The organism is Brachybacterium sp. SYSU DS0246 (assembly GCF_059391765.1).
In genome coordinates this window covers 1-46,439 of sequence record NZ_JBZXYT010000030.1, presented here as the reverse complement: position 1 = coordinate 46,439, position 46,439 = coordinate 1, and the positions used below count along the sequence as shown (strand labels likewise).

Below are 46,439 nucleotides of genomic sequence, written 5' to 3'. Positions count from 1 at the left end.
CCGGCCGCCCCGGGGTCCCGGGGTCCCGGGGTCGCGGGGCCTCGCGCAACTTCGTGGTCCGGTGCGCGACCTGACGGCGCTCAGGCGGGGTGACTCGGCGCTGGCCGCCATATAGTTGCATTCCTTCCGGCGGCGCAGCGGTGCGGCGGCGTGCCAGTCGGCGGCGCGGCGGCGCGGCAGTCGGCGGCCGGCACGGGCTCAGCCGGTGCTGTCCCCGTGGCTCGCGTCGGCCTCCCGGCTCGTGCCCCCTCCCGCAGCCGGCGCGCCGGCGGGACGCGTGCCCAGCAGGAGGTTCAGCCCCCAACCCAGCGCGGTGACCAGTACGACGGCCCCGGCCATCGACGCCCACGCGGCCGCTCCCGAGAGCACGCCCAGGCTGACGATCAGGGTCGTCGCCCCGGCCGGCGGGTGCGAGGTGCGCAGGGCGGTGAGGACGAACGTGGTCACGGCCAGCGAGCCGGCGCCGGCGACGAGGTAGGCCGGGGTCAGTCCGCCCTCGGCGGCCGACGGCGCGCCCAGCAGACCGAGCCCGAGGACCGCGGCGATCCCCGCCAACAGCGCCACTGCGTGCCCGATCAGGGCGTTCAGCGGCCGTGACGCTTTCTGCTGGGGCGATTCGAAGAACAGCATGACCGTCGGCCCCAGGCTGGGGAAGAGCCATGGCTGGTGCAGCATCAGACCTACGGCACCGGCCGCCGCCAGGACCACCAGCGCCAGCACGGCCGCGTACACCGCTGCCCCGAGCGAACCTGCTCTCTCCTGCATCCGCTGCAGCATCGGCACCTCCATGCACGTCACCGTCGGTATGGGTCGCCTCGCGCGGCGAGCGTAACGCCGGGCGCGCCGGCCCGGCACGACGTGGAACGAGTGGTCGAGGGCGGCCGGCGAGACGACGAGGCCCGGGCGCATGCAGATGCCTGACCATGGTGGGGTGAGCGCTTCACCACGAGAGGACACCGCATGACTGCCACGCCCCTCCAGGACACCCTCGACCAGGTCCTTCGCCGTAATCCGGGGGAACCGGAGTTCCACCAGGCCGTGCGCGAGGTCTTCGAATCCCTCGAGGTGCTGCAGGGCAAGCATCCCGAGTACGCGGACGCCAACGTGCTGATGCGCCTGTGCGAACCCGAGCGGCAGATCATCTTCCGCGTCCCGTGGGTCGATGACCAGGGCACCGTCCAGGTCAACCGCGGCTTCCGCGTCGAATTCAACTCCGCGCTGGGCCCCTACAAGGGCGGCCTGCGGTTCCGTTCCAGCGTGAACCTCGGCATCGTGAAGTTCCTCGGCTTCGAGCAGATCTTCAAGAACTCGCTGACCGGGCTGCCGATCGGCGGCGGCAAGGGCGGCTCCGACTTCGATCCGCGCGGCCGCTCCGACGGGGAGGTGATGCGCTTCTGCCAGTCGTTCATGACGGAGCTGTACCGCCATCTGGGCGAGCACACGGATGTCCCGGCCGGGGACATCGGCGTCGGGGCCCGCGAGATCGGCTACCTCTTCGGCCAGTACAAGCGCCTGACGAACCGCTACGAGGCGGGGGTGCTGACCGGCAAGGGCCTGGACTGGGGCGGCTCGCTGGTGCGCAAGGAGGCCACCGGGTACGGCGTGGCGATCTTCGCCGACGAGATGCTGCGTGCTCGCGATCGTTCGCTTGAAGGGCGGCGGGTGGCCGTCTCGGGCGCCGGCAATGTCGCCCTGTACGCGATCGAGAAGGTCCGGCAGCTCGGCGGGATCCCGGTGACCGCCTCGGACTCCTCCGGTTGCGTCATCGACGAGGACGGGATCGACCTCCCGCTGCTGCAGCAGATCAAGGAGGTCGAGCGGGGGCGGATCTCCGAGTACGCCGAGCGCCGCGGCGGGCGCGCCCGCTACGTCGAGGGCGGCCAGGTCTGGGACGTGCCTGTGGAGATTGCGCTGCCGTGCGCGACCCAGAACGAGCTCGATGCCGACGCGGCGCGCGGGCTCATCGAGGGCGGGGTGCTGGCGGTCGCCGAGGGCGCCAACATGCCCTGCACGCCGGAGGCCGTGGACCTCTTCGCCGAGGCCGCCGTCGCCTACGGCCCGGGCAAGGCCGCCAACGCCGGGGGAGTGGCCACCAGCGCGCTGGAGATGCAGCAGAACGCCAGCCGTGACGCGTGGAGCTTCGAGTACACCGAGCAGCGGCTCACCCGGATCATGAAGGACATCCACGCCACCTGCCTCGAGACGGCGGAGGAGGTCGGCCGCCCCGGGGACTACGCGGTGGGCGCCAATATCGCCGGTTTCCGCAAGGTCGCCGACGCCATGATCGCCTTCGGCGTGATCTGATCCGGCGGGGCCGACGGCCCCTGCTCCACGTCAGCCCGTTCGAGAACGCCGGTCGCACTGATCCAGTGCGGCCGGCATCTATCGCGCGCCCTGGCGACGCAGTGACTCAGGGCACAGGCCCTCAGCTGGGAACGATTCTCAGCTACTGCTAACCTTTCATCCATGAATACTATGAGAAGCATTATCATGAAGCGGCGGGTGGTGGCGCTCGCCGGAGCGGGCGTGCTGGCGCTGGCCGCCTGCAGCGGCGGGGACTCGGGCGGAGCGTCGGACGGCGGCTCCTCCGGGGCGTCCGACGGGGCTGCCGAGTCCGCCCCGGAGCAGGTCGAGGTCGGTGCGCTCAGCCCGCGCATCGTCCTCGCCCACGACGGCGGCGTCACCACGCTGGACTCCACCGACGGCACCGAGCTGGGCAGTGCCGAGCTCGAGGGGTACGTCCGCCTGAACCCCGCGGGCGATGGCCGCCATGTCGCTGTCAGCGCCGCCGACGCGATCACGATGTACGACACCGGTCTGATCGCCCAGGCACACGGCGACCATTTCCACTACTACGAGCAGGAGCCGCTGCTGACGGACCTCGGGGTCGACGCCCCGCATCCGGGCCACGTGGTTCCCCACGGGGACCGCACGGCCCTGTTCGCCGACGGCACCGGCGACGTCACCGTGATCGACCCGTCCCAGCTGGCCGAGGGCGACCTCGGCGTGCTCGAGGAGACCAGCACCGAGGATCCGCACCACGGTGTCGCCGTGCCGCTCTCCGACGGCGGCATGCTCGTCACCCAGGGCACCGAGGACGCCCGCAGCACCGTCCAGGTGCTCGACGCGGACGGCAACGTCACCGCCGAGACCGACGACTGCCCGGGCGTGCACGGCGAGGCCGCCGCCCAGCCCACGGAGTCCGGCGACGTCATCTCCCTGGGCTGCGAGAACGGGCCCGTGATCTATCGCGACGGGGAGTTCCACAAGGTCCCGGTCGAGACGGACTACCAGCGCTCGGGGAACCAGAAGGGCGTCGAGTCCTCCCCGATCGTGCTGGCCGATCACAAGGTCGAGGCAGAGCCCGAAGGCGGCATCGAGCGCCCCACCGAGATCGCCCTGATCGACACCCGTGACGATTCGATGCAGACCGTCGACCTGGGCTCGGAGTACTGGTTCCGCTCGCTGGACCGCGGCCCGGAGGGTGAGGCACTGGTTCTGACCGCCGACGGCGAGCTGAACATCCTCGACCCCGAGACCGGCGAGATGCTCCACGAGGTTCCCGTCACCGGCGAGTGGACCGAGCCCGACGAGTGGCAGCAGCCCGGCCCCATGATGGCCGTCGCCGACGGCACGGCCTTCGTCGTCGACCCCGAGGCGCAGAAGCTCTCCATGGTCGACATCGCCAGCGGCGAGGTCTACCGCGAGCTCGACCTGCCCGTCGTCCCGCACGAGATCCAGGTGGCCACCGGCACCGCCTCCGGCGAGTACGACGTCTCCGGCGGGGAGGGCGAAGAGGGCCACGATCACGAGGGTCATGACCACGAGGGCGAGGCCAGCGACGCCGGCGGCGACCACGAGGGCCATGACCACGAGGGCCATGACCATGAGGACGAGGAGGGCCACGACCACTGAGTCCGTGGCTCACCGCCCGCCGGCCGTCTGCGCGTCACTGCGTGGAAGGCTCCGGGCGCCCCGCGGGCGGCATGTCCGCCCGCGGGGGTTCTCGACGGGGCTCACCCCGGGGCAGTTCGCACGGCGGTGGCGACAGGATCACCACTGACGCGGCGGGGCTCGCCGTCAACGCGGGCTGACAGCGGCGAGGGCTGAGAGGGGAGAGTCCCCGAACGCCTCCGGGGGACGAGTCCCGGACGCAACGCCCCGGACCCTGCATTTTCAGAATATAGACGGACCCGGGGCTTGCCGCAAGACCCCTATCGGGCGGCAGGATATGCGGCCGCGGTCGATTCCGGAAGCCGCGGTCGATTCTGAGGGGGAGGCATTCATGGACGACGTGATCATCAGCGGGGGCGGCCCGACCGGCATGATGCTGGCGAGCGAACTGCGGCTCCAGGGCGTGGACGTCCTGGTGGTGGAGAAGGACGCCGAGCCGGGCCGGCTGGCGCGATCATTGGGCCTGCACGTGCGCAGCATCGAGATCATGGATCAACGGGGCCTGCTGGACCGGTTCCTCGAGCACGGCCGCAAATATCCGCGCGCCGCGGATTTCGCGGGTGTTTCCCGGCCCTGGCCGGACGATATGGATACGGCGCACGGGTACGTCCTCGGCATTCCGCAGACGATCACCGACCGGCTGCTGGCCGAGCGGGCCCGCGAGCTCGGGGCGCAGGTCCGTCGCGGTGAGGCAGTCAGCGGCGTCGAGCAGGACGAGGAAGGGGTCACCGTCGAGCTGGCCGGGGGCGAGCGGCTGCGCTCGCGCTGGCTGGTCGGCTGCGACGGCGGCCGGAGCCTGGTGCGCAAGACGCTCGGCGTCGGCTTCCCCGGGCAGGCCGCCACGACCGAATGGCTGCTCGGGGAGATGGAGGCCACGACGTCGGCCGACGAGATCGCCGCGATCACGGAGGAAGTCCGCACGCGCCATCGCGGCTTCGGGATCGGCCCGGCGGGGGAGGACGGTGTGTACCGCGCCGTCGTGCCCGCCGCGACGGTGGCCGAGGACCGCGCCGTCCCGCCGGCGCTCGACGAGTTCCGCGAACAGTTTCGCGCCTACGCCGGGACCGACTTCGGCATCCATTCGCCGCGATCCCTGTCGCGGTTCACCGATGCGACCCGCCTGGCCGAGCACTACCGCGCCGGCCGCGTGCTCCTCGCCGGCGACGCCGCGCACGTCCACCCGCCCATGGGAGGCCAGGGACTGAACCTCGGCATCCAGGACGCGTTCAATCTGGGCTGGAAGCTCGCCGCGACCGTCCAGGGCTGGGCACCGCAGACGCTGCTGGATACGTACGAGAGCGAACGCCGGCCGGTGGCCGATGACGTGCTGACCACGACGCGTGCCCAGTCGCAGCTGATCTCGCCGGAGCCCGGCCCCCAGGCGGTGCGCCGGCTGCTGGAAGAGCTGGCGGAGTTCGACGAGGTCAACCGGTTCCTGCTCGAGAAGGTCATCGGCACCGGAATCCGTTACGACATGGGATCCGGCCACGAGCTGGTGGGCCGTCGGCTGCGCGACCTCGCGCTGCCCACCGGGCGTCTGTACGAGTTGATGCGGGAGGGACGCGGCCTGCTGCTCGACGGAACCGGTCGCCTCTCCGCGGCCGGGTGGGCCGACCGCATCGACCACGTGGTCGACGTCAGCGATGAGCTCGAGGCGCCGGCTGTGCTGCTACGCCCCGACGGCTACGTGGCGTGGGCCGGCGAGGATCCGGTCGAGCTGCACGCGTCCCTGCGCGCGTGGTTCGGGCCGGATCAGGAGGTCAGTAGCCCAGCTGGTCCGCCCGGGCGATGATCGCCTCGGCGGTGGCCACGGCCTGGTCGGCGTAGGCCTCGCCGAACAGGTGGACGTGGGCCAGCAGGCCGAAGAACAGGTGGGCGGGCAGGTCCTGCTGCCAGTCGCCCGGCATCGGGTGCTCGGCCTCGTACCCCTCGAAGATCTCGTCCAGGTGGGGTGCGCCGAACAGGGACAGCATCGCGAGGTCCTCGAGGCGGTGGCCGCCGTGGGCGGCCGGGTCGATCAGCGTCACCCCGTCCTCGGTCCACATGAGGTTGCCGGACCACAGGTCGCCGTGGACACGGGCGGGCTCCTCGGAGCCCTGTCCGCTGATGCCGTCGTACGCCCCGTCGGCGATCATGTCGATCGCCTCGTCCACGGTGTCGTGGCCGTCGGCCCCGAGCGTGCGGGTGACCTTGTCGGCCAGCGGCCGCAGGCGGTCGTCGGCGTAGTAGTCGGGGAAGTCGGCGTGCGTGGAGGTGGAGACGGTGAAGGGGTTCTCCAGGGGGCCGAACCAGGCCGCCTCGGCCGGGGTCCAGCCGAAGTCCGGTGCGCCGGCGTCGTGCAGACGAGCCAGGCCGCGGCCGAACTCGCGGGCCGCCCCGGCGCTCGGAGCGGTCGTCGTCAGCTGCTGCAGGCGCAGGAAGTCCTTGCCCTCCTCGAGGACGGGCACGACGGGGACGGCCTGCGGCTCTGCCAGCCAGCGCAGCCCGGCGGCTTCGGCGGCGAAGTATCCCGCGGGGGCACCGGAACTGTTCTTCACGAAGTCACTCATGCCCCCACCGTATGCCGATGCGCTCGGCGCGCCACCACTTGCGCCCAGGCGTGGGCACTCTCACCCGTGGGAGTTCAGCGGTGGGTGTCGTCGAGCCCGAGCTCCTCGGCCAGGGTGCCGCGGAGTACCGGCAGCACCTGGCGGTGGGCGGCCCGGGTCGCGGCGCGGGAGGCGACGTGGACCAGCATCGCGGTGCGTTCGTACGCCGTCCAGGCTCGCATCCGCCGGCGCAGCGCGCCGACGTCGGCCACCGAGGCAGGCACGGGCCCGTGCTCGGCGCGCGCTCGCACATAGGCGTCGACGAAGGCGCTGACCTGGTCCTCGTCCAGCGGGACGTACCAGGGTCCGCCGTGCACGGCGCCGCCGATGATGGCCAGGTCGCGGGCGGGATCATCGCCCTGTGCCCACTCGAAGTCGATGTAGCCGACGGCCGGTGGCTCCGCGGTCTCCACGGGCCGGTCCCACATGATGTTGGTGGCGCAGAGGTCGCCGTGGGCGAGGACGAAGCCGTCCAGCTGGGCAATGTCGCTCTCGACCGTCGCCACGCGGGACAGGGCCGCGTCCAGGATCGGTTCGAGCGCGAGCTCCCGGATCAGGGCACCGTGCCGGGAGCGCCAGCTCTCCACCTCGGCCTCGACCTCGCTCAGCAGCGACGGCGTGCCGCGCGGGATCGCCGCCCAGGGGTTCCGTCCCAGGGTCACCGGGCCCCGCCCGGGAGCGGGCACCGAGTGCAGGTGCGCGAGGTGGGCGGCGTGCGCGGCGAGGTGCTGCGCGGTCCAGGCCTCCGGCACGGCGGCGGTGCCGGGCATCTCGGAGGTGACGACGAAGGGATGGCCGATGGGGCTGGGTGCCGGGTCCCCGGGGTCGCCGCCGGGCGCTGGGCCACCTGCCCCGGCGGGCGGGGACCCCGCGTCGGCCGGCTCGTCGTGGAACGCGATCGGCTGCGGGCCGACGTCGGGCGGGACCAGAGTCAGCGCGGCGATCTCGTGAGCGAGCTCCTGCGGCATCTCGGCGAGGGGCACGTGGGGGATCCGCACGATCAGCGGTGCGTTCTCCTGCGGGACCAGCCGCCAGGCGGCGAAGTGCTCACCGACGCCGGCGAGCGAGACCCGTGCCTGCCCGGACAGCGAGGGTGGGAGCACCGACTTGTGCAGCCCCGGCAGCCGCACCGGAGAGGACTCGTCCCGCAGGGGCAGGACCAGCACACCGGTGCGCCAGGCCTCGACGAGCCGCTCGCCCATCGCGGGGGACGCAGGATCCAGCAGGGCCGTGGGGTCCGCGGGGTTGGACGACGCCATCTCGACTCCTGTGCTGGGGATGCCCGATCTTACTCGGCGCAGCGCGATAATCCCTGGTTGCTCCGTGAACGGCGTGCCAGGATCGCTCTCCATGAGCACTCCCGACCCCCGCCGATTCGGCCCGATGACCGCGACCGAGCGCGAGACTCTCGACCATTGGGTGGACTTCCACCGCCAGACCCTGCTGCTGAAGATCGACGGCCTCGACGCCGAGCAGCTGTGCCGGCGCTCCGCGCCCCCGTCGGCCCTGAGCCCGATCGGTATCGTGCGCCATCTGACCGAGGTCGAGGCGCACTGGTTGCGCGAGGTCACCCTCGGCGAGGCCGTCCCGGACTACTACAGCACGCCGCAGAATCCCGATGGCGACTTCGAGGACGTGGACCCGGCCACTGCCGAAGCCGACGTCCAGCGCTACCGCCAGGAGATCGAGGCCGCCCGGGCGGCCCAGGCGAGCTGGAGCGATCTCGACGGCCCGGTGCGCGGGCTGCGGAAGGGTGAGCCGGTGAACCTGCGCTGGATCCTCACCCACCTCATCGAGGAGTACGCCCGCCACCTCGGCCACCTGGATCTGCTGCGCGAGCGGATCGACGGGCGCACCGGGTACTGACCCGATCCCTCTGGCACGATGTGCCGCATGAGGGAGCAGACCGCGCGCCCAGTCGGCGCCAAGCAGGTGACCCTGCGTCTGCTGGCTCCCTCCGACGCCCCGGCGCTGGCCGAGCTCGAGTCCCGCAACCGCGAGCGTCTGCTGATCGGCGCTCCGGAGCGGACGGCGAACTGGTTCACCGAGGCCGGGCAGCGCGCCGCCATCGCTCAGGCTGTCGAGGATCGCGAAGCCGGCCGCGGCCTGCCGCTGACGATCTGGCTCGAGGAGAACGGCAGCAGCCGTCTGGTGGGGCGCCTGAGCTTCACCGGCATCGTCCGCGGCGCTGCCGAGTTCGCCTCGCTCGGATACTGGGTGGATCACGCAGACACCGGCCGCGGCATCGCCACCCACGCCGTGCGCGCCGCCATCGCCGTCGCCTTCGGTGGGCTCGGCCTGCACCGGCTGCAGGCCGAGGTGCAGGTCGGCAACGACGCCTCGGTGCGGGTCCTCCAGCGCTGCGGCTTCGCCGAGTTCGGCCTGGCCCGCTCCTTCCTGCGATTGGGAGGCCAGTGGGCGGACTGCCGTCTGTTCCAGCTGGTCAACGAACGCTGGCGGCCGCCCGGTGACGGCTCTACCGGCCACTGACGCCCGGCGGAGACCGCTCGGGGCGGTGTTGTTCGTCGCATTGCCCCAGCAGCCCTCCGCCAACGCTCGCGCGCCGGAGGGGATGCAGCTATATGGCGGTCAGCGCCGAGTCACCCTGCCTGAGCGCGATCAGGTTGCGTACCAGACCAAGAAGTTGCGCTGACCCCATGGGCGACGCGACCGGTGATCCGGGGCTTCCCGGCGCTTTCCTCCGCGCCTACTGTGAGGCCATGGATATCGCCGTGCTCGGAGCGACCGGCACCATCGGCCGCCACCTCGTCACCCGCCTCGAAGCCGCCGGCCACAGCGTGCGCCCCCTCAGCCGGGCGAGCGGCGTCGACGCATTCCGCGGCACCGGTCTGGAGGAGGCGCTGACCGGGGCCGACGTCGCCGTCGATGCCCTGAACATCGCCACCATCCGCGGTGACCGCGCGGTCTCGTACTTCACCCGCACGGCGCAGAAGGTCGCCCGGGCCGCCGAGCGCGGCGGGGTCCGACGCCTCGTCTGCGTCTCGATCGCCGGAGCCGCCGATCCCACCGTGAACCGCCTGATGGGCTACTACCGCGGGAAGGCCGCCCAGGAGCGCCTCTATCGGGAGGCTCGCATCCCGGCGACCATCATCCACTCCACCCAGTGGTACGAGCTGGCCGGATCGATCCTGTCCCAGGCGAGCCTGGGCCCGGTCGCGGTGCTGCCGACCATGCGGATGGCCCCGGTCGCCGCGGCCCGTGTCGCGAGCTTCATCGAGCGCGAGATCGAGGACGACCCGCTCGTCACCAGCGGTGTCCCGGTCGAGCGTGGCGACGGCGACGCGTCGGGCAACGATGCCGCCACCAGGACCGCCGCCATCCGCGGCCCCGAGGAGCTCACCAGCGCCGAGCTCGTCCGGCGCATCCTCGCCACCCGCGGCAGCCTCGCCGGCAGGTCACCGCGCCTGGTCACGGAGCTGCCCTACCTCGGGCGCGGCCTCGCCACCGGCGGACTGATCCCTGCCGACGCCGAGGTCGACGACATGACGCTCGAGGACTGGCTGCGCGAGAGCGACCAGCCGCTCTGAGGAGCCGGCTCGGCAAGAGTCGGACCGTCAGCCCCCGCCGTCAGCCGTCAGCCCTCGGCTGCCCGCCGTCAGCCGCCCGCTGCCCGCCGTCCGCTGCCCGCCGTCAGCCGTCGGCTGCCCGCCGTCGGCCGCCCGCCGTCAGCGGCGTCGGGCGAGGGAGCGTTGGCCAGGTCCGACCCGACTCACTACCGGGCGCCGACGACTCACTACCGGGCGCTGACGGCGTGCCGCACGGCGTCATCGATGAGTCGAGCCGCGGTGCGCGCGGTGCGGGAATCCACGTCCAGGGCGGGATTCAGCTCCACCACGTCCAGCAGGGCCAGCTTCCCGCTGCCGGCCGCAGCTCGGACGGCCGCCGCGATCACCGGCACGGGCACGCCGTAGGCAGCCGGAGCGGAGACGCCGGGCGCGACGGCCGCCGGCAGCACGTCCAGATCGATCGTCAGATACAGCAGGTCCAGATCCGCAGTGAAATCCTGGACGAACGCGGTGACCTGCTCGGCTCCGCCGTCGGCACACTGCTCGTCGGTCAGCCAGCGCACGCCGAGCCGTCGGGCCTCCTCGAACAGCACGCCGGTGTTCGAGGGCTCGGCGATGCCGAGCACGGCGTAGTTCAGCTCCCGCCCGGCGGCCGCCTCGGCATCGGCCATCTGCGCGAACGGCGTGCCCGACGTCGGCCGCCCCTCCCGGCGCAGATCGAAGTGGGCATCGAGGTTCAGCACACCCCAGCGGGCGCCATCGTCAAGTCCGCCGGAGGCCGCGAGACCGCGATAGGAGGCCCACGCCGTCTCGTGCCCGCCGCCGAGCACGAGGGAGAGACCGCCGCGGTCGCCCGTGGTCCGCAGCGCCTGCCCGAGTCGGGCCGCCAGCTGCTCCTGCCCGCTCTCGAGGTCCTGCCCGTCCACAGCCACATCACCGAGGTCGACGATGCGGCGGCGCCCGGCTCCGATCTCCCCGTGCAGCGCCATCGGCCCCAGTGCGCGGCGCAGGGCCCCGGGCCCGTCGGCCGCGCCGGGGCGGCCCCGGTTCCGGCGCACGCCTTCGTCGGAGCGGAATCCCAGCAGCGCGACATCGGCGATGCTCGGCTCCTCGGTGTCCACGATCATGTGCCAGCGGGCGTGCTCGGTGCCGTGGCCGTCCAGCCGGCCCGTCCATGCGCGTGCGGATGCAGCAGCGGCATCCATGGCGACCTCCCTGTGATGCGGTGGCATGCTGGCTCCATCATGGCACCGAAGGTTCCCGCCGCCGATGCGGCACTGCAGCTGACGACGTACCTCGCCGCGCAGCGCACCCCCGTGCCCGCGATCCAGATCGCCCGCGACCTCGACCTGCCCCGCTCGACCACGTACGACCTGCTCAGCGTGCTCGTCGAACGCGGCTTCGCCTTCCACCTCGCCTCCGAGCGGCTGTACGGTATCGGCCCCGCTGCCTTCGAGCTGGCCGGCGGGTACGCCCGGCAGGAGCCCCTCGCACGCATCGGCCGACGGGTCGTCGAGAACCTGGTCGACGAGGTGGGGGAGTCGGGCCATCTCGCCGTGCTGCACGGCCGTGACGTGCTGTACATCGTCGAGGAGCGTGCCCGGAACCGGCCCAGCCTGGTCACGGATGTGGGCGTACGGATCCCCTCCCACCTGACCGCGAGCGGGAGGGCGCTGCTGGCCGAGCTCCCGCCGGCGCAGCTGCGCAGCCTCTACGGCCGCGAGGCCGACTTCACCGCCCGCACCTCCGCCCCCGGGCCCACGACGCCGCAGCAGCTGCGGGCGCTGCTGGCCGACGTGCGCCGCGAGGGCGTCGCCGAAGAGACCGGGGAGGTCACCGACACGCTCTCCTCCCTTGCCGCCGTGGTGCGCGATCACACCGGGTGGCCGGCCGCCGCGGTCGCGCTGACCTTCGTCGAGGACCACACGAGCGACGAGGACCGGGCCCGGCTGGCGGTGGCGGTGCGCGAGGCGGCCGGTGAGCTGACCCGCCGCCTGCACGGTCCGGTCGGCTCGGGCTCGCCCAGCCGGACCTGACCGCCGACGGGACGTCGGTCGACGGTGCTGCGCATATGACCGGGCAGCTGCGACTGGCGTCCCGTCCGTGGACACGGGGCTGTTGGTATCCTTCGTCGACCCGACGTGCGAGCGTGAGGACGGACCCATGGCTCCTGAGCAGCAGCCCTCCGAAGCCGACGAGCGTGCCCGGCTCGGTGAGTCCGACGAGCCCGTCGAGGACAAGCTCGTCGAGGAGTTCCAGAACACCGTCGCCGAAGGCGCGAACAAGCTCAATCGCACCTGGCGCGCCCAGATCATCACCGGTCTGTTCGGCGGCATCGACGTAGGCCTGGGCCTGATGGCGATGCTCGCCGTGCTCGAGGCCACCGACTCCAAACTGCTGGGCGGGCTCGCGTTCGGCATCGGCCTGTTCGCCTGCCGCCTCGCGCACTCCGAGCTGTTCACCGAGGACTTCCTGCTGCCCATCAATGCCGTGATGGCCCGTCGCGGCACCTGGTGGCAGCTGGTGCGGCTGTGGGTGGTCACCCTGGCGATGAACCTGATCGGCGGGTGGCTGTTCATGTGGTTCGTGGTCGCCGCCTTCCCCCGCTTCGAGTCCGTGCTGACGGAGACCGCGACCGGCTACATGGAGAAAGGCCTGACCAGCGAGACGGTCTCCCTGGCGCTGCTGGCCGGGTTCACGATCACCCTGATCACCCGCATGAACCAGGGCTCCAGCGAGGGCATGGTGACGCTGGCGAACTCGCTGATCGCCGGCTTCCTCGTGGTCGGGCTCGGCATGCTCCACGGCGCCCTGAACGCCGTGGTGATCTTCGGGGCGATGCACGCCGGAGCGGCGATCTCGTACGTGGACTGGCTGATCTGGTTTGCCTGGGTCATCCCGCTGAACGTGCTGGGCGGGCTGCTCATGCTCGCCTTCCCGCGCCTCATCCGCACCTGGGAGCTGGTCCAGAAGGAGCGTGCCGCCGAGGACTCCGGCAGCTCCCAGACCTCCGTCGTCTCCTGACCGGGCGGGTAAGGATCGACCTCTTCGGCGACTGGGCGGCCTGGCCAGAGCTCCGCCATGTGCAGGCCGGGGGTCTGACCGCCGGCGGGACGTCAGTCGATACTGCTGTGTATATGACCGGGCAGCTGCGACTGGCGTCCCGTCCGTGGATACGGTGCGGTTGGCATTTTCGTGGACGTCTCCTGACTGCGCTAGCGATCAGTTGTCCGGTATTCCGGACATAACCGGGCCGGCAGGTCTCGCCCGGGACGCCCGGGCGTGGTGAGCTGGACCGAATCCCCGCCACGGAAGGAACCGATGATGACCCTCCCCGGAGCTCGCCCCGTCCGCGCCCCGCGCGGCACCGCCCTCAGCGCGAAGTCCTGGCAGACCGAGGCACCGCTGCGGATGCTCATGAACAACCTCGACCCCGAGGTCGCCGAACGCCCTGACGACCTGGTCGTCTACGGCGGCACCGGCCGTGCGGCCCGCTCCTGGGAGGCCTTCGACGCGATCACCGAGACCCTCCGCGACCTCGAGGACGACGAGACCCTGCTGGTCCAGTCCGGCAAGCCCGTCGGCGTGCTGCGCACCCACGAATGGGCCCCGCGCGTGCTGCTGGCCAACTCCCACCTCGTCGGCGACTGGGCCACCTGGCCCGAGTTCCGCCGCCTCGAGGCCGAGGGCCTGACCATGTACGGGCAGATGACCGCGGGCTCGTGGATCTACATCGCCACCCAGGGCATCCTCCAGGGCACGTTCGAGACCTTCGCGGCCGTGGCCGCCAAGCGGTTCGGCGGCACCCTGGCCGGCACCATCACCCTGACCGGCGGCTGCGGCGGCATGGGCGGGGCCCAGCCCCTCGCGGTCACCCTGAACGACGGGGTGTGCCTGATCGCCGACGTCGACCGCAGCCGCCTGGAGCGCCGCGTCGCCAAGCGCTACCTCCACGAGATCGCCGAGGACCTCGAGGACGCCGTCGCCCGCGCCAGCGCCGCCCGCGCCGAGCGCCGCGCCGTCTCGATCGGCATCGTCGGCAACGCCGCCGACGTCTTCCCCGCGCTCTTGGAGCGCCACCGCGCCGGTGACCTGCACATCGACGTGGTCACCGACCAGACCAGCGCCCACGACCCGCTGTCCTACCTGCCCGCCGAGGTCACCGTCGAGGACTGGCAGCGCGAGGCGGAGGCGGACCCGGAGGGCTTCACCAAGAAGTCCCGCGAGGCGATGGCCCGCCAGGTCCAGGCCATGGTCGAGTTCCAGGACGCCGGCGCCGAGGTCTTCGACTACGGCAACTCCATCCGCGACGAGGCCCGCCACGCCGGCTACGACCGCGCCTTCGCCTTCCCCGGCTTCGTGCCCGCCTACGTGCGCCCGCTGTTCTGCGAGGGCATGGGTCCGTTCCGCTGGGTGGCGCTGTCCGGCGACCCCGAGGACATCGCCGTCACCGACGCCGCGATGAAGGAGCTGTTCCCGGACAACGAGCACCTCCACCGCTGGCTGGACGCCGCCGGGGAGTACGTCGAGTTCGAGGGCCTGCCCGCCCGCATCTGCTGGCTCGGCTACGGCGAACGCCACCTCGCCGGCATGCTCCTGAACGACCTGGTGCGCGACGGGAAGGTCAAGGCCCCCATCGTCATCGGCCGCGACCACCTCGACTCCGGCTCCGTCGCCTCCCCGTACCGCGAGACCGAATCCATGCTCGACGGGTCCGACGCGATCGCCGACTGGCCGCTGCTGAACGCCCTGACCGCCACCTCCTCCGGCGCGACCTGGGTCTCGATCCACCACGGCGGCGGCGTCGGCATCGGCCGCTCGATCCACGCCGGCCAGGTCGGGGTGGCCGACGGCACGGAGCTGGCAGCCCGCAAGCTCGAGCGCCTGCTGACCAACGACCCCGCCACCGGCGTGTTCCGCCACGTCGACGCCGGCTACTCCCGGGCCGACGAGGTCGCCCACGAGCGCGGCGTGCGGGTCCCGATGACTCCTACCCGCCGCGACTGAGGCCCCGGGCCGCCGCGGTGCCGCGCCGAGCCGGCCCGAGCCGCAGCTGCGTATCCGCCCTCGCGCATCCGCCCCTGCCCATCCGCCCCCGCTCATCCGCATCCGGAGGTATTCCTGTGACCAGCACCGTGCTCACCGGTATCAGCGAGCTGTGGACCCTGGACCCCGCGTGCGATGACCCCGCGCGCCCGGGCACGGTCACCGACGAGCAGGTCGTGCGCGACGCGGCCGTGGTGATCGAGGACGGGCTCGTCGCCTGGACCGGCCCGTCGGCCCAGGCCCCGTCGGCCGACGCACGCGAGGACCTCGGTGGCAGGGCGGTCCTGCCCGGCTGGGTCGACTCCCACACCCACCTCGTCTTCGACGGCGACCGCGCGGGAGAGTTTGAGGCCCGCATGGCCGGGCAGGCCTACGCCGCCGGCGGGATCGGCGTGACCACCTCGGCGACCCGCGCCGCGGCCGACGAGCGCCTGCGGGACCTGGTGCGCGCCCGCATCGCCGAGGCCGCCCGGGGCGGCACCACGTGCCTGGAGACCAAGACCGGGTACGGACTCACCGTCGCCGAGGAGCTGCGCGCCGCCCGCCTCGCCTCGCAGCTCAAGGCCGACGGGGAGCTCGACGAGGTCACCTTCCTCGGCGCCCACCTCGTACCCTCCGAGTTCGGCGGAGACGCCGACGGGTACGTCGACCTGGTCACGGGTGAGATGCTCGAGGCCGTCGCCCCGTACGTCGGCTGGATCGACGTGTTCTGCGAGAGCGGCGCCTTCACCCCCGCGCAGTCCGAGCGCGTCCTGCGCGCCGGTGCCGACGCGGGGCTGGGCCTGCGGGTGCACGGCAACCAGCTCGGTGCCTCCGGCGGGGTCGCGCTCGCCGTGGAGCTGGGAGCGGCCAGCGTCGACCACGTCAACCACGTCAGCGCCGCCGACATCGACGCGCTCGCTGCGGCCCGCGAGAGCACCGTGGCCACCGTGCTGCCGGCCTGCGACCTCTCCACCCGAGCACCCCTCGCTCCGGCCCGGGAGCTGCTGGACGCGGGGGCGAGCGTCGCGATCGCCTCGAACTGCAACCCCGGCACCAGCTACACCAGCTCCATGAGCTTCTGCGTGGCCACCGCCGTGCTGCAGATGCACCTGACGCTGGCCGAAGCGATCCGCGCCGCCACCCGCGGCGGGGCCCAGGCCCTGCACCGCGAGGACGTCGGCCACCTCTCCGTCGGCGCCCGCGCGGACCTCCACGTGCTCGACGCCCCCGCCGCCATCCATCTCGCCTACCGCCCCGGCATGCCGCTGACCCACCGGGTCTGGCGGGCCGGGATCCCCCTGTCCTGAGGAGGACGTCGATGACGACGCCCGATGCCGTGCCTGCACCCGAACCCCATCGCGCCTCTGCGCTGGTCCCCGCCCCTGGTCCCCAGCGTGGTCCTGCGCCAGGCCGCGAGAGCGGCCCCCTTCCGCCGCACCGGTGGCGCTTCGTGGTCTACAGCGCCATCGGCCTGGCGATGTTCTTCGTGACCGTCGAGATCGCCGGCAGCTCCACGATCCTCGTCGACCACGTGCTGAGCCTCGTGCAATGGGTGCTCGGCCCCGTGGTGCCCTGGGTCGTGGTGGCTCTGGTGGCGCTGGGCACGATCCGCCCGTTCGCCACCGGCACCTGGCGCAATGGGGCGCTGCGGACCTTCTTCGCGCTCGCGAACGTCGTGGGCCTCGCCGTCGCCGTGTGCGCGGCCGCCGGCTACTACCCGGGGCCGCTCGCCAACCCCGACATCGGCCCGTTCCTGTGGGAGAAGCTCGCCATCCCCGTCGGCCTCATCGTGCCCGTCGGCGCCGTGTTCCTCGCGCTGCTGGTCGGCTACGGACTGATGGAGTTCATCGGTGTGCTGGTCCAGCCGATCATGCGGCCGGTGTGGAAGGTGCCGGGACGCGCCGCCGTCGACGCGGTCGCCTCCTTCGTCGGCTCCTACTCGCTCGCCCTGCTGATCACCGACAAGGTCTACCGCGAGGGCCGGTACACCGGCCGGGAGGCCGCGATCATCGCCACCGGTTTCTCGACCGTCTCGGCGACGTTCATGGTCATCGTCGCCAGCACCCTGGACCTCATGGACCACTGGACGCTGTACTTCGTGCTTACCCTCGCCGTGACCTTCGCGGTCACAGCGATCACCGTGCGGATCCCGCCGCTGCGCACCGTCGCGCCCGACACCTTCGAGGGCGTCACGCACCTCCCGGAGCCGGTCGCGCGCGGCAATCGGTTCGCCGCCGCCTGGGCCGAGGCGATGCGCGCCCTGTCCAGCGCACCGGGCCTGGGGCGGGGGACCTGGTCGACGTTCCGCGACGGCGTGCGGATGTCCTCCGCGATCGTCCCCTCGATCCTCTCGATCGGCCTCGCCGGCCTGCTGCTGGCGACCTACACCCCCGTCTTCGACGTCGTGGGCTGGCTGTTCGTGCCCGTTGCCTACCTCGTCGGCCTGCCGGATCCGGGACTGGCGGGCAAGGCCGCCGCGATGGGCATCGCCGAGATGTTCCTGCCGGCCACAGCCGTCGCCGGTCACCCCTCGGACGTTCTGCGCCTGACCATCGGCGTCACCGCGGTCTCGCAGATCATCTTCTTCTCCGCCCTGGTGCCCTCGATCCTGGCCACCTCGATCCCGATCAGCGTGGGCCGGCTGGTGATCATCTGGATCCAGCGCGTGATGCTCACGATGCTGATCACCGCGCCGCTGGCGCACCTGCTGCTGTGACCGCGGTCCGCCGGCCCCTCACGGCTCCTCCCGCGACCGCGGCGCTGAACGTCGCCGAGACTCGCCGTGCCACCGAGACTCGCCGTGCCACCGCGGTCCCTCGCGCGCTAGCGCTGGTGCTAGCGCCGGCGAGGCATCTGTGTCCGGCGCCAGTGCTGGTACGGGCCCCAGTCGAACAGGCCCGGGCCCGCCTGGATCCTCGTTCCGTCGCGCCCCTCCACCACCACGAAATAGCCCAGCCGGGCCGTGCGCTCGTAGATCCGGGTGATGTCCTCGTAGCGGATGGTGTGCGTGCGGCCGGCGATGTCCCGCTGGATGAGCGCCTCCGGGCCCGCTTCGACGTAGACGATCACGTAGACCCACAGCAGGAACAGAGCCAGCAGCGACAGCAGCGCCCCGGCGATCAGCATCTGCCGGGCGTTGGCCGGGTCCTCGTCCTCGGTCGTGCCGACCACCGCGATCAGAGCGGCCACCAGGTAGACCACCACGGCGATGACCGCCATCAGCCGCGGGGCCCGACGGCGCGTGGGATGCCGGCGATGACGGTGCGGACGCCGCACCGTGTGGATCGTCAGCAGCACGACGCCCGCCATCGCCACGACCAGCACTCCGGCGTCGAGCAGCTCCGGCCACACCTGCTGCCACACGTCCCCCATCGCCACAGAGTACGACGCCCCCTCACCTCAGGAGACGACCACCGATGACCACCGCCCCGCATCCCGCCGCCGGGAACCGCACCATCACCCTGTCGACCTCGGGCCTGACCGCGGCCGACGTGCTCGCCGTCGCCCGCCGCGGCGCCGAGGTGCGTCTGGACCCCGCCGCCCGCGAAGAAGTCGCCCGGGTGCGCACCCACATCGAGGACCTCGCCCTCGGCGAGACCCCCGTCTACGGCGTCTCGACCGGATTCGGAGCGCTCGCGGACACCTCCATCCCGCCCAGCCAGCGCCACGCCCTGCAGCGCTCCCTGATCCGCTCCCACGCCGCAGGCGCCGGCGGCGAGGTCGAGCCCGAGGTGGTGCGCGCCCTGATGCTGCTGCGCGCCCGCACCCTCGCCTCCGGCCGCACCGGCGTGCGCCCCGTCGTGGTCGAGACGATCCTGGCGCTGCTGAACGCCCGCATCACCCCGATCGTCCACGAGTACGGCTCCCTCGGCTGCTCCGGCGACCTCGCCCCGCTCGCGCACTGCGCGATCGTGCTGATGGGGGAGGGGCGCGCCCGGGACCGTGACGGCGTCGAGCGCCCCGTGCCCGAGCTGCTGGCCGAGGCCGGCATCGAGCCCGTGCTGCTCGAGGAGAAGGAGGGCCTGGCGCTGATCAACGGCACCGACGGCATGCTCGGCATGCTGCTGCTGGCCCTCGCCGACCTCGACGAGCTCGTGCGCGCCGCGGACCTCACCACGGCCCTGACCGTGCAGGGTCTGCGCGGCCGCGACACCGTCTTCCACCCCGAGCTGCACACGCCGCTGCGCCCGCACCCCGGCCAGGCCGCCTCGGCCGCGAACATCCTGGCCATGCTGCAGGACTCGCCGATCATCGCCGACGTCGCCGCCGAGGGCTCCAGGGTCCAGGACGCCTACTCCCTGCGCTGCGCCCCGCAGGTCGCCGGCGGCGTGCGCGACACCATCGAGCATGCCCGCACCGTCGCCGACCGGGAGCTGGCGGCTGCCATCGACAACCCGATCGTGCTCGAGGACGGCACCGTCACCTCCAACGGCAACTTCCACGGCGCCCCGGTCGCCTACGTGCTCGACTTCCTCGCCGTGGTCAGCGCGGACCTCGCCTCGATCGCGGAGCGCCGCACCGACCGGATGCTGGATAAGTCGCGCTCCCACGGGCTGCCGCCGTTCCTGGCCGACGACCCGGGCGTCGACTCCGGCTTCATGATCGCCCAGTACACCCAGGCGGGTCTGGTCTCGGAGATGAAGCGGCTGGCGGCACCGGCGAGTGCGGACTCGATCCCGTCCTCGGCGATGCAGGAGGACCACGTCTCGATGGGCTGGCACGCCGCCCGGAAGCTGCGCACCAGCGTGGACAACCTGCGCCGGGTGCTGGCCATCGAACTGCTCGCCGCGGCCCGCGCGATCGACCTGCGCGCCCCGCTGGAGCCCTCGGCCGCCTCGCGCGCCGTGATCGACGTGCTGCGCCGCACCGTCGAGGGTCCGGGCCCGGACCGTTTCCTCGCCCCGGACATCGCCGAGGCCGAGGCGCGGCTGCGGGACGGGTCGGTGCTGGCCGCGGCCGCGGAGGTGACCGGGCCGCTGCGGTGAGGGCCGCCGGGCCGGCGGCGACTTCGCCGACCGGACCTCCCGCGGTCATCCGTCGTTGGTGTGCAGGTCAGATCCTGGTCGCAGGAGGTCCCTAGTCTCGCGGGTGCTCGATCCCGATCAGGCCCCGCCGCCTGACACGAGCGGCCCCCGCCGCCTGACCCGAGGAGACCCGCCCATGCCCGCTCCCAGCCGTATCGACCGTCGCACCCTCCTGCAGCTCCCGATCGGCGTCGGCGCCCTCGGTGCCGTCGGCGCAGTCGGAACCGCCGCCGCCTCGGCCGCTCCCCGTCCTGCCCTGTCCGAGAACGCGTGGACCTTCGGCCTGATGAGCGACACCCAGTGGGGCGCGGACGCTGACGGGGAGAACCCCGGCTCCATCGCCGGCGGCCTCCAGCGCATGATCAATGAGCGCATGATCGACGAGGGCGCCGCCTTCCTGGTCCAGGTCGGCGACAACGTCGATCGGGAGGAGGACAGCTACAACGGTCGCCCCGACGTGCGCACGCTGCCGATCAAGGGCGAGCTGGTCCAGCCGCTGTACGACGCCGGCGTCGGCTTCTACACCCTGCGCGGCAACCACGAGTCCTCGCAGACCGCCGGCCAGGAGCTGCCGCAGGTCTTCCCCCAGCACATGGGCGAAGGCTCGAACCCGCTCGGCGGGGCCACGAACTTCTCCTCCCCCTCGGAGCTGCTGAAGGGGCTGTCCTACTCCTTCGACGTCGAGAACGTCCGCCTCATCATGCTCGACCAGTTCACCCGCCCGGACGGCTCCGGCTCCACCGGCGACAACATCCTCGACCAGCTCGACTGGATCGAGGAGCGCGTGATGAGCCGCGGCGCGGACATGCACTGCATCATCGCCGCGCACAAGAACCTCATCGGTGGCAACCACGTCGACAACCTCTTCGGCAGCGATCCCTCCGAGAATCCCGACGGGGTGGACCGGTTCCTGCAGATCTGCGACGAGGGCGGGGTCGCGTTCCTGTGGGGCGGCCACGATCACCACCACAAGCGCTCGGTGATCACCAGCGCCGACGGCCGGCACTCCATCGAGCAGCTCATCGCCGGCTCGGACAGCGCCAAGTTCTACACGCCGGATGTCCCCTCCATCGACGAGACCTACGGCGGCCCGTCCGAGACTGTGCTCGCCGAGGAGCTGTGGACGCTGAGCCACTACCTCATCACCGTCGACGGCCCGATGCTCTACGTCGACTTCTACTCCATGAGCACCGGCGCCGACTACGGGCCGACGTACATGAACGTCACCCCGCCGGAGAGCGGCTGGTACTGGCGCGAGCGCTGGGGCCGCTCCCTGAACGGCCAGGAGTTCCTCGTCGGCCCGGGGGAGTCCTACACCGTGGTCAGCGACGAGTTCGAGGGCACCACCGCGAGGATCCTCGACGGTGTCAACACCGCCGAGAAGTCCGACTACGCCGGGCGGGCCCTGTCCAAGCACATCGCCACCGGCTGGCAGGACGCCGGGGACGGCGACGCCTCGCCCCGCTTCCACCTCACGGGCATCCACGAGAACCTGACGCTGAACGACGAGTCCCTGACCGGTCAGCTGCCCGAGGCCGACGAGACCGATGAGGCCGACCGCTTCGTCCTCGAGCTCAGCGGCGGTGCCCGCGCGTTCCGGGCCGATGGCAGCTACGGGCTCGCCACTCGCGGCGAGGACGGCTCCTGGATCAACGCCGTGGACGCGAACCACGCCGGGACCAAGAAGTTCGTCAAGGGGCCCTACCGCGAGGGCTATGAGGTGGGCACCTACGGCGTGGACCCCCGCACCAAGAAGGCCTGGGCCGTGCTCGACCGCGGCGGCGTGTTCGTGCTGCGTCGCGGGATCTGAGCGGTCCGCCCGCGCGCCTGCGCGACCCGCGCGCCGCGAAGCGCGCAACCGTTCCCCCGAGACGTGCCGGAATCGCCACGTTTCGGGGGAATGGGCGTCGCGAGTCAGAGCGCCGGGGAGGCGAAGCCCCCATTGGAGTAGAGCAGCTGGCCCCGGATCCACTCGCCCTGCTCGGAGACCAGGAATCGCACCAGGTTCGCGACGGTCTCTGGCTCGCCGAGGTGCCCGCCGGGCGTCGCGGAAGCGGCCGAATCGCGCACCTCATCGCTCATCCAGCCGGTATCGATCGGGCCGGGGTTGATGAGGTTGGTGCGGATGCCGCGGTCGGCCAGTTCATGTGTCCCGGCCAGCACCAGGCGGTCCAGTGCGGCCTTCGTGGAGCCGTAGGGGAGGTTGTGCACGGTGTGGTCGCTGGTCAGCGCGATCATCGCGCCGCCCGGGGTGTCCGCGCCGGCCTCGACCTGTTCGGCGAAGGCTTTCAGCAGCAGCCAGTTGGCGCGGACGTTCACGGCATAGTGGCGGTCGAAGCTCTCTACGGTCGTATCCAGGATCGAGGAATCGACCGACTCGCAGTGGCAGGTGACCAGGGCGCCGATCGGGCCGAGCGACTCCTGGGCCGACGCGATCAGGGTCTCGGGGATCTCCGGATCCGACAGATCGCCGGGTACGAGTTCGACCCGGCGGCCGCCGGCGCGCAGTTCGTCGGCCAGGAGTTCGACGTCGGCGGGTTCGCCGTAGATGCGGCGGTCGTAGTCCTCGAAGTAGTTCAGGGCCAGGTCGAAGCCGTCGGCGGCGAGACCCCGCGCGATGGCGGCACCGATGCCGCGACGGCGGCCGACGCCGGTGATCAGGGCGGTGCGGGGGAGTGTGTGCATGTGCCGGACGCTATCCGGGGGCGCGAAGGGCGGCAACGGATTTCTGCCTAGTCGCCGCGGTCCTCCGGGTCGGTTCTGTCCTTGTCCTCGGCCCGGTCCTCGGGCTCGGTCCGGTCCCAGACCACGTGCCCGTCGGCATCCAGTCGGGCGCCGGCGCTCGACTCATGGGTGCGCAGCTGGCCGGACGGCATCAGGTGCTCGACAGGCACCTGGTGCTCGAGGAGCATCACGTCGGCGATGAGGCGGCGATGGCAGCGCCACCACACGGACTCCGAGCACATCACCGCCGTGCGCTCCCGGGAGCTGTCGTCGAGGAGCTCGGCGATCGCGGCGCGGAACTCCTCGCTGCGGGTCCAGGCCGCATAGGCGCGGAACTGCGCGACGCGCCACCAGGGATCGGCGGACGCGGCGTCGTCGTCCTTGGTGAGGCGACGGCGACCGCCCAGACGCTCGTCCCAGCGGTAGGCGACGCCGATGTTTTCGCAGATTTCCTCGATCGCGCCGCGGGAGGCGGCCTCGTTCGCGCGGCTGCCGGGGAAGCGGCGTACATCGACCAGGCGCTCGATGCCGGCGCCGCGCAGCAGATCGGCGAGGTCGGCGCGGTCGAGGCGGCCGTGCCCGAGGGTGAGCAGTGGAGGCGGGACCGACGGCATGGGCTCAGGACCTCGCGCCGGCGATCACGTCGTCGGCGGTGCGCAGCTCGACCTGCGGCTCGAAGAGGCCCATGGTGTGCAGGGCGGCCGCGCCGTTCTCGGCGGTGGAGTGGGCGACGGCATCGGTGACCACGGTGACGTGCACGCCGGCGTCGGCCGCCGCCAGCACGGTCGCGATCACGCAGCAGTCGGTGGAGACGCCGGTGACCAGCAGGTGCGGGCCGGTTCCGGGTGCGGCGCCGATCCGCGCTGCGAGCTGCGGTCCCCACTTGCCGAAGGTCGGCTCGTCGACGGTGGGGTGGGCGGAGAGGTCGCGTGCTTGCTCGACCAGGTCGTACAGCGGATCCTCCGCCGGTACGTCGGCGAAGGGCCAGGCGCGGAAGTAGTCGCCCCACGCCGTATCGCGGTCGGCGGTGGGCAACCAGCGGGTGACCAGCGTGCGATCTCGGCCGACGTGGGCGGCGAGCGCGGTGATCCGGTCCATGGCGGCGGGAAAGCCGGGAGAGGCCCAGTCCGAGGACGGGTCCGCGAAGATCCGCTGCGGGTCGACCACCAGCAGCCAGGGGGCGGCGACATCGGGGCTGGTAGCCATGAGTGCTCCTTTTCGACGGGGCCGACGGGGCCGACGGGGCCGACGGGGCCGGGCCCAGGGACCGTCGACGGGACCGAAAAGCCCTGAGGGGACCTTCGGGCGGGTCTGATCGGTCGGACGGGGCGCGAACAGCCTATCGAGGGGCACTCGCCGCGGAGTCGGCGGGCGCCGGCTGACGTCGGGACGCGGACCCGGCAGCGTCTGCGGCAGGCGAGCGCGGCTCCCGAACGGCGGCGAGAACGGTCGGCGCCACCGCGAAACCCGCGCCGACCAGGCACAGCACTCCGCCGACGGCCGCCAGCGGCGGCGGCACCTCGCCCAGCAGGACCCAGGCCAGAGCCACCGTGAAGCCCGGGACGATGAGCGAGGAGGAGCTCAGCACCCCGGCCGGGGTGCGGGTCAGCGCGTAGCCCCACAGCAGGAATGCGAAGGCCGTGGGGAAGACGCCCATGTACACGACGGTGACGATCGAGGTGGCCGAGGCCGCCTGGATCTCGCCGATCAGTGCCGGGGTGAACGGGAGGCAGGCGAGGAAGCCCGCGACGATGCCGACCAACGTCATCGACGTCGAGCCGATTCGCGCCAGCAGGCGCTTCTGGGCGAGGACGCTGCCGGCGTACAGCAGCGCGGCCAGCAGCCCGAGCAGCAGGCCGAGCCCGGAGACCCGTCCGCTCGAGGTGGCCACCGTGATCAGGGCGATGCCCGCGAAGGCGACCAGGATCCCCGCCACCAGGCGTGCCGGCAGCCCTTCGCCCATCAGCAGCCCGGAGACGACGGCGACGATCAGCGGCGCCACGTTGACCAGCATCGCTGCCGTGGCGGCGTCGATCAGGAGCTCGGCGGCGTTCAGCACGATCGTGTACGCGGCGAACCAGGCGATGCCCCACGCGATCACCGCCGCCCACAGCCGCGAGGTCCGCGGTGTGCGCACCCGGCCCAGGAGCACCAGCGGCAGCAGTGCGACCGCGGCCGCGCCGGTGCGCAGCAGGGACATCGCTCCCGGGGAGAAGTCTGCCCCGCCGGCCCGGATCACCACGAACGAGGACGCCCACATGATCATCACTGCCAGGGCGGCGAGCCAGGGCAGGGCGGGATGCGGGGCACGGGGAGGGGCGGGGGAAGGCTCGGTCACGAGAGACATTCTCGTCCAGCACGGCGAGACCTGCCGGCGGGAATCGGACAGCTCACCGGTAGAGGTCCTCGGGGATGGTGGCCAACCGGGACGGGTGCACCTCGGCTCCGAGCCCGTAGAAGTGCTGGAAGGACATGATCAGGGGGCGCCAGCGGTCCGGGTCGATGCGGTGCTCGGTCCCCTCGGCCCGGATGCTCGGGTGCGCCAGGACCTGCCGCACTTGCAGTTCGCACACCATGCCCCTCGCCTCTCGCAGAGTGCACTCGAGCAGCGCCGGGCACTCGCGGACCCCGGGCGGCGTCACGGTCCGCGACGGAACGGGAGTCAGGCCGGCCAGGCCGAACTTGTCGCGGTGGACGCGATACCCGCGCGCGGCCTTGTTCGCCGACATCTGAGCCGATCCCGTGGTCAGGGCTAGACAATCGACCGCACCGGCCAGATCGACCGACGGCAGGGCGAGGACAGCCTCCCCCGTGCGTTCGAGGTTCTTCCGGGACTGCGAACTGGGACTGATGCCGATGACCGCTTCCCGGCCGAGCCAGAATGCGGAGGAGATCGGCGCCAGATTCGGAGAGCCGTCCTCGTTGGTGGTGCTGACCAACACGACCGGGGTCCCGAAATAGAGGATGCCCGGGTCGATGTACTCGTGCGCCGTGGTGGTGGGAGCGTGCTCTGTCATGGCATCCATCCTCCGGCGGCTCCAGCAGCGGTGCCAGCGGGATTCGGACGGCGCACTGGCCTACGCGGCAGCACCCCCGTGGGCGGTGGGGCGAGCGCCGGTCAAGTGGTGGTGACCATTAATGGGGGCGCGCCGGTCGAGTGGTGGTGACCTGTGATGGGGCGCGCGGCCCAAGTAGTGGCGATATAGCGGGTGCCGATGCTCTATGGCGATCGGCTCCCGCTATTTCGCCAGTACCCGGCGGTGGCTGCCGGGCTGCGACGGTCACGGACGGGACGCGGCGGCCACGGCCGGCACGCGGCGATCGCTGCCGGGTGCGTCGGCCGGTGGACGGGGTGGAGTGGCCCGCGCCGAGGTCACTCCTCCGGTGCCTGCTGTCCCGTGCGCTCCTGCCACGCCCGATAGTGCTCCCAGTCGAACAGCCCGTTGCCCGCGGTGATCGTGGTGCCGTCGCGTGCCCTGAGTCTGGTCTGGCTGGTGCTTGAGATGTTCGTGCCGTCAGGGCCGCCGGAGCCGATGTAGCTGATGCGGGCGATGTCCGCGTAGCGAATGGTCCGGGTGCGCCCCAGCATGCCCCGGGATCTGAAGGCGTCCGGCCCCGCCTCGACGTAGACGATGAAGAAGGTCCACAGCAGCAGGATGGCGATCAGCAGAAGCACGCTGCCGGCGATCACATCGGCCCGGATCTCGGCAGGGTTCTCGCCCTTCGTGATCCCCGCGAGCACGAGCAGGACGCCGAACAGCAGGATCACGAAGCCGATCACGCCCACCAGTCGCGAGACGCAGCGGCGCTCGGGATGCCGCTTGCGGATCCAGGGGCGCCGGACCAGGAAGCTCAGCAGCCAGAGGCCGACGATGATCGGGATGAAGGCCACGATCTCCATGACGGACATGTTTTCTTCCTTCCGAATGCTCAGGCCCGAGCAGCCGCTCCCTGCTCCTGCCGGCGGATCGTGCCGCGGCGGGCGAACCAGGTGACGCCGAAGCCGAGCACGAGGGCGAGGATCACGCCGATGTTGGAGTAGGCCCAGTTGCCCTCCCAGTAGGAACCGGCCGGGTCGTCCACGAAGGTGCCCAGGCCCAGCGGCTCCAGCAGGTAGCCCTGCCAGTTGTTCCACGGCGCGGCCTCGGTGAAGGAGTTCACGACCAGGCCCCAGCCGATCACCGAGGCCACCACCAGTGTGACCACGGAGGTCCAGTCCACGGCGCCGTAGCGGCCGGTCGGGTCGAACAGGGCCTTCTCGTCGTAGTCCGCGCGGCGGGAGAGGACGTCGGCGATGAGGATCCCGGCCCACGCGGCGATCGGCACGCCGAGGGTGATCAGGAAGCTCTGGAACGGGCCGATGAAGCTGGTGGCGAAGAACGCGACCCAGATGGTGCCGACGGTGAGGATCAGCCCGTCGACCGCGGCGGCGGCCGGGCGCGGGATCCTGATGCCCAGGCTCAGCAGGGTCAGGCCGGAGGAGTAGATGCCCAGCACCGCACCGGAGACCAGGGTCAGCACCGCGACGATCCAGAAGGGGATCAGCGCCCACAGCGGCAGGATCGAGATCAGCGCGCCGATCGGGTCGCCCTCGATCGCGGCACTCAGCTCGGGATCGGAGCCGGCCAGCAGCAGCCCGAAGATCACCAGCACCACCGGCGCGGCCGCACCGCCCACGGTGTTCCACAGCACGATCGACCCGTCGGACGCCGTGCGCTTCTGGTACCGCGACCAGTCGGCGGCGATGTTGATCCAGCCCAGCCCGAAGCCGGTCATCACCATCACCAGCGCACCGACCATCGCCTGCGGCGGCCCGTTCGGCGCCGACGCCACCGCGGCCCAGTCGATGGCGGGAATGGTCAGGGCCATGAACACGAGGGTCATGGCGCCGGTGGCCCAGGTCAGGATCGAATGCAGGCGCATGATCGTGTGATAGCCGAGCACGCTCGCCACCACGATCAGGGCGGCGATGAGGATCGCCGCGATCACGGTGACCGCCTGCCCGGAAGCGACCCCGAGCACGTCGAACACGGTGGCGGTGGCCAGCACCGCGGAGATCGCCAGGCTCGTCTCCCAGCCGATCGAGGTCAGCCACGAGACGATGCCGGGAACCTTCTGCCCGTGGACGCCGAACGCGGCGCGGGAGAGCACCATCGTCGGCGCGCTGCCGCGCTTGCCGGCGATCGCGACCAGCCCGCACAGGGCGAAGCTGATGATGATGCCGATGATCGCGACGATCGTGGCCTGCCAGAAGCTGATCCCGAATCCCAGCAGGTACGAGCCGTAGCTCATGCCGAACACCGAGACGTTCGCGGCGAACCACGGCCAGACGAGATCGCGCGGGCGCGCTGTCCTCTCCGACTCCGCGATGATCTCGATGCCGGTGGTCTCGATGACGCCGGCGCCGCCGACGGGGGCCGGGGGAGGCGTCGGCGCAGTGGTGCTGTCAGGGGAGGTCATGTCGGCTCCGGGAGAGAACGACCAGCGCACGGCCGGCCGACGGGGTGGACGGATGTCAGCTGCAGTGTCCCATGACGGCACTCAGCAGGCTTGCCGCCCAAGCGGGGTGCCATACCCCCGCCGCGTGCTGGACGAGGCGGCCGACATGCTCGCCGGAGGCTCGGCGCGGTCCAGGAGATCGGGCCCCTCGGCGATCCGCGGCTCGGGAGGTGCAGCTGCGCCCACGGGACGGACCGCCGTTCCCGTCCCGCTCCGGGGCACCTACCGTCGGCCCATGCCCGTTCCGACCTACACCCACGGCTACGGTGCCGCAGTCCTCGGCAGCCACCGCCAACGCACCGCCGAGAACTCCTCCGCCTACCTCCTGCCGCAGCTTCGCGCCGGGCAGCGGCTGCTCGATGTGGGCAGCGGGGCGGGGACGATCACTGCGGGCCTGGCCCGGCTCGTCGGCCCGGAGAACGTGGTCGCCCTCGAAGTGGACGAGCACGCCGCCGGCATCACGCGCGAGGAGCTCGCACGGCAGGAGCTGGACGCGGTGGAGGTGATGGTCGGGGATGCTCATGAGCTGCCGTTCGCCGACGGCGCCTTCGACGTCGTCCATGCCCACCAGGTCCTCCAGCATCTGCCCCGGCCGGTGGTCGCCCTCGCCGAGTTCCGCCGGATCACCGGCCCGGGCGGGGTCGTCGCGATCCGGGACAGCGACTACGACGGCTTCCGGTGGTTCCCCGAGGACCCGTTGCTGGAGAGATGGCGCAAGCTGTACGTGCGCGCTGCCCGCGCCAACGGGGGAACCCCCGATGCGGGTCGCCGGTTGCTCGCCTGGGCGCACGAAGCGGGCTTCGGGGACGTCACGCCGAGCTCGTCCACGGTGCTGTACGCGACCCCGCAGACCCGCGCGACCTGGTCCGAGACCTGGAGCGGCCGGATCACGACGCCGCCGCTGGCCGATCAGCTCCAGCGCCAGGGGTGGGCCGACATCGACGAGCTCGAGGAGATCGCCGCTGCGTTCGGTCGCTGGGCCGACCACCCCGACGGCTGGTTCGTGCTCCTGCACGGCGAGATCCTCGCCCGGCCCTGACGGGCCATGCCCTCGTGACGCCGAGTCGGGTGCATCGATGACAGCCGTCATGGGCGCTGCTCGCCGTGGCTTCCTACGGTCGTGGACAGGGAAGGAGCCGCACCGGGCGGTTCCGCGCAGCAAGTGGGAGAGCCAGCGATGCAGACGCCGTATGACCGCACCGATGCCCCGCACGACATCCCCGAGGACGACGAGGCCGGACTGCGTCGACAGGCCGCCCGGAACATCCACGCCCGCCGCGGGTTCGCGGTCCAGGTGGCCGTCTATCTGATGGTCAACGGGATCCTGTTCTGGTCCTGGGCCAGCTACGGCTACGGGTTCCCCTGGCCGCTGTTCGTGCTGGTGTTCTGGGGGATCGGCCTGTTCTGGCAGGCATGGGAACTGTTCGGCCCGGGCGAGAGCGAGGACCGGGTCCGCAAGGAGATGGACCGGCTGAGCGGCCGTCGCTGAGCCCGCGGGGCCTCGACGAGACGGGCGCGGGAGCGTATCGTTGAATACGCAACCACCCTCGACGTTGGAGACGACATGAGCCTCAGCACCATCGCCCTCCGCGCCATCCCCGGCGCGTTCATCCTCAACTCCGGAATCGGCAAGCTCGGCATGCCGGCCGAGATGGCCGAGGGCCTCCAGGGCATGGCCGCCAAGGGCGTCCCGCCGCTGGAGAAGCTCACGCCGGAGCAGTTCGCGAAGTTCCTCAGCTACGGCGAGATCGCCGTCGGCGCCTCGCTGCTGCTGCCCTTCGTGCCCAACCGGATCGCGGGCGCGGCCCTGGCCGCCTTCTCGGGAAGCCTGGTCTCGATGTACCTGCGCACCCCCGAGATGACCGAGTCCGACGGCGTGCGTCCCAGTCAGGACGGCACGGCCGTCGCGAAGGACACCTGGCTGCTCGCGATCGCCGGCGCTCTCCTGCTGGCGGAGAAGAAGCAGACCAAGCAGAAGAAGTCGCTGAAGGCCTGACCGGCTGAACGCCTTCCTCGCCGACGGTCGGGCCCGTCGTAGGCCGGGCCCACGCCCGCCGGCGGCGGAGGTCGTCAGTCCCGGGCCGTGGATGTCGAGCCCTCGCTCTCGGCCAGGCGTCGCTCGATGAACCGCTGCTCGGCGGCGTTGTCCACCTGCTCGAGCGCCCGGGCCCACGCTGCCGCGGCCTCCTCGCGCCGGCCCACCTCGTCGCGGAACAGGGCGACCGCGATGTGGAAGGGATGGTGGCGGGCGAGTTCGGGATCATCGGCCAGCCCCTCGAGCAGTGCCAGCCCTTCCTGAGGTCCTCGTGCCCTCCCCACGGCAATGGCCCGGTTCATCCGCACTACCGGGTCCTCGCCGCGTGCCAGCAGCAAGTCGTACAGCGAGAGGATCTGCGGCCAGTCGGTGTCCTCGTAGCGCGCGGCCTCCGCGTGCACGGCGGCGATCGCGGCCTGGATCGTGAAGCGTCCGGCATCCGGGCGGCCCGCCGCCCCCTCGGCCAGTGCCAGGCCCTCGGCGAGCAGATCGCGATCCCACCGCGAGCGGTCCTGGTCCTCGAGTGGGATCGGCACGCCGTCGGCGTCCTGGCGGGCTGGGGAGCGGGCATCGGCGAGCAGCAGCAGGCCCAGCAGCCCCTGTGGTTCCGCGGCCGAGGGGAGCAGGCCGTGCGTGATCCGCGCCAGACGGATCGCCTCGGCCGTGAGCTCCTGCCGGATCGGGGCGTCACCACTGGTTGCGGCATAGCCCTCGGTGAAGATCAGCGAGATCGCGGTCAGCACCAGAGGCAGCCGGCGCTCGCGGTCCGCGGGATCGGCCGGCACCGTCAACGGGATCCGGTTTGCCGCGATCCGCTTCTTGGCGCGGGTGATCCGCGCCTGCAGGGTCGCCACCGGTACCAGCAGGGCCTGCGCGATCTCCGCGGTGCTCAGCGAGCCCACGAAGCGCAGCATCAGGGTGATGCGGTCGGCCGGGGCGATGGCGGGGTGGCAGCAACCCATGAGCATGGCGAGGCGCTCGTCGGGCAGGTCCCCGTCGGCGAGGACGTCAGCATCGGCCGGAGGCGTGGCCGCGGCCTCTTCGGCCACGTGCAGCTCCGCGAGCCGGCGGGCGTAGGTGGCGTCACGTCGCACGCGGTCCAGGGCGACGCGCTTGGCGGCGGTGGTCAGCCAGGCCAGCGGCCGTTCGGGCACGCCCTGCCGAGGCCACGTGCGCAGGGCGGATTCCATCGCCTCCTGGGCGGCGTCCTCGGCGAGGTCGAGATCGCCGAAGCGGCGCACGAGGGTTGCCAGCAGGCGGCTGTGCTCCTCCCGGTGGACCCGGGTCAGCACGTCGTCGGCGGGCGGCTCCTCGTGCGCCGCGGCGATGGTCACCGCCCTCAGTACTCCGCGAGCGGGCGCACCTCGATGCGGCCGCCGATCGCCCCAGGGCACTTGGTGGCCCAGGTCAGAGCCTCGTCAAGGTTCGCGACATCCAGGACGATGGTGCCGCCGACGAACTCGCGGCTCTCGGCATAGGGACCGGCGGTGATCACCGGTTCGGCATCGCGATCGGCCTTGGAGACACTCGTGCCCTCGTCCGGATCGGTGAGGGCGAAGCCGCCGGCGAGCACGCCGGCCTCCTTCAGTTCCGCGTCGAAGGCCATGAACTCCTCGGGGTTCGGGCCCTCGTCGGTCTCGCCGCAGCGGTCATCGGCCATGTTTCCCATCAGCAGCAGTACGTACTTCATGCTCACTCCTCGGTGGTGCGGTGACCGAGCCGAGCGGCCCGGACACCACTATGACGAACGGGCGCCGAGCAGATCGACAGTTCTCCGGAATCGGATCGACGTCGCCGGGATCGCCCGCCCCGCCCCGTGCCGGGCACATCCCGCGCTGTCAGGCCACGCTGAGGCTGTCGATCATGGCCTGGAGGTCGGCGACCTGCTGCTCGTGCCCGGTGGCGGCACCGCCGTCGAACGCCGCGGGGCCCTCCGGCGTATCCACGACGATCACGGCGATCTCCCATGACTCCGTGGTGTCGAGCAGGCTGAGGTCCGAGAGCATGACCGTCGCGGTGACGATCCAGCCGTCGTGCCCGTCGACCGTGAGGGCCTCGTCGCGGTAGTTCTCCAGCTCAGGGTCCGGTCCGTAGATCTCCTGGGCCTGATCGCGCGAGATGCCGCACTGGAAGATGGCTCGCGCGGCGTCCTCGACGCCCGGGTAGCCGCCCTCGTCCTCGGGGTACTCCACGGCGCCCACGGCGGCGACGGAGTACCAACCGTCCTCGACCTCCTGCTCCGCGGCGGCGACATCAACCATGTACGAGGACTGCGAGCCCCAGTTGCTCCCGGTGCCCCAATCCGGCTGGACAGCGAACTCCAGACCGCCGCTGCGCACCGTGCCGTCGGACTGCTCGGCCTGCGAGTTGTTGTCCTCGTGGACCGTGCACTCGGTGGTGGGCTGCTCGGTGAACGTCGGCTCGGCGCCGCCGGCCTCGTCCGTCGCCTCCTCGGAGGGGACGTACTCCTTGGGCCGGGTCTCCTCGGGATCATCGGCAGCAGAGGTCTCCTCGGCGGCGGTCGGATCCTCGGCGTCAGTCGAGAACACGGTCTGTGAGAACACGAGTGCCACGATCGCGAGCACCACCACCAGAACACCGACGCCGCCGAGGGCGACGGCGATGATCGGGCCCCTGCCGCCGCCCCCGCCGGGAGTCCCGCCGTGCCCGGCACTGGGCCCGCTAGGCCACCGACCCCATCGGAGCCACCGGAGCCACCAGGCCCGCCACCGGTGCCCGGGGTTCCGGTTCCCGGGATCGATGCCCCGCCGCCCGCGCTGCCGCCGGCCCCGCCGCTGAAGTCGGGCAGCTGCGGCGGCTCGGACGTGCCTGGACGCTCGGACATTGCTGCTCCCCTCGAGCCCTGCTCCCCGGCGCGGACGATACGCGTGCCCGGCCGCGGCCCAGCCTAGCGGCGGGGTCGCGGCTCCCGTGCCCGTCTCGATACGCGAAATAATGCAAAGCATGAGTGGCGTAAATGGCAGAGGTAAGGCTAACCTCAGTGTGGCCGCGACGCGCTCCGCTCTCCCGGACCGGTCCCTTTCCCTCGACAGAAGGCAGCCCCATGACCTCCCACTCCCGTCTCTCCCGTCGCCACTTCAGCGCGCTCTCCACCGCCGGTGCTCTGGGCGTGGTCCTGACCGCCTGTGGCGGCAGCACCCAGGCCGCCGACGGCGGTGCGTCCGACGGGGGTGACAGCGGCGCGGCGGGCACCGTGGAGATCGAGGACAACAACGGCACCCAGACCGTCCAGACCCCGCCGGCCTCCGTCGTCGCGACGGACAACCGCACCTTCGAGACGCTCCAGGACTGGGATGTCACGCTCACTGCTGCTGCGCGCGCCCTGATGCCGACGACGATCTCCTACCGGGACGACGAGTCGATCATCGATCTCGGCAACCATCGCGAACCCGATCTCGAGGCGGTCGTCGCCGCCGAGCCGACCCTGATCATCAACGGTCAGCGCTTCGCGGACTACCACGAGGACTTCGCCCGCCTCGCCCCGGACGCGGCCATCCTCGAACTCGACCCCCGCGATGACCACCCCTTCGCGGACGAGCTCAAGCGCCAGGTCAGCGCCCTCGGGGCGGTGTTCTCCAAGGAGGCCGAGGCCGAGCAGCTCGGCGCCGACCTCGATGCCGCCATGGAGCGCGTCACCGCCGCCTACAACGGCTCCGACACCGTCATGGCCGTCAACGTCTCCGGCGGCGAGATCGGGTACATCGCCCCCGGAGCCGGCCGCACCCTGGGCTGGACGTTCGAGGCCTTCGGCTTCGTCCCCGCGCTCGAGGTGGAGGGCGCCAGCGACGACCATCAGGGCGACGACATCTCCGTCGAGGCCATCGCCGAGTCCAACCCGGACTGGATCCTGGTCATGGACCGCGACGCCGCGATCTCCGCCGACGACCCGGCCTACGAGCCGGCGGCCGAGATCCTCGAGGCCTCCGAGGCGCTCGCCGGGGTCACCGCCGTCGCCGAGGGCCGCCTCGTCTACATGCCCGCGGATACGTACACCAACGAATCGATCCAGACGTACACGGAGTACTTCGAGGCCCTGGCCGACGCGCTCGAGGGCGCGGCCTGAGCCCTGGCACGATGTCGTCCTCGTCCTCGCCTCGGCCCGCTGTGCCCCGGCCCGCTGCGCCCCGGCCCGCCTCCTCGCGAGCCCCCTCGACCCGGCTCGCCGCGTCTCGGCCGGCGTCCTCGCGGCCCGGCCCGGTGACAGGCGGCCCGGCGCCTGCCGACCCGGCGAGATCCCTCTCGCCGACGGTCGCGCCGGCGCCCGACGGGGTGCCCGAGCGAGCTCGCGGCCGCGAACCGCTGCTGGACGCGAAGCTCGTCGTCGCCCTCGCGGTGGTGGCCCTGCTGCTGGTCGCCTCGCTGCTGACCGGTGTCTACGACGTGGTGGGAGCCGAGGACGGCGGCGAGATGTTCGCGATCACCCGGATCCCGCGCACCATCGCGCTGGTCCTCGCCGGCGCCGCGATGGCCATGTCCGGGCTGATCATGCAGCTGATGACCCAGAACCGGTTCGTCGAGCCCTCGACCACCGGCACCACCGAATGGGCCGGCCTGGGGCTGATCCTGGTGATGGTGCTCGCACCGCAGGCCAGCCTCCTGACCCGGATGACGGTCGCGATCGCCTTCGCCTTCGTCGGCACCATGGTGTTCTTCGCCTTCCTGCGGAAGGTGACCCTGCGCAGCTCCCTGATCGTGCCGATCATCGGCATCATGCTCGGCGCCGTCGTCGGCTCCGTCTCGACCTTCGTCGCCCTCCAGTTCGACGCCCTGCAGAACCTCGGGGTGTGGTTCGCCGGCTCCTTCACCTCCGTGCTGCGCGGCCAGTACGAGGTGCTGTGGATCGTGGCGCTGGTCGGGGTGGCGGTGTTCCTGGTCGCCGACCGGCTCACCGTCGCCGGGTTGGGCGAGGACATCGCCACCAACGTCGGCGTGAACTACCAGCGGGTGCTGCTGATGGGCACCGGCCTGGTCGCCATCGCCACCGGCGTGGTCACCGTGGTGGTGGGGAACCTGCCCTTCCTCGGTCTCATCGTGCCCAACGTGGTCTCGATGATCCGGGGCGACGACCTGCGCAGCAACCTGCCGTGGGTGGCGCTGCTGGGCATCGCCGTGGTCACCGTCTGCGACCTCATCGGGCGCACGATCATCATGCCCTTCGAGGTGCCGGTCTCACTGATCCTGGGGATCGTTGGCGCCATCGTGTTCATCGCCCTCCTGCTGAGGCAGCGCCGCCATGGGTGAGCGCACGCTGACCGGCTCGGCACCCGCCGCGGGACCGGCACCCGCCGCTGGGGCGGCGACCGCCGCTGGGACCGCGACCGGCGCGGACCCCGGCCAGGCCGTCTCCACCTCCCCGGCCGACGCCGTCCTCGACGCGGCGGCCCCGCGCCCGCTGCCCCGGCCCCGCAGCAGCTCCGGCCCCTTCCCGGACGCCAGGTCCCGCAGGCACTACTGGATCGTGGTCGGCATGCTCGTGGTCCTCGCAGCCGCGTTCGGGCTCGGACTGCTGGCCATCGACAACCCGATGCCCGTCGGCACCCGGGGCTTCTGGCTGATCGCCGAGCTGCGCGCGACCTCCCTGGTGGTCATGGCGGTCGCCGCGTTCTGCCAGGCCACAGCTACCATCGCCTTCCAGACGGTGACGAACAACCGCATCATCACGCCCTCGATCATGGGCTTCGAGTCGCTGTACACCGTCATCCAGACCGCCGCCGTCTACCTGCTCGGCGTGGCCGGAGTGGTGGCGCTCCAGGGCACCGCGCAATTCCTCGCGCAGGTGGCGCTGATGGTGGGCCTCTCCGTGCTGCTGTACGGCTGGCTGCTGCGCGGGAAGTACGCGAACATGCAGGTGATGCTGCTGATCGGCATCATCATCGGGGGAGGGCTGGGGTCGGTCTCGACCTTCATGCAGCGCCTGCTGAGCCCCAGCGAGTTCGACGTGCTCAGCGCCCGCCTGTTCGGCTCGGTCACCAACGCGAGCGTCGAATACCTGCCCTACGCGATCCCGCTGTGCCTGGTCGCCGGGGTGCTGGTGTGGCTGAACGCCCGCCGCCTCAACGTCATCGCCCTGGGCCGGGACGTGTGCCTGAACGTCGGCGTGGACCACGGCCGCCAGACCATCTACACCCTGGTGCTGGTCTCGGTGCTGATGGCGGTCTCCACCGCCTTGATCGGCCCCATGACCTTCTTCGGCTTCCTGGTCGCGACGCTGACGTACCAGCTGACCGGCACCCACGACCATCGCCGGCTGCTGCCGGTCGGCGTGCTGGCCGGATTCGTCGTGCTCTCCGGGGCGTACTTCCTGATGAACCACGTCTTCTACGCGCAGGGAGTGGTCTCCATCATCATCGAACTCGTCGGCGGGTCCGTCTTCCTCGCCGTCATCCTGCGGAAGGGGCGCCTGTGATCACCATCGACGCGGTGCGGAAGCGATACACCTCGGGCTCGCGGACCATCGAGATCGGCCCGGTCAGCCTCGAGATCCCCGCCGGCGGGGTCACGGCGCTGGTGGGCCCGAACGGCGCGGGCAAGTCCACGCTGCTGACCATGGCCGGCCGACTGCTGGGGATCGACGAGGGCGCGATCGAAGTGGCCGGGTACGACGTCGGCTCCACCGCCTCGAAGGACCTCGCGAAGATCCTCTCCGTGCTGCGCCAGGAGAACCACTTCATCACCCGGCTCACCGTGCGCCAGTTGGTGGGGTTCGGCCGCTTCCCCTACTCCAAGGGGCGGCTGACCAGGCTGGATGAGCAGAAGATCAGCGAGGCCATCGACTTCCTGAACCTCGACGAGCTCGAGGACCGCTACCTCGACCAGCTCTCCGGCGGCCAGCGACAGCGTGCCTACGTCGCCATGGTCCTCGCCCAGGACACCGAGTACGTGCTGCTGGACGAACCGCTGAACAACCTCGACATGCGCCACAGCGTGCAGATGATGGGCCGGCTCCGGGACGCCGCCCGCGAGCTGGGCCGCACCGTCGTCGTGGTGCTGCACGACATCAACTTCGCCGCCCACTACGGCGACCACATCATCGCGATGAAGGACGGCGGTGTGGTCGAGGCCGGCCCGGTCGAGCAGATCATGGACGGGGAGGTGCTCACCCGGGTGTTCGACACCCCGGTCCAGGTCATCGAAGGGCCCAGCGGCCCGCTCGCCGTGTACTACTGAGAGCAGGCGGAAGGCTGCGCCGACGTTCCTGCGCTCGGGGCCGACGACGCCCGACCCTGCGTCGGCAGCGCGGGATCCGCGACCTCGTGGGAATTGGAGCGCCATACCAACGCGGTCACGGATCCTGCGGAGGAGTCGCGCCGGGCCGCGCCGGGCCGCGACGGGTCGCGTCGAGCCCGGGCTGCGTCGAGCCCGCGCCGTCCGTCGACCGGACCCGCGGTCAGTCCCGCTTCTGGGCGGGGTCGAACCCGGCGCGGCCGTCGGGGCGGTCCAGCTCGTCGATCGCGGCGATGTCGTCGGGGCTCAGCTGCAGCTGGACCGACTCCAGGTTCTCCACGATCCGAGAGGGCGTGGCCGACTTCGGGATCGCCACGATGTCGTGGGCGAGATGCCAGGCGAGGACCACCTGGGCCGGGGTGGCGCCGTGGGCAGCGGCGATGCCGGTGATGACGGGGTTCTCGAGGAGGTCGGACTTGCCCTGGCCGAGCGGCCCCCAGGACTGGGTGAGGATGCTGTGCTGGGCGTGGGCCTCGCGCAGCTCGCGCTGCTGGAAGTAGGGATGCAGCTCGATCTGGTGGATCACCGGGGTGACGCCGATGGCGGCGATGATCTCCTCGAGCTCGGCGAGCGGGAAGTTCGAGACACCGATCGAGCGGGTCAGGCCCCGCTTCTGCAACTCGACCAGCGCCTCCCACGCCTCGACGTACTGGCCCTGGGACGGGACCGCCCAGTGGATGAGGTAGAGGTCCATGTAGTCCAGGCCCAGCCGCTCCAGGGACGCCTCGCACGCGGCGATCGCGTCATCGTAGGCGTGCTCGTCGTTCCACAGCTTGGTGGTGACGAAGAGGTCCTCGCGGGGCACGTCGGCGGCGCGCACCGCGCGGCCCACGCCCTCCTCGTTGCCGTACAGCTTGGCGGTATCGATGTGACGGTAGCCGGCGTCGATGGCCTGCCCGGTCAGGTCGGCCGCGACCTCGTTGTCGACCTTGTACACGCCGTAGCCGAGCTGCGGGATCGGGTGGCCGTCATGAAAGGTCAGCGAAGGACTGGTGGACATGGTCTCCTCCTGGAGGGATCGGCGTCGCCGCCAGCCTACGATGGAGTCATGAGCTCGACGAGCCCGGGGCGGACCCGGTGACACCGGCACGCAGCTCACGTCTTGCACCGCTGGAGCGGCCCGTCCCCGACGGACCGCCCGCCTACGACCATGCCCGCGGGCACACCCCCGAGGGGCGGCGGCTGGACGTGTACGGACTGCTGGACACCCTGTTCATCGCCACCGGCGTGGTGGTCTCGGTGTGGCTGGCGCTGCTGTACCTGATCGAGGGCTTCTCGCTGACGCCCATCCGGCTGCTGTACCTGGCTGGATTCTGGATCCTGCTGACCTACATCACGCTGCCGCGCCTGCATCAGCTGATGACCTGGATCTATCTGCCGGACTACTTCTTCGGCCGCACCCGAACCACCGAGGGCGTGCTCTCGGACCCGATCAACCTCGCCTTCGACGGCCCCGAGCGCGATCTGCACGTGGCGATGCGCCGCGCGGGCTGGGTGCTCGCCGAGGAGCGCACCGTCTCCTCGGCCTGGTCGATGGTCCGCTCGACGCTGCTGCGCAGCTCGTACCCCTCGGCACCCGTCTCCGACCTGTACCTGATGGGCCGACGCCACGACTTCACCTACCAGCAGGAGGTCGGCGGGACCACCACCAAACGTCACCACGTGCGGTTCTGGCGGATGCCGCCGGACTTCGTGCTGCCCGGCGGCTACCGGGCGGACTGGCTCGCCGCCGGCACCTACGACCGCGCCGTCGGCTTCTCGTTCTTCACCCTCCAGGTCACCCACCGCATCGACGAGAACATCGACGTCGAGCGCGACTACCTGATCGACACCGTGCGCTACGCCGACCGGGAGATCCCCGTCGAGATGATCCACGAGTTCTCGACCGCGTACCACCACCGCAACGGCCAGGGCGACCGGTTCCGCACCGACGGCCACCTGCCGGTGATCGATGTGGCCGGCGCCGCCTCCCGGTCCGACGGGGCGACCGCGATGATGCTGCCCCGGCACCGGCCGACGGGGACCACCGTGATGAAGGCCCGCGCCCGCGCCGCGACCCAGTCCGCGCTGGCCGCGGCCCGCCTCACCAGCGGCGTCACCGGCCGCACCGATCTGGGCAACGAGATCTCTGCGCAGTGGCACGGGACGGTCGACGACTTCCACGAGGCCGTGGCCCGGGCGGCCGACCACCACCTGCCGCCGCCGACGGTCGCGTTCACCGGCGCCCTCGTGCTGCTGCAGGCGGGGCTCGTGGTCGCGCAATGGCTCACCCAGCTGCTGGGGACGAGCCCGCTGCCTCTGTTCGATGACGCGACGCTGCTGTTCCCCGGCCAGACCGGGTTGGGCGTGGCCTCCGGGTTCGCCCTGATGCTGGTGCTGCTGCTGATCGGGGTGCTGCGCCGCAGCCGCTGGGCCCGGATCGCCCTGATGGCCGTGTTCACGGCCGACGCGGTCGTGCGCCTGGCGTTGGCCACCTCCTCCGGCGGCGACGTGACCCACTCGCTGCTGGTCGGCGCCGGTGCCTCCGCCCTCGGCGTGCTCGCGATCAGCTCCGACGCCTCTCGCCAGTGGGTGCAGACGCTGCGCGTCTCCTCCCACGAGGACGAGGACGAGGGCGCGGACCAGGCCGCGGGCGAGGACGTGGACGTTGGCGAGAGCAGGTCCGAGGACCGGGGCCAGGCCGGCGAGGTGGACGGCCACGCCCCCGGCGGGACGGACGACGGGCTGCCGCAGGGGGACCTGGCGCAACCGGCGGAGCGGCCGACGCAGCGGCGCTGATGGCCGCAACAGCGTTCGACGCAGCGCTGAGAGGGCTGGCAGAGCCGGTCTGCTGAGGCCGGCGGAGACGCGTGTCCGCGGCCGGACCGGGCGCGGCGCAACACGTCGGTCTGTTTCCCGTCGGCCTCGGTGTGAGCACGGACACCACGGAGTAGAGTTCGCTGTCAGCCGTTCACGGTGTCCCTGAGCGCCGACGCTCATCGCGAGCCCGGCGCCACCTTGAGCGGCCCGCCCGAATCCCCGTTCCCCGGGAGGATCCTGATGAGCGAGCCCCACGAGCCTGCCCCGGCAGCGCCGGGCGACCCGGCACCGGCCGGCGGCGCCTCCGACCAGCCCGAGCTGAAGCAGGCCATCACCCCCAAGCTCCTGCTGCTGTTCATCGTCGGCGACATCCTGGGAACCGGCGTCTACGCCCTGACCGGCAAGGTCGCCGGGGAAGTGGGCGGCGCGGGCTGGCTGCCGATCATCATCGCCTTCGCCGTGGCCATGGTCTCGGCGCTGTCCTACGTCGAGATGGTCACCAAGTACCCGCAGGCCGCCGGTGCCGCGCTGTACGTCCACAAGGCGTTCGGCATCCACTTCCTGACCTTCATGGTCACCTTCGCGGTGCTCTCCTCCGGCATCACCTCGGCCTCGACCAGCTCGATCTTCCTCGCCGACAACGTGCTCAAGGCCTTCGGGCTGGACGAGACCCTCGGGGGCGCCGCGACCGGGACCGCGACGGCGATCGCGCTGGCGTTCATCGCCCTGGTCGCCCTGATCAATCTCTACGGCGTCTCGGAGTCGGTGAAGGCGAACGTCGCCCTGACCCTCATCGAGCTCTCTGGCCTCACCCTCGTCATCCTCGTCGGCTTCTTCGCGATCGCCGAGGGCAAGGCGGACTTCTCCCGCGTGATCCTGTTCGAGACCGCGAACGACAAGAGCCTGTTCATGGCCGTCATCGGCGCCACCGCCCTGGCGTTCTTCTCGATGGTCGGCTTCGAGGACTCGGTGAACATGGCCGAGGAGACGGTCAACCCGGTCAAGAACTTCCCGCGCGCACTGATCGGCGGCCTGTCCATCACCGGCGTGATCTACGTGCTGATCTCCGTGCTCGCCGTGGCCGTGGTCCCGATCGGTCAGCTCACGGAGGCGACCACACCGCTGCTGACCGTCGTCGAGGTCGGCGCCCCGGGCATCCCGATCGATACGATCTTCGCGTTCATCTCGATCTTCGCGGTGGCCAACACGGTGCTGATCAACATGATGATGGCCTCCCGCCTGCTGTACGGCATGGCCAAGCAGGAAGTGCTGCCCGGGTTCCTGCGAGGGGTGCTGCGCAGCCGACGCACCCCGTGGGCCGGGATCCTCTTCTCCACCGGCTTGGCCTTCGCGCTGGTGCTCACCGTGCGCTACGTCCTCGCCGAAGGCACCATCTCCGCTCTCGGCGGCACCACCGCGCTGCTGCTGCTGGCCGTGTTCGGCCTGGTCAACGTGGCGGTGCTGGTCCTGCGCCGGGAACCGGGCCGCGAGGGCCACTTCCGGACCCCGACGGTGCTGCCGGTGATCGGCGCGATCACCGCCTTCGCCCTGATCACGCCGCTGGCGCAGCCCGCGCAGAACTACATCATCGCCGGCGGTCTCCTCGCGATCGGCCTGGTGCTGTTCGCGATCACCTGGATCTACAACAGCGCCGTCCGATCCCGGCGCACCCGCATCCGCCACCCCGACGACCTCGGCTGAGCTCAGTTCCCGGCGGAACCCGGACCTCGCCCGAGTCGCCGCCCTCTTCGACCGTTCCCCCAGGGAGATGCCATGACCACCGTCCTGCTGGCCTATGTCCCCAGTGCGACCAGTGAGGCCGCGCTCGCCTTCGCCGTCGAGGAGGCGAGGCGGCGCGACGCCTCCCTCCTGGTGCTCGCCTCCGAGCGCGCGCCGGACCCGCGCAAGGCCCGCGGCGTCAGCGACCCCCGGCCGCTCGCGGAGCGCCTGGCCGAGACCGGCCTCGAGCACGAGCTGCGCACCGTCCCCAAGCGCGACGACCCGGCCGACGACATCCTCGACGCCATCGAGAACGACGCCGTCGACCTCGTCGTGATCGGCATCCGGCGCCGCACCCCGATCGGGAAGATCCTGCTGGGCTCGACCTCGCAGCGGGTCGCGATCGAATCGCCCGTGCCGGTGGTGCTGGTCAAGCCCGACACCTTCGTCAGCCCACCGAGGCCCTGACTCCTCAGCCCACCGAGACCCTGACCCCTCAGCCCACCCAGGCCCTGACTCCTCCGCCCCACCGCGACCCTGACCGGCACGGACTCCGTGCCGAGCCCGGGACGCCGCACTCGCGTCATACGAATTCCTCTCAGAGTTCACCCCGGTGTCGCCTCAGGGCGAGAACGGGATCACTTTGCTGGCGCATTGTCAGGTCGACTCCGCCCGTTATCGCGGCCGAGAGCACGATCAACAGCAAAGGATCTTCCGATGGCCCTGATCGACCTGCCTCTGATGATGAAGGACTCCGTGCGCGGCAAGCGCTCGGCGGTGACGTGTGCGCTGAAGTGCGGTAACCAGTGCGCCTACGGCCCCTGCAACCACAGCGACAACTCCACCTTCCGCGACATCGCCTCCGCCGCGCTCTCCCGCCGCACCATGCTCGGCGGCACCGGCGGCGCCATCGCGATCGCCCTGGCCGGCACCCAGGGCGCCGTCGCGGCCCCGGCCGGCTCCTCTCCGGCGGCCCCGACCGTCGGCCCCGCGCCCGCCCTCGCCCCCAACGGCACCTCGCTCGACTTCGACGCGATCGCTCCGGTGAACTTCGAGACCGACGAGTTCACCGTGCCCGAGGGCTTCGAGTGGCACCCCGTGATCCGCTGGGGCGACCCGCTGTTCGACGACGCCCCCGAGTTCGACTGGAACGCCCAGAGCGCCGAGGCCCAGCGGGTCCAGTTCGGCTACAACAACGACTACACCGAGATCCAGGAGATCCCGGACACCGACGGCAAGCGCGCCGTGATGTTCGTGAACCACGAGTACACGAACGAGAACATCATGTTCCCGGCCGACACGGACCAGGACGACATCATCGAGATCGGCATGGCCGCCCACGGGCTCACCGTCGTCGAGCTCGAGCGCGAGAACGCCATCTCGCCCTACAGCTATGTCCAGGGCGCGGAGCTGAACCGCCGCATCCATCTCGACGACGAGTTCGCCCTGACCGGCCCCGCCGCCGGCAGCGACCTGGTCACGACCGCTGACGACCCCAAGGGCAGGACCGTCCTGGGAACGCTCGGCAACTGCGCCGGCGGCCTGACCCCCTGGGGTACGCTGCTCTCCGGCGAGGAGAACTTCCACGGCTACTTCCGCGCTCCCGGCACCTCTGAGGCCGAGCAGCGCTACGGCCTGGCTGACCGCGAGACCTCCCGCCTGTGGGAGCAGAAGTACGACCGCTTCGACGCCCGCAACGAGGGCTACGAGAACGAGCCCAACCGCTTCGGCTGGATCGTCGAGGTCGACCCGTTCGACCCCGAGTCCACCCCTCGCAAGCACACCGCGATGGGCCGCTTCAAGCACGAGGGCGCCAACGTGATCATCGGCGAGGACGACCGCGTCGTCGCGTACATGGGCGACGACGAGGTCTTCGACTACCTCTACAAGTTCGTCTCCAAGAAGAAGTACGTCGAGGGCGACCGCGACCACAACATGAAGCTGCTGGAGGAGGGCGACCTCTTCGTCGCCAAGTTCACCGGCAACTCCGCCGACGAGATCGACGGCTCCGGCGAGGTTCCCTCCGACGGCGCCTTCGACGGCACCGGCGAGTGGCTGCCGCTCGTGCTCAAGGGCAAGTCCCAGGTCGAGGGCTTCACCGTCGAGGAGGTCCTGGTCAACACCCGCCTCGCGGCCGACACCGTGGGCCCGACCAAGATGGACCGCTGCGAGGACGTCGAGCCCTCCCTGGCCTCCCGCCGCGTGTACGTCGCCTGCACCAACAACTCCGGCCGCGGCGTCGACGGCAACGCGCCGGCCGACGAGATGAACCCTCGCACGGAGAACCGCGACGGCCACATCGTGGAGATCGACGAGCAGGGCGACCAGTCCTCGACGACGTTCTCCTGGAACCTGCTGATGGTGTGCGGCGACCCCGAGCAGGGCGATCAGACCTACTTCTCCGGATTCCCGCAGGACAAGGTCTCCCCGATCTCCTGCCCGGACAACCTCGCCTTCGACTCGGTGGGCAACCTCTGGATCTCCACCGACGGCGCCCCCTCGGGCATCGGCTACAACGACGGCCTGTTCCGCGTGACCCTGGACGGCGACAGCCGCGGCCGCGTCGAGCAGTTCCTCTCGGTCCCGATCGACGCCGAGACCTGCGGCCCGATCATCCGCGACCAGGACCAGACCGCCTTCGTCTCGGTCCAGCACCCCGGTGAGGACGGCGAGTGGGGCGACCAGCGCTCCTACTTCCCCGATTTCGACGGCGTCGGCCCCAAGCCCGCCGTGATCCAGGTGCTGCCGATCGCCGAGGAGCACCCCTTCTCCGACATGGGCCCTGAGGACGAGCACTACGAGTCGGTCATCTGGGCGTACGAGAACGGCATCGCCAAGGGCTACAAGGACGGCACCTTCCGTCCCGTCCAGCCCGTCAACCGTGACGCGATGGCCGCGTTCCTGCACCGCCTGGCCGGTTCGCCGGAGGTCACGCCCCCGCGCAGCGAGCCGTTCCGCGACGTCGAGCGCGGTCAGGAGCACTACGACGCGATCATCTGGGCGTACCAGCAGGGCATCACGACCGGCTGGAGCGACCGCACCTTCCGGCCCACCCAGCCCATCGCGCGCGATGCGATGGCGGCGTTCATGTACCGCTACGCCGGCTCGCCCGCCTTCGACGAGCCCACCGAGCGTCCCTTCGAGGACGTGCCCACGCACATCATGTACGCCAAGGAGATCGCCTGGCTCGAGGACCAGGGCATCTCCAAGGGCTGGAGCGATGGCACCTACCGTCCGCTGAACCCGATGAACCGTGACGCCACCGCGGCGTTCCTGCACCGCGCCCGCACGGAGCAGAACATCACGTTCATGGGCGGCTGATCGCCGGTCTCCTGCATCGGGTGGCCGACCCTCCGGTCCCGACGACGCGACGGCCCCGCAGCCACACAGCCCCGCAGCCACACGGCCCCGCAGCCACACGGCTGCGGGGCCGTCCGTCGTGGCCGTCCGAGGTGCGCATGACCGCTGCGCTGGGATCGGCTCCGCCACTGCGGGGTCGGCTCCGCGGGGCCGGCCGATGCCTCGGCCTCAGCCCGGAGCACCCCTCGAGCGCGTGATTCCGGCCACGGAAACGGGGCGTGAGGCGTGCGAACGAGGCTTATTTATCTCGCGTGCGCGCGCGGGCCCGTCGGAGTGCCCGGTGGGCGTCCGGAACTTTGGCCGCCGCCTGCAGATCGGTAGGATCACGGCCATGCCCCGCCCCGCCACGTCCGACCGCTCCCGGCCGGGGTGCTGACGGTGTCGGTGCTCTGGACGCTCCTGATCCTGCTCGCCACGGCCGCGCTCACGCCGCTGCTGGACCGGGTGCTCGGCCGCGCCGCCTGCTGGGTGCTCGCCGGGCTGTACCTCGTGGCCACCGCGACCCTGATCCCGGCCGCCTCGGCGGTCCTCGCCGGCGCCGGCGACGATCCCGCTGCTGTGTTCACGATGCCGTGGGCTCCGCAGTGGGACATCGATCTCGCCCTGCGCGCGGACGGCGTCGGCATCGTCTTCGCCATGATCGCCCTGGTCATCGGCGCGATCGTGCTCGCCTACTCGGCGCGATACTTCGAGCCCGGGCGCCACCTCAGCTTCTCCCTGGTGATGGTGCTGTTCACCCTGTCGATGGTGGGCCTCGTGCTCGCCGACGACCTGGTGCTGCTGTTCATCACCTGGGAGCTCACCTCGATCGCCTCCTTCCTGCTGATCGCCCGCTCGGGCAGCGCCGGTCAGGCCGCCTCGATGCGCACGCTGCTGATCACCTTCCTCGGCGGCCTGAGCCTGCTGACGGCCGTGTCGCTGATGGTGGTGCGGCTGG

At 71.4% G+C, this 46,439-nt stretch carries 41 protein-coding genes; 25 read left to right on the top strand and 16 right to left on the bottom strand.

Annotated elements, in window-relative coordinates:
- Positions 1 to 198 precede the first annotated feature (198 nt).
- Positions 199 to 777, bottom strand: coding sequence for an HPP family protein (locus tag AC5020_RS13950; protein WP_464988706.1), 579 nt, complete (start codon positions 775 to 777; stop codon positions 199 to 201).
- 183 nt (positions 778 to 960) lie between these two features.
- Here AC5020_RS13950 and gdhA point away from each other — a divergent pair, with 183 nt between their 5' ends.
- From gdhA to rox, 3 genes are all read left to right on the top strand, one after another.
- A complete protein-coding gene (gene gdhA / locus AC5020_RS13945) occupies positions 961 to 2,304 on the top strand; it encodes an NADP-specific glutamate dehydrogenase (RefSeq protein WP_464988705.1) in 1,344 nt (447 codons plus the stop codon).
- Positions 2,305 to 2,475: 171 nt separating this feature from the next.
- On the top strand, positions 2,476 to 3,915 hold the full coding sequence (locus AC5020_RS13940) for a hypothetical protein (protein ID WP_464988704.1): 1,440 nt from the start codon (positions 2,476 to 2,478) through the stop codon (positions 3,913 to 3,915).
- A 370-nt stretch (positions 3,916 to 4,285) separates the two neighbouring features.
- Entirely contained in the window at positions 4,286 to 5,746 is a 1,461-nt protein-coding gene (gene rox / locus AC5020_RS13935) for a rifampin monooxygenase (RefSeq protein ID WP_464988703.1), read from the top strand.
- Here rox and AC5020_RS13930 read toward each other — a convergent pair.
- Together AC5020_RS13930 and AC5020_RS13925 are read right to left on the bottom strand one after the other, a co-directional pair.
- Complete coding sequence (locus AC5020_RS13930) at positions 5,715 to 6,503, bottom strand: fructosamine kinase family protein (RefSeq protein ID WP_377017662.1); 789 nt, start codon at positions 6,501 to 6,503, stop codon at positions 5,715 to 5,717. The two genes, rox and AC5020_RS13930, sit on opposite strands and share 32 nt — an antisense overlap.
- Positions 6,504 to 6,577: 74 nt before the next feature.
- Positions 6,578 to 7,801, bottom strand: coding sequence for a phosphotransferase (locus tag AC5020_RS13925; protein ID WP_464988702.1), 1,224 nt, complete (start codon positions 7,799 to 7,801; stop codon positions 6,578 to 6,580).
- Between the two features lie 91 nt (positions 7,802 to 7,892).
- On the opposite strand from AC5020_RS13925, the gene AC5020_RS13920 reads away from it, so the two are divergent.
- From AC5020_RS13920 to AC5020_RS13910, 3 genes are all read left to right on the top strand, one after another.
- Positions 7,893 to 8,408 carry a DinB family protein gene (locus tag AC5020_RS13920; RefSeq protein ID WP_377017658.1) on the top strand — a complete coding sequence of 172 codons (516 nt, stop codon included), beginning with the start codon at positions 7,893 to 7,895 and terminating at the stop codon, positions 8,406 to 8,408.
- Between the two features lie 27 nt (positions 8,409 to 8,435).
- Complete coding sequence (locus tag AC5020_RS13915; RefSeq protein ID WP_464988701.1) at positions 8,436 to 9,032, top strand: GNAT family N-acetyltransferase; 597 nt, start codon at positions 8,436 to 8,438, stop codon at positions 9,030 to 9,032.
- A gap of 230 nt (positions 9,033 to 9,262) precedes the next feature.
- Positions 9,263 to 10,090 carry an SDR family oxidoreductase gene (locus AC5020_RS13910; protein ID WP_377793498.1) on the top strand — a complete coding sequence of 276 codons (828 nt, stop codon included), beginning with the start codon at positions 9,263 to 9,265 and terminating at the stop codon, positions 10,088 to 10,090.
- Positions 10,091 to 10,296: 206 nt separating this feature from the next.
- Here the strand turns inward: AC5020_RS13910 and hutG are convergent, their stop codons facing one another.
- A complete protein-coding gene (gene hutG / locus AC5020_RS13905; RefSeq protein WP_464988700.1) occupies positions 10,297 to 11,274 on the bottom strand; it encodes a formimidoylglutamase in 978 nt (325 codons plus the stop codon).
- Between the two features lie 39 nt (positions 11,275 to 11,313).
- Here hutG and AC5020_RS13900 point away from each other — a divergent pair, with 39 nt between their 5' ends.
- From AC5020_RS13900 to AC5020_RS13880, 5 genes are all read left to right on the top strand, one after another.
- Positions 11,314 to 12,105, top strand: a complete 792-nt coding sequence (locus AC5020_RS13900) for an IclR family transcriptional regulator (protein ID WP_464988699.1) — start codon at positions 11,314 to 11,316, stop codon at positions 12,103 to 12,105.
- 127 nt (positions 12,106 to 12,232) lie between these two features.
- Positions 12,233 to 13,093 (top strand): formate/nitrite transporter family protein, encoded by an 861-nt coding sequence (locus AC5020_RS13895; protein ID WP_377793501.1) that lies wholly within the window; start codon positions 12,233 to 12,235, stop codon positions 13,091 to 13,093.
- A gap of 300 nt (positions 13,094 to 13,393) precedes the next feature.
- Complete coding sequence (gene hutU, locus AC5020_RS13890) at positions 13,394 to 15,076, top strand: urocanate hydratase (protein ID WP_494564443.1); 1,683 nt, start codon at positions 13,394 to 13,396, stop codon at positions 15,074 to 15,076.
- Between the two features lie 116 nt (positions 15,077 to 15,192).
- Positions 15,193 to 16,404, top strand: a complete 1,212-nt coding sequence (gene hutI / locus AC5020_RS13885; RefSeq protein ID WP_464988697.1) for an imidazolonepropionase — start codon at positions 15,193 to 15,195, stop codon at positions 16,402 to 16,404.
- An 11-nt stretch (positions 16,405 to 16,415) separates the two neighbouring features.
- Positions 16,416 to 17,813: a YjiH family protein gene (locus AC5020_RS13880; RefSeq protein WP_464988696.1), complete on the top strand. Its 1,398-nt coding sequence runs from the start codon at positions 16,416 to 16,418 to the stop codon at positions 17,811 to 17,813.
- A 119-nt stretch (positions 17,814 to 17,932) separates the two neighbouring features.
- Here AC5020_RS13880 and AC5020_RS13875 read toward each other — a convergent pair whose 3' ends face one another.
- Complete coding sequence (locus AC5020_RS13875) at positions 17,933 to 18,469, bottom strand: hypothetical protein (RefSeq protein ID WP_377017640.1); 537 nt, start codon at positions 18,467 to 18,469, stop codon at positions 17,933 to 17,935.
- A gap of 44 nt (positions 18,470 to 18,513) precedes the next feature.
- Between AC5020_RS13875 and hutH the strand changes: the two genes are divergently transcribed.
- Complete coding sequence (gene hutH, locus AC5020_RS13870) at positions 18,514 to 20,082, top strand: histidine ammonia-lyase (RefSeq protein WP_464988695.1); 1,569 nt, start codon at positions 18,514 to 18,516, stop codon at positions 20,080 to 20,082.
- A 175-nt stretch (positions 20,083 to 20,257) separates the two neighbouring features.
- Positions 20,258 to 21,931 carry a metallophosphoesterase family protein gene (locus AC5020_RS13865; RefSeq protein ID WP_464988694.1) on the top strand — a complete coding sequence of 558 codons (1,674 nt, stop codon included), beginning with the start codon at positions 20,258 to 20,260 and terminating at the stop codon, positions 21,929 to 21,931.
- 104 nt (positions 21,932 to 22,035) lie between these two features.
- Here AC5020_RS13865 and AC5020_RS13860 read toward each other — a convergent pair whose 3' ends face one another.
- The 7 genes from AC5020_RS13860 to AC5020_RS13830 form a co-directional block, all read right to left on the bottom strand.
- Entirely contained in the window at positions 22,036 to 22,806 is a 771-nt protein-coding gene (locus AC5020_RS13860) for an SDR family oxidoreductase (protein ID WP_377793508.1), read from the bottom strand.
- Between the two features lie 47 nt (positions 22,807 to 22,853).
- The gene (locus AC5020_RS13855; RefSeq protein WP_464988693.1) at positions 22,854 to 23,459 is read right to left on the bottom strand and encodes a DUF488 domain-containing protein; all 606 of its coding nucleotides are present in this window, start codon (positions 23,457 to 23,459) and stop codon (positions 22,854 to 22,856) included.
- Positions 23,460 to 23,463: 4 nt separating this feature from the next.
- Positions 23,464 to 24,051: a cysteine hydrolase family protein gene (locus AC5020_RS13850; RefSeq protein ID WP_464988692.1), complete on the bottom strand. Its 588-nt coding sequence runs from the start codon at positions 24,049 to 24,051 to the stop codon at positions 23,464 to 23,466.
- Between the two features lie 133 nt (positions 24,052 to 24,184).
- A complete protein-coding gene (locus AC5020_RS13845) occupies positions 24,185 to 25,183 on the bottom strand; it encodes a DMT family transporter (protein WP_464988691.1) in 999 nt (332 codons plus the stop codon).
- A gap of 52 nt (positions 25,184 to 25,235) precedes the next feature.
- On the bottom strand, positions 25,236 to 25,862 hold the full coding sequence (locus AC5020_RS13840) for a flavin reductase family protein (protein WP_464988690.1): 627 nt from the start codon (positions 25,860 to 25,862) through the stop codon (positions 25,236 to 25,238).
- 356 nt (positions 25,863 to 26,218) lie between these two features.
- The gene (locus tag AC5020_RS13835) at positions 26,219 to 26,755 is read right to left on the bottom strand and encodes a hypothetical protein (protein WP_377793511.1); all 537 of its coding nucleotides are present in this window, start codon (positions 26,753 to 26,755) and stop codon (positions 26,219 to 26,221) included.
- A 20-nt stretch (positions 26,756 to 26,775) separates the two neighbouring features.
- Entirely contained in the window at positions 26,776 to 28,305 is a 1,530-nt protein-coding gene (locus AC5020_RS13830; protein WP_464988689.1) for a purine-cytosine permease family protein, read from the bottom strand.
- A gap of 274 nt (positions 28,306 to 28,579) precedes the next feature.
- Between AC5020_RS13830 and AC5020_RS13825 the strand changes: the two genes are divergently transcribed.
- From AC5020_RS13825 to AC5020_RS13815, 3 genes are all read left to right on the top strand, one after another.
- On the top strand, positions 28,580 to 29,383 hold the full coding sequence (locus AC5020_RS13825) for a methyltransferase domain-containing protein (RefSeq protein WP_464988688.1): 804 nt from the start codon (positions 28,580 to 28,582) through the stop codon (positions 29,381 to 29,383).
- 138 nt (positions 29,384 to 29,521) lie between these two features.
- Positions 29,522 to 29,833, top strand: a complete 312-nt coding sequence (locus AC5020_RS13820; RefSeq protein ID WP_377020134.1) for a 2TM domain-containing protein — start codon at positions 29,522 to 29,524, stop codon at positions 29,831 to 29,833.
- A 75-nt stretch (positions 29,834 to 29,908) separates the two neighbouring features.
- The gene (locus tag AC5020_RS13815; protein ID WP_377020135.1) at positions 29,909 to 30,340 is read left to right on the top strand and encodes a hypothetical protein; all 432 of its coding nucleotides are present in this window, start codon (positions 29,909 to 29,911) and stop codon (positions 30,338 to 30,340) included.
- Positions 30,341 to 30,414: 74 nt separating this feature from the next.
- On the opposite strand, the gene AC5020_RS13810 is transcribed toward AC5020_RS13815, so the two are convergent.
- The 3 genes from AC5020_RS13810 to AC5020_RS13800 form a co-directional block, all read right to left on the bottom strand.
- Positions 30,415 to 31,713: an RNA polymerase sigma factor gene (locus tag AC5020_RS13810; protein ID WP_464988687.1), complete on the bottom strand. Its 1,299-nt coding sequence runs from the start codon at positions 31,711 to 31,713 to the stop codon at positions 30,415 to 30,417.
- A 5-nt stretch (positions 31,714 to 31,718) separates the two neighbouring features.
- Positions 31,719 to 32,069, bottom strand: a complete 351-nt coding sequence (locus AC5020_RS13805) for a YciI family protein (protein ID WP_377793517.1) — start codon at positions 32,067 to 32,069, stop codon at positions 31,719 to 31,721.
- Positions 32,070 to 32,217: 148 nt separating this feature from the next.
- Positions 32,218 to 32,943 carry a hypothetical protein gene (locus AC5020_RS13800; protein ID WP_464988686.1) on the bottom strand — a complete coding sequence of 242 codons (726 nt, stop codon included), beginning with the start codon at positions 32,941 to 32,943 and terminating at the stop codon, positions 32,218 to 32,220.
- 500 nt (positions 32,944 to 33,443) lie between these two features.
- On the opposite strand from AC5020_RS13800, the gene AC5020_RS13795 reads away from it, so the two are divergent.
- From AC5020_RS13795 to AC5020_RS13780, 4 genes are all read left to right on the top strand, one after another.
- Positions 33,444 to 34,463 carry a siderophore ABC transporter substrate-binding protein gene (locus tag AC5020_RS13795; protein WP_464988685.1) on the top strand — a complete coding sequence of 340 codons (1,020 nt, stop codon included), beginning with the start codon at positions 33,444 to 33,446 and terminating at the stop codon, positions 34,461 to 34,463.
- Positions 34,464 to 34,669: 206 nt separating this feature from the next.
- Positions 34,670 to 35,641, top strand: coding sequence for an ABC transporter permease (locus AC5020_RS13790; RefSeq protein ID WP_464988684.1), 972 nt, complete (start codon positions 34,670 to 34,672; stop codon positions 35,639 to 35,641).
- Positions 35,634 to 36,806: an iron chelate uptake ABC transporter family permease subunit gene (locus AC5020_RS13785; protein WP_464988683.1), complete on the top strand. Its 1,173-nt coding sequence runs from the start codon at positions 35,634 to 35,636 to the stop codon at positions 36,804 to 36,806. The genes AC5020_RS13790 and AC5020_RS13785 overlap by 8 nt, the downstream gene beginning before the upstream one ends.
- Positions 36,803 to 37,567 carry an iron ABC transporter ATP-binding protein gene (locus AC5020_RS13780; protein WP_464988682.1) on the top strand — a complete coding sequence of 255 codons (765 nt, stop codon included), beginning with the start codon at positions 36,803 to 36,805 and terminating at the stop codon, positions 37,565 to 37,567. Before AC5020_RS13785 ends, AC5020_RS13780 begins: the two co-directional genes overlap by 4 nt.
- A 220-nt stretch (positions 37,568 to 37,787) precedes the next feature.
- Here AC5020_RS13780 and AC5020_RS13775 read toward each other — a convergent pair whose 3' ends face one another.
- Positions 37,788 to 38,624 (bottom strand): aldo/keto reductase, encoded by an 837-nt coding sequence (locus AC5020_RS13775; RefSeq protein ID WP_464988681.1) that lies wholly within the window; start codon positions 38,622 to 38,624, stop codon positions 37,788 to 37,790.
- A gap of 77 nt (positions 38,625 to 38,701) precedes the next feature.
- Between AC5020_RS13775 and AC5020_RS13770 the strand changes: the two genes are divergently transcribed.
- The 5 genes from AC5020_RS13770 to AC5020_RS13750 all read left to right on the top strand — a co-directional run.
- Positions 38,702 to 40,402, top strand: coding sequence for an LssY C-terminal domain-containing protein (locus AC5020_RS13770; protein WP_464988680.1), 1,701 nt, complete (start codon positions 38,702 to 38,704; stop codon positions 40,400 to 40,402).
- Positions 40,403 to 40,663: 261 nt separating this feature from the next.
- Positions 40,664 to 42,124 carry an APC family permease gene (locus AC5020_RS13765; protein ID WP_377793525.1) on the top strand — a complete coding sequence of 487 codons (1,461 nt, stop codon included), beginning with the start codon at positions 40,664 to 40,666 and terminating at the stop codon, positions 42,122 to 42,124.
- Between the two features lie 72 nt (positions 42,125 to 42,196).
- Positions 42,197 to 42,610, top strand: a complete 414-nt coding sequence (locus tag AC5020_RS13760) for a universal stress protein (RefSeq protein WP_377020146.1) — start codon at positions 42,197 to 42,199, stop codon at positions 42,608 to 42,610.
- Between the two features lie 249 nt (positions 42,611 to 42,859).
- Positions 42,860 to 45,463 carry an alkaline phosphatase PhoX gene (locus tag AC5020_RS13755; RefSeq protein ID WP_377020147.1) on the top strand — a complete coding sequence of 868 codons (2,604 nt, stop codon included), beginning with the start codon at positions 42,860 to 42,862 and terminating at the stop codon, positions 45,461 to 45,463.
- Positions 45,464 to 45,886: 423 nt separating this feature from the next.
- The coding region (locus AC5020_RS13750; protein ID WP_464988679.1) for a proton-conducting transporter transmembrane domain-containing protein at positions 45,887 to 46,439 on the top strand (553 nt) is incomplete at its 3' end.

Coding starts and splice junctions, on each gene's coding strand:
- hutG (WP_464988700.1), bottom strand. CDS start 11,274: ATGGATGCCGCTGCTGCATCCGCACGCGCATGGACGGGCCGGCTGGAC.
- AC5020_RS13765 (WP_377793525.1), top strand. CDS start 40,664: ATGAGCGAGCCCCACGAGCCTGCCCCGGCAGCGCCGGGCGACCCGGCA.
- AC5020_RS13865 (WP_464988694.1), top strand. CDS start 20,258: ATGCCCGCTCCCAGCCGTATCGACCGTCGCACCCTCCTGCAGCTCCCG.
- AC5020_RS13940 (WP_464988704.1), top strand. CDS start 2,476: ATGAGAAGCATTATCATGAAGCGGCGGGTGGTGGCGCTCGCCGGAGCG.
- AC5020_RS13760 (WP_377020146.1), top strand. CDS start 42,197: ATGACCACCGTCCTGCTGGCCTATGTCCCCAGTGCGACCAGTGAGGCC.
- AC5020_RS13815 (WP_377020135.1), top strand. CDS start 29,909: ATGAGCCTCAGCACCATCGCCCTCCGCGCCATCCCCGGCGCGTTCATC.
- AC5020_RS13915 (WP_464988701.1), top strand. CDS start 8,436: ATGAGGGAGCAGACCGCGCGCCCAGTCGGCGCCAAGCAGGTGACCCTG.
- AC5020_RS13825 (WP_464988688.1), top strand. CDS start 28,580: ATGCCCGTTCCGACCTACACCCACGGCTACGGTGCCGCAGTCCTCGGC.
- AC5020_RS13895 (WP_377793501.1), top strand. CDS start 12,233: ATGGCTCCTGAGCAGCAGCCCTCCGAAGCCGACGAGCGTGCCCGGCTC.
- AC5020_RS13910 (WP_377793498.1), top strand. CDS start 9,263: ATGGATATCGCCGTGCTCGGAGCGACCGGCACCATCGGCCGCCACCTC.
- rox (WP_464988703.1), top strand. CDS start 4,286: ATGGACGACGTGATCATCAGCGGGGGCGGCCCGACCGGCATGATGCTG.
- hutU (WP_494564443.1), top strand. CDS start 13,394: ATGACCCTCCCCGGAGCTCGCCCCGTCCGCGCCCCGCGCGGCACCGCC.
- AC5020_RS13875 (WP_377017640.1), bottom strand. CDS start 18,469: ATGGGGGACGTGTGGCAGCAGGTGTGGCCGGAGCTGCTCGACGCCGGA.
- hutH (WP_464988695.1), top strand. CDS start 18,514: ATGACCACCGCCCCGCATCCCGCCGCCGGGAACCGCACCATCACCCTG.
- AC5020_RS13835 (WP_377793511.1), bottom strand. CDS start 26,755: ATGTCCGTCATGGAGATCGTGGCCTTCATCCCGATCATCGTCGGCCTC.
- AC5020_RS13930 (WP_377017662.1), bottom strand. CDS start 6,503: ATGAGTGACTTCGTGAAGAACAGTTCCGGTGCCCCCGCGGGATACTTC.
- AC5020_RS13820 (WP_377020134.1), top strand. CDS start 29,522: ATGCAGACGCCGTATGACCGCACCGATGCCCCGCACGACATCCCCGAG.
- AC5020_RS13805 (WP_377793517.1), bottom strand. CDS start 32,069: ATGAAGTACGTACTGCTGCTGATGGGAAACATGGCCGATGACCGCTGC.
- AC5020_RS13855 (WP_464988693.1), bottom strand. CDS start 23,459: ATGCCGTCGGTCCCGCCTCCACTGCTCACCCTCGGGCACGGCCGCCTC.
- AC5020_RS13860 (WP_377793508.1), bottom strand. CDS start 22,806: ATGCACACACTCCCCCGCACCGCCCTGATCACCGGCGTCGGCCGCCGT.
- AC5020_RS13795 (WP_464988685.1), top strand. CDS start 33,444: ATGACCTCCCACTCCCGTCTCTCCCGTCGCCACTTCAGCGCGCTCTCC.
- AC5020_RS13880 (WP_464988696.1), top strand. CDS start 16,416: ATGACGACGCCCGATGCCGTGCCTGCACCCGAACCCCATCGCGCCTCT.
- AC5020_RS13850 (WP_464988692.1), bottom strand. CDS start 24,051: ATGGCTACCAGCCCCGATGTCGCCGCCCCCTGGCTGCTGGTGGTCGAC.
- AC5020_RS13840 (WP_464988690.1), bottom strand. CDS start 25,862: ATGACAGAGCACGCTCCCACCACCACGGCGCACGAGTACATCGACCCG.
- AC5020_RS13830 (WP_464988689.1), bottom strand. CDS start 28,305: ATGACCTCCCCTGACAGCACCACTGCGCCGACGCCTCCCCCGGCCCCC.
- AC5020_RS13755 (WP_377020147.1), top strand. CDS start 42,860: ATGGCCCTGATCGACCTGCCTCTGATGATGAAGGACTCCGTGCGCGGC.
- AC5020_RS13950 (WP_464988706.1), bottom strand. CDS start 777: ATGCTGCAGCGGATGCAGGAGAGAGCAGGTTCGCTCGGGGCAGCGGTG.
- AC5020_RS13785 (WP_464988683.1), top strand. CDS start 35,634: ATGGGTGAGCGCACGCTGACCGGCTCGGCACCCGCCGCGGGACCGGCA.
- AC5020_RS13900 (WP_464988699.1), top strand. CDS start 11,314: ATGGCACCGAAGGTTCCCGCCGCCGATGCGGCACTGCAGCTGACGACG.
- AC5020_RS13775 (WP_464988681.1), bottom strand. CDS start 38,624: ATGTCCACCAGTCCTTCGCTGACCTTTCATGACGGCCACCCGATCCCG.
- gdhA (WP_464988705.1), top strand. CDS start 961: ATGACTGCCACGCCCCTCCAGGACACCCTCGACCAGGTCCTTCGCCGT.
- AC5020_RS13920 (WP_377017658.1), top strand. CDS start 7,893: ATGAGCACTCCCGACCCCCGCCGATTCGGCCCGATGACCGCGACCGAG.
- AC5020_RS13925 (WP_464988702.1), bottom strand. CDS start 7,801: ATGGCGTCGTCCAACCCCGCGGACCCCACGGCCCTGCTGGATCCTGCG.